At 61.8% G+C, this 43293-nt stretch carries 35 protein-coding genes (1 of these 35 running past the window's edge); 6 read left to right on the forward strand and 29 right to left on the reverse strand.

Annotated features, from left to right (window positions below; genetic code table 11):
* The 3 genes from H7995_RS03135 to H7995_RS03145 form a co-directional block, all read right to left on the reverse strand.
* Positions 1 to 606, reverse strand: the start of a protein-coding gene (locus tag H7995_RS03135) for a site-specific recombinase (protein ID WP_185817970.1). The gene continues 915 nt to the left of window position 1, outside the view; 606 of the gene's 1521 nt are visible here — the first part of the coding sequence; its start codon is at positions 604 to 606; its stop codon lies off the left edge, out of view.
* An 11-nt stretch (positions 607 to 617) separates the two neighbouring features.
* Positions 618 to 1871, reverse strand: a complete 1254-nt coding sequence (locus H7995_RS03140) for a tyrosine-type recombinase/integrase (protein ID WP_185817971.1) — start codon at positions 1869 to 1871, stop codon at positions 618 to 620.
* Positions 1872 to 2442: 571 nt separating this feature from the next.
* A complete protein-coding gene (locus H7995_RS03145) occupies positions 2443 to 2622 on the reverse strand; it encodes a hypothetical protein (RefSeq protein ID WP_166590982.1) in 180 nt (59 codons plus the stop codon).
* Between the two features lie 347 nt (positions 2623 to 2969).
* Here H7995_RS03145 and ppk2 point away from each other — a divergent pair, with 347 nt between their 5' ends.
* The gene (gene ppk2, locus H7995_RS03150; RefSeq protein ID WP_166590981.1) at positions 2970 to 3782 is read left to right on the forward strand and encodes a polyphosphate kinase 2; all 813 of its coding nucleotides are present in this window, start codon (positions 2970 to 2972) and stop codon (positions 3780 to 3782) included.
* A gap of 40 nt (positions 3783 to 3822) precedes the next feature.
* Entirely contained in the window at positions 3823 to 6207 is a 2385-nt protein-coding gene (locus tag H7995_RS03155) for a DUF3772 domain-containing protein (protein WP_185817972.1), read from the forward strand.
* 9 nt (positions 6208 to 6216) lie between these two features.
* Here the strand turns inward: H7995_RS03155 and H7995_RS03160 are convergent, their stop codons facing one another.
* The 7 genes from H7995_RS03160 to H7995_RS03190 form a co-directional block, all read right to left on the reverse strand.
* Complete coding sequence (locus H7995_RS03160) at positions 6217 to 7860, reverse strand: fatty acid--CoA ligase (RefSeq protein WP_185817973.1); 1644 nt, start codon at positions 7858 to 7860, stop codon at positions 6217 to 6219.
* A 23-nt stretch (positions 7861 to 7883) separates the two neighbouring features.
* Positions 7884 to 9662: an acyl-CoA dehydrogenase C-terminal domain-containing protein gene (locus H7995_RS03165; RefSeq protein WP_166590978.1), complete on the reverse strand. Its 1779-nt coding sequence runs from the start codon at positions 9660 to 9662 to the stop codon at positions 7884 to 7886.
* Entirely contained in the window at positions 9655 to 12204 is a 2550-nt protein-coding gene (locus H7995_RS03170; RefSeq protein WP_166590977.1) for an efflux RND transporter permease subunit, read from the reverse strand. Before H7995_RS03170 ends, H7995_RS03165 begins: the two co-directional genes overlap by 8 nt.
* A gap of 31 nt (positions 12205 to 12235) precedes the next feature.
* Positions 12236 to 13309, reverse strand: coding sequence for a WD40/YVTN/BNR-like repeat-containing protein (locus H7995_RS03175; protein WP_185817974.1), 1074 nt, complete (start codon positions 13307 to 13309; stop codon positions 12236 to 12238).
* Positions 13310 to 13385: 76 nt separating this feature from the next.
* Positions 13386 to 14744, reverse strand: a complete 1359-nt coding sequence (locus tag H7995_RS03180) for a DUF1329 domain-containing protein (protein ID WP_166590975.1) — start codon at positions 14742 to 14744, stop codon at positions 13386 to 13388.
* Positions 14745 to 14784: 40 nt separating this feature from the next.
* On the reverse strand, positions 14785 to 16797 hold the full coding sequence (locus H7995_RS03185; protein ID WP_182340337.1) for a DUF1302 domain-containing protein: 2013 nt from the start codon (positions 16795 to 16797) through the stop codon (positions 14785 to 14787).
* A gap of 129 nt (positions 16798 to 16926) precedes the next feature.
* A complete protein-coding gene (locus tag H7995_RS03190; protein ID WP_166590973.1) occupies positions 16927 to 17493 on the reverse strand; it encodes an RBBP9/YdeN family alpha/beta hydrolase in 567 nt (188 codons plus the stop codon).
* Between the two features lie 354 nt (positions 17494 to 17847).
* On the opposite strand from H7995_RS03190, the gene H7995_RS03195 reads away from it, so the two are divergent.
* Positions 17848 to 18885 carry an AraC family transcriptional regulator gene (locus H7995_RS03195; RefSeq protein ID WP_166590972.1) on the forward strand — a complete coding sequence of 346 codons (1038 nt, stop codon included), beginning with the start codon at positions 17848 to 17850 and terminating at the stop codon, positions 18883 to 18885.
* 211 nt (positions 18886 to 19096) lie between these two features.
* Here H7995_RS03195 and H7995_RS03200 read toward each other — a convergent pair whose 3' ends face one another.
* The 7 genes from H7995_RS03200 to H7995_RS03230 form a co-directional block, all read right to left on the reverse strand.
* Positions 19097 to 20107, reverse strand: a complete 1011-nt coding sequence (locus tag H7995_RS03200) for a YeiH family protein (RefSeq protein ID WP_166590971.1) — start codon at positions 20105 to 20107, stop codon at positions 19097 to 19099.
* The gene (locus H7995_RS03205) at positions 20104 to 20430 is read right to left on the reverse strand and encodes a Rieske (2Fe-2S) protein (RefSeq protein WP_166590970.1); all 327 of its coding nucleotides are present in this window, start codon (positions 20428 to 20430) and stop codon (positions 20104 to 20106) included. Before H7995_RS03205 ends, H7995_RS03200 begins: the two co-directional genes overlap by 4 nt.
* Complete coding sequence (locus tag H7995_RS03210; RefSeq protein WP_185817975.1) at positions 20427 to 21092, reverse strand: DsbA family oxidoreductase; 666 nt, start codon at positions 21090 to 21092, stop codon at positions 20427 to 20429. The genes H7995_RS03205 and H7995_RS03210 overlap by 4 nt, the downstream gene beginning before the upstream one ends.
* The gene (locus tag H7995_RS03215; protein WP_166590968.1) at positions 21089 to 22420 is read right to left on the reverse strand and encodes an MFS transporter; all 1332 of its coding nucleotides are present in this window, start codon (positions 22418 to 22420) and stop codon (positions 21089 to 21091) included. Before H7995_RS03215 ends, H7995_RS03210 begins: the two co-directional genes overlap by 4 nt.
* 91 nt (positions 22421 to 22511) lie before the next feature.
* On the reverse strand, positions 22512 to 23564 hold the full coding sequence (locus H7995_RS03220; RefSeq protein WP_166590967.1) for a beta-keto acid cleavage family enzyme: 1053 nt from the start codon (positions 23562 to 23564) through the stop codon (positions 22512 to 22514).
* 85 nt (positions 23565 to 23649) lie between these two features.
* On the reverse strand, positions 23650 to 24498 hold the full coding sequence (locus H7995_RS03225; RefSeq protein WP_166590966.1) for a TauD/TfdA dioxygenase family protein: 849 nt from the start codon (positions 24496 to 24498) through the stop codon (positions 23650 to 23652).
* Between the two features lie 14 nt (positions 24499 to 24512).
* Positions 24513 to 25493 carry a quinone oxidoreductase family protein gene (locus H7995_RS03230; RefSeq protein ID WP_166590965.1) on the reverse strand — a complete coding sequence of 327 codons (981 nt, stop codon included), beginning with the start codon at positions 25491 to 25493 and terminating at the stop codon, positions 24513 to 24515.
* A gap of 225 nt (positions 25494 to 25718) precedes the next feature.
* Here H7995_RS03230 and pdxR point away from each other — a divergent pair, with 225 nt between their 5' ends.
* The 3 genes from pdxR (at position 25719) to H7995_RS03245 (ending at position 29714) form a co-directional block, all read left to right on the forward strand.
* Complete coding sequence (gene pdxR, locus H7995_RS03235; protein WP_185817976.1) at positions 25719 to 27227, forward strand: MocR-like pyridoxine biosynthesis transcription factor PdxR; 1509 nt, start codon at positions 25719 to 25721, stop codon at positions 27225 to 27227.
* A 112-nt stretch (positions 27228 to 27339) separates the two neighbouring features.
* Complete coding sequence (locus H7995_RS03240) at positions 27340 to 28410, forward strand: sugar phosphate isomerase/epimerase family protein (RefSeq protein ID WP_185817977.1); 1071 nt, start codon at positions 27340 to 27342, stop codon at positions 28408 to 28410.
* A gap of 38 nt (positions 28411 to 28448) precedes the next feature.
* Complete coding sequence (locus tag H7995_RS03245) at positions 28449 to 29714, forward strand: MFS transporter (RefSeq protein WP_185817978.1); 1266 nt, start codon at positions 28449 to 28451, stop codon at positions 29712 to 29714.
* Positions 29715 to 29726: 12 nt separating this feature from the next.
* Here H7995_RS03245 and H7995_RS03250 read toward each other — a convergent pair whose 3' ends face one another.
* The 12 genes from H7995_RS03250 to H7995_RS03305 form a co-directional block, all read right to left on the reverse strand.
* The gene (locus H7995_RS03250) at positions 29727 to 29906 is read right to left on the reverse strand and encodes a hypothetical protein (RefSeq protein ID WP_185817979.1); all 180 of its coding nucleotides are present in this window, start codon (positions 29904 to 29906) and stop codon (positions 29727 to 29729) included.
* 303 nt (positions 29907 to 30209) lie between these two features.
* Positions 30210 to 31385, reverse strand: a complete 1176-nt coding sequence (locus tag H7995_RS03255; RefSeq protein WP_185817980.1) for an OmpA family protein — start codon at positions 31383 to 31385, stop codon at positions 30210 to 30212.
* A 24-nt stretch (positions 31386 to 31409) separates the two neighbouring features.
* Positions 31410 to 31841 carry a type VI secretion system baseplate subunit TssE gene (tssE, locus tag H7995_RS03260; RefSeq protein ID WP_166590963.1) on the reverse strand — a complete coding sequence of 144 codons (432 nt, stop codon included), beginning with the start codon at positions 31839 to 31841 and terminating at the stop codon, positions 31410 to 31412.
* Positions 31842 to 31844: 3 nt separating this feature from the next.
* Positions 31845 to 32381, reverse strand: a complete 537-nt coding sequence (tssJ, locus tag H7995_RS03265) for a type VI secretion system lipoprotein TssJ (protein WP_166590962.1) — start codon at positions 32379 to 32381, stop codon at positions 31845 to 31847.
* Positions 32362 to 33459, reverse strand: a complete 1098-nt coding sequence (gene tssG / locus H7995_RS03270) for a type VI secretion system baseplate subunit TssG (protein WP_166590961.1) — start codon at positions 33457 to 33459, stop codon at positions 32362 to 32364. The genes tssJ and tssG overlap by 20 nt, the downstream gene beginning before the upstream one ends.
* Positions 33423 to 35183 (reverse strand): type VI secretion system baseplate subunit TssF, encoded by a 1761-nt coding sequence (gene tssF / locus H7995_RS03275; protein ID WP_166590960.1) that lies wholly within the window; start codon positions 35181 to 35183, stop codon positions 33423 to 33425. The genes tssG and tssF overlap by 37 nt, the downstream gene beginning before the upstream one ends.
* A 30-nt stretch (positions 35184 to 35213) precedes the next feature.
* Positions 35214 to 36800, reverse strand: a complete 1587-nt coding sequence (gene tssA, locus H7995_RS03280; protein ID WP_166590959.1) for a type VI secretion system protein TssA — start codon at positions 36798 to 36800, stop codon at positions 35214 to 35216.
* Positions 36797 to 40111: an ImcF-related family protein gene (locus H7995_RS03285; RefSeq protein WP_185817981.1), complete on the reverse strand. Its 3315-nt coding sequence runs from the start codon at positions 40109 to 40111 to the stop codon at positions 36797 to 36799. Before H7995_RS03285 ends, tssA begins: the two co-directional genes overlap by 4 nt.
* A complete protein-coding gene (locus tag H7995_RS03290; RefSeq protein ID WP_302098139.1) occupies positions 40112 to 41281 on the reverse strand; it encodes a hypothetical protein in 1170 nt (389 codons plus the stop codon).
* 74 nt (positions 41282 to 41355) lie between these two features.
* On the reverse strand, positions 41356 to 41619 hold the full coding sequence (locus H7995_RS03295; RefSeq protein ID WP_166590956.1) for a PAAR domain-containing protein: 264 nt from the start codon (positions 41617 to 41619) through the stop codon (positions 41356 to 41358).
* A gap of 28 nt (positions 41620 to 41647) precedes the next feature.
* Positions 41648 to 42196: a hypothetical protein gene (locus H7995_RS03300; protein ID WP_185817982.1), complete on the reverse strand. Its 549-nt coding sequence runs from the start codon at positions 42194 to 42196 to the stop codon at positions 41648 to 41650.
* A gap of 19 nt (positions 42197 to 42215) precedes the next feature.
* Positions 42216 to 43193, reverse strand: coding sequence for a hypothetical protein (locus tag H7995_RS03305; protein WP_185817983.1), 978 nt, complete (start codon positions 43191 to 43193; stop codon positions 42216 to 42218).
* Between the last annotated feature and the right edge of the window lie 100 nt (positions 43194 to 43293).

A 43293-nucleotide genomic window follows, 5' to 3' on the forward strand; every position in this document is an offset into this window, starting at 1 on the left:
AAACTGAACATCCACCCAAGAGTCATATTTAAGTTCTCGCTCAATGCGTTTGAGCAATCGAATTTCTTCATCAAGTTCTAAGCCAGACTGCGAGAGAAAAATTCGAGCATACGGGTCAACCCGATCTGACTTTACCTCCTTGATTTTTAAATATGTGGCTGGATCGAAGCCATTGATTCCTCTATCCATTGCCCAACGATAAAACCTTCGAAATCCTACAAGTACGGCCCTCGTTTTTTTTATCTCTTCGAGAGCAGTGATTAGTTGATGTGTGGCCCAAGGAAGTCCGGCCGCGAGATTTGTACCAGGTAAAAAACGAAGGGTATCCGCGAACATTACCGCAGTTCGAGGTGCATATTTCTCAAGCGCATAAGCCATAAAGCCTTTGCCTATTTCGATTAGCTCTGAATTCAACTGGATCGCACTCCAATCAATTTTCAGTGCAATTCCACCGTCGTACCAGGTCCACACCTTCAGTTGAGTATCCACATACTTTGGCTGGTCATTAGTGCGAGTCCGAATCGCAACGTGAGCGGGCCCCCTGAACACGTAAGCTGGCAAAGAGGAGGGCGGTGACGCGTGTTCTTGATCGGTTGATTTGGTCACGGCGAACCTCCTTAACTGTCAAGTCGGCTCCAGGCTGCCGAGGTGCGCTGGGCATTGTGGAGGTTGGCCGACTCGGCTAGATAACGACCTGCGTAACGGCGTGGCATAGTCGAGGTCTCAGACCAACCGCAGACTCGCCGTAGTTCGTCCGTGGCCCGCTCGAGGTCATGCCCACGCTTTTCGACCAGGTAAGCCAAAAAGTGGTCTGCAAAGGTGTGGCGAAAGTCATGCGCAGAAAGTGTAGGCAACAATCCTGGATGAGCCAGCTCAATGGTCAGAAACAGCCGATCAAGAACGTTAGACAACGCGCGGATCGACAGCGGGCGGCCACGATCCGAGATGAACAAATAGCGATACAGCAATTTCATCGGTTTACCGTCACGCAGAGGGCGCCGGTCGCGCTGGATATAGCGCTCGTAGACCTCATACAACTGTGCGGAGATGCCTACGGTCCGCCCATGTGTTTTGAGCGCAGGCTCTTCAACGCGCGGGTCGCGGGGATCATGTTCGCGATCATTGATGCTGACATAGGCGTGCTGAGAACCTTTATTGATATCCGTGGTGTAGAGCTTCAGAAGTTCTCCGCGACGGATGCCGGTCTCCAAGAGCAATTCAATCATTAGCCAGTTACGCAGTTGCAAACGCTCCGGGAACGGATTCTCCGCGGCGCCAGGGCGAATCAGTGTGCGAACGATCTGTAGTTGCGTATCTGTCAGGCTGCGGTAACGAGTGCGATCGGGACGAGCATTGATGATATGGCTCTCAAAGCGCCGCTCAATGACGTCGGCAACATCGGCAAATACCACGTTGATGTCAGCCTGTGTGGCTGAATTCTGACGGGCGCGCGGGATATAACGGGTGACGCACCAAGACAGGTATTTCTTCAGCAGGCGCAGGTACTGGTCACGTGTTCGTGAACTGATCTGCTGAAAAAGTACAGTGCCAGCTTTGCCGATTCGGGCGATCAGATTATCGGCATGACGGCCACTTTGGAGCCAAATAGCGTAACCGTCCAGCAAAGCCAGAATCGCCTCAAAGTGGCAGGCCAAGATGGCCTCATCGATATCCAGATCTCGGCTTTTGGCATAGGCGTAGAAAGCCTGGATCGCGCGCAGGTGCGCCGCAGCCGTGTTGTAAGCCCGGTGCCTGAGTTTGAGTTGGACGTAGATGAACGGAATGAGTATGGGCAACGGCGTCGCATCACCAGCTTGTACAAGCAGCGGTAGTCGTTGACCTGAAGAGAACCGGCACTGAATCAGTTTCATCGACAGCTACCTCATTCAAGGACTCGCTATGAACACGAAACACATGGCCCGTTGAGAGAGTAGACATCAAATACGAATTGGTCGAATCAGTGACTTACGTGGCTTATGAACATTTCTAACATAGCCTGCCGTTTAACATAATATACATTATGCGAACCGACAGATATGAACCTATGGGGCTCTGGTAGTCAGATTTTAAGGCAGACCCAGCCTCCCACATGCCACCTCTGGCTCAGCTTGCTGCCTGGCGATGCCAACGGCAACCCATGCCTCTGGTGATGCACGTTCGTTGTAATGACCCATTACGTTGGCAAACGCCCACCCCTGTATTCTCATCACCACCGACTGGACACATGTCGCGCAACAGGACGCTCATTATTCCCAGCGACCGCCGCACAACCAACCAACTAGCTTGCGAATCAACCATCAACCCAGGTGTTCCGTATGCAAAGAAACCCTGCGCGAATCTTTCAGATCACCGGAGGTTTCCTTTGCGTACGCAATATTGGTCAAGTTGCCGGGTATTGGCGTGAATGCTTTGTGTGGCTCGAGGCCGGATGGCGGCGCCATGTCACTCGGTGGGTTTAACGGGAGTCGTTGAAGAGCCGATCACGCTTGCGATATTGCCCATATCGGGACGCAGTTCAGTCTTGCCATTCAAAAAGTCCAACGCGCGTTGCCGATCAGCAGCCGTCATGGCAGCGAGCCTGGTCGAGATAGCCTTCAGTTCATCGTCGTGAATCTTATCCATGTTCGTTCTCCTGATAGGCACCACACGGTGTTGGAAGCCCCATATTCCGGACATTCCAGGGTTGTGGCTACTGTAGGAAGTACCCGTTTTTTAGTGTTTTTGACGATAGTGGCTATTTCCATATTCAACAACGGTAGAGCTCGGAATGTCGGTGTGTGCCCTACTCTTCATATTCCAATAACTTATAACTCAACTAAAGCTCTATTTAGTTGAGTTATATATTGGTGAGTCTTGGACCGTGACTGATCAGCCCCCTGCTCCTCAGCTTTTGATCTGTACTCGGCCAGTTCGCGTAGTGTCGTGATCCTGACTACGCTTGTGTTCGGATCCCTATCGGAGTTTGGTTAATGAGCAAGAAAAAACAGGCGCTTGCGAAAGCGCAGCCGCCCGCGCCGCTCAATCGCAAGGACTACGAGAAGCAACTTGCCGCCCTGCACGTCGAGCTGGTGAAGTTGCAGCAATGGGTGGTTGCCACGGGGGCCAAGGTGGTCATTGTGTTTGAGGGCCGTGACGGTGCGGGCAAAGGCGGCACGATCAAGGCCCTGACCGAGCGCGTGAGCCCGAGGATCTTTCGGGTGGTTGCCTTGCCTGCCCCGTCGGAGCGGGAAAAATCCCAGATGTACCTGCAGCGCTATATGCCGCACATGCCGGCCGCTGGCGAAGTGGTGATTTTCGACCGCAGTTGGTACAACCGCGCTGGCGTGGAACGAGTCATGGGGTTTTGCAGCGAGGATCAGGCGCGCACGTTCCTTGATCTGGCGCCGAGTTTCGAGCGTTTGATGGTCAACTCCGGGATCCTGCTGTTCAAGTACTGGCTGGAGGTCAGTCCTGAGGAACAAAGCCGTCGCCTCAAGGAGCGCATCACCGACGGGCGCAAGACCTGGAAACTCTCGCCCATGGATATCAAGTCCTACAACCGTTGGGATGATTACACCCGTGCGCGCGACGAGATGTTCCAGGCTACGGATTCGCAGTGGGCGCCCTGGCATGCGGCCCGCTCGGAAAACAAGAAGTCGGTGCGGCTCAATGTGATCACTCACCTGCTGGAAAACATTCCCTACGAAACCATCAAGCAACCGCGAGTCAGGCTGCCCAAGCGCAAGGTGGGCGACTACAAGGCCATCAACTATCCGTTCAAATACATCGCCGAACGGTTCTGAGCACCAGGGCAAGTGATTCACCACAGGGCCGGGCGCATCTATGGGCAGTGCATGGAAAACGATGTGGTTGCTGGCGCTCGTCCTGTTCGGGTCATGGTCCGTTGTCATGGCGGCGGACGCCAGCCCGGTCGGCCTGGTAGCCAAGACTGAGCAGGCGACGTTTGTCATTGCGCAGAATGACTTGCCGGGCTTGCAGGCCCGTCTCGACGGCCTCAAGCAGCAGGTGTCGCTGGCCGACAGCCTGACCCAACTGGTCAGTCTGCAGGACTTGATTCAGACCTACCTCAACGACGTCGAACGGCAACTCTCGGCGTTGCGGCCGTTGCAGGCCCAGCTCCAGGCCCAGCTGGGGGTGCTGGGCCCCGCCTCCGCTGACGAACAGGCGCCGGAAAACACCGACATTGCGATCCAGCGCATCCATCTCATCGAGCAGAAAGACAAGCTCGACAGCAGTTTGAAAACCCTGGCCGGCCTCAAGGCCAGTGCCACGGAGCTGACCACCCAGATTGCCGCCCTGCGCCGCAGCCTGCTGGAAAGCGAAGTGACGCAGCGCAGTAACAGCATCCTCAGCCCGAATTTCTGGCGGCCGTTGATTGCCCCGCAACCGCAAGACCGGCAACGGCTCAGTGCGGTGCTGCAGGAGATCGGCGCCACCCTGGCGTCGGTCTGGCAGCCGGGCCAACGCCTGGCGAGCAGTATGTTGCTGTTGCTGGCACTGGCGGTGTGGACCCAGGGACGTAGGCTCGCTGAGCGGGGGCTGTTCTGGGTGTGCATTCATCGCATGCCCGAAGGTCGGCTGCGCCGCAGTTCATTGGCGCTGGCATCGATCCTCGCCACCTTGCTGACCGCTACCTGCGCCTTGGAGTTGCTGTTTTATGCGGTGACACGGCAACTGCCGTTGACTCCCATGCTGCAGAACCTGGCCGAAGAAATCGAAAAACTGGTGTACACCTGCGTGCTGATTACCGGCCTGAGCCGGGCCTTGCTCTCGAACCGCCATCCCTCCTGGCGACTGCCGGCGATTGCCGACCCCGTGGCCATGGCAATGGAGCCCTTTCCGCGGATCCTGGCGGGCGTGCTGCTGGTCCTGGTGACGCTGTCGCAGATCACCAACGTCAGCGGCATGAGCTCCCAGGCGGTGATTGTTGGCCGGGGCGTGATCGCCCTGATCGTGACCGTGATCCTTGCCATCTTGCTGTTGCACATCAGCAAGGTACGCAAGGCCGTGGCCGACAGCGGTGAGGCTCCGGAAGCCGGCACCACCCTGGCTGGGCTGATGTACGCGTTCACCAGCCTGGCGGTCGTGGCCTCCATGTTGGCGCTGCTGACGGGCTACATCTCGCTGGCCCGGTTCATCACCTATGAACTCGTGTGGCTGTTCATTGTGTTCTCCGGTTTCTACCTGCTGATGCAGTTGTTCAAGGACCTGTGCGAGTACCTGTTTTCCCCCAGGCAAGCCAGCGGCAAGGCACTCAAGCAGTTGCTGGGGATCGGCGATGCGCGCCTGGAGCAGGTTTCGACGGTGCTGTCGGGGGCCGGTCGCGCGAGCATGCTGTTGTTCGCCTTGATTGCGCTGCTGGTGGGCGGCGTCGGCACCACCTTCGGTCAACTGTTTGCCCAGGCCCTGGAGATTCTCGGCGGCGCGGGCTTGCGCAAACTGAACATCATCCCTGGGCATTTGCTCAACGCGGTGTTGGCGTTGTTGATTGGCGTCTACCTGATCCGCTCACTGCGCCGCTGGCTGGACAACGAGTTCCTGCCCAAGACCGCGATGGACCCTGGCATGTGCGCGTCCCTGAGCACGCTGTTCGCCAACATCGGGTACGCCCTGGTGATTTTGCTCGCCCTGTCTTCGCTGGGCGTGCAATGGACGAACCTGGCCTGGATCGTCAGTGCGTTGTCGGTGGGCATTGGGTTTGGTTTGCAGGAAATCGTCAAGAATTTCGTCTCCGGCCTGATTCTGCTGACCGAGCGCCCGGTCAAGGTCGGCGACCTGATCAGTATCAGTGGGGTCGAAGGCGACATTCGGCGGATCAATGTCAGGGCCACGGAAATCCAGCTCAGTGACCGCTCCATTGTGATCGTCCCCAACTCCCAGCTGATTTCCCAGAACCTGCGCAACGTGACCCTGGGCGGGAGTGCCCAGGGGGTGGCGACGCTGGAACTGACCTTCGCGCTGGATATCGATCCCGAGCAAGTCAACGACCTGCTGTACAACACCTACTGCGAGCACGAGAACATCCTCGACCACCCTGCCCCCTTCGTGCGCTTCAGCAAGTTGACGCCCGACGGCATCACCCTGACCGTCACCGGCTACGTCAGCAGCCCCAGAGTGGTCGGCAAGATCAAGAGCGACCTGCTGTTCGAGATCCTCAAGCGCCTGGGGGCCGCCGGCATCTCCCTGGCCAAACCGGCGGCGGAGTGACCGCCGGCCTCAGCTCATTTCTTCCTCGCGGATCAGCTTTTTGTTGATCTTGCCGACGCTGGTCTTGGGGATCTCGGTGACGAACTTGAACTGCTTGGGGATCGCCCACTTGTTGATCCGCCCACGCTCGACAAACGTCTGCAGGTGCGCTTCGAGGAGCTTGCGGTCCAGGTAGTGCCCGGGCTCGCACACCACCAGGGCCATGGGCCGTTCCCCCCACTGCTCGTCAACAATCCCGACCACCGCCACCGACATCACCGCCGGGTGTTCGCTGATCAGGCTTTCCAGTTCCAGGGAGCTGATCCACTCCCCGCCCGTCTTGATCACATCCTTGATCCGGTCTTTGATTTCCACGCCGCCGCGGGCATCGATCGACGCCATGTCGCCGGTGTGCAGCCAACCGCCCTGCCACAACTCGGCGCCCTTTTGCGGCTCCTTCAGATACCCCTGGGTCAACCAGGGCGCGCGCACCACGATCTCACCCAGGGCTTCACCGTCGTGGGGCACGTCATTGCCTTCGGCATCGATGATTTTCAGGTCGACCATCGGCACCGGCACCCCAGTCTTGATACGCGTGGCCAGTTGGTCCTGCATGGGTTGCTGCAGATCGTCGGCCCGCAGATAGGTGGTGCACAGCACCGGGCAGGTTTCCGACATGCCGTAGCCACTGTGTACCTGGATCCCCCTGGCGCTGGCTTCGCTGGCAATGCCCAGGGTCAGCGCGCTGCCGCCCAGGAGCATTTTCCAGCCATCAAAACGGCTGTGCTTGCCCGCCTCGCAGTTGAGGATCATCTGCAAAATGGTCGGCACACAGTGGGAAAACGTGACCTTCTCCTCACGGTACAACTGCACCAGCCGATTGGGCTCGTAACGCCCCGGGTACACCTGCTTGAGGCCCATGAGCGTCGCAACATAGGGCACGCCCCAGGCATGCACATGGAACATCGGGGTGATGGGCATGTACACATCGTCGGAGCGCAACAGTGGCAAGCCTTGATAGGCGCCGAGGGTGCCCACCGCATTGAGGGTGTGCAGCACCAGTTGGCGGTGGGTGAAATACACGCCTTTCGGGTCGCCGGTGGTGCCGGTGGTGTAGAACAGCGTCGCCACCGAGTTCTCATCGAAGTCGGGGAAGGCGTACTGGTCTGCGGCCTCGGCCAACAGGTGCTCGTACTCCCCCACCACTGGCAGGCAGGTCTCGGCCGCCGTCTCATCCGTCAGCTGCAGGTAACCCTTGACCGTCGTCAGTTGCCCTTGCAGTTGTTCGACCAGGGGCAGGAAGTCGTCATGCACCAGCACCAGGTCATCCTCGGCGTGGTTCATGGTGAACAGCACCTGCTCCGCCGACAGGCGAATGTTCACGGTGTGCAGCACCGCGCCGATCATCGGCACGGCAAAGAAGCATTCCAGGTAGCGGTGGCTGTCCCAATCGAGCAAGGCCACGGTGTCCCCGGCCTTGACGCCGGCGGCGGTCAAGGCGTTGGCCAGGCGGCGAATCCGCTGGTTGAGGGTCTGGTAGCTGTAGCGCAGTTTGTCGGCGTAGACGATTTCCCGCCCTGGCTCGTAGCGCACCCCGGACAGCAGCAATTGCTTGATCAGCAAGGGATAGGCATAGGCGCCGGCGGCCGGAGGAATGATTTTTGTCTCGATCATGCTGGGGTTCCTTGTCCGTTCAATCAGAACTGCGCGGCTGGAAGTTCATAAAGGCAGGCGCTACCGGCCCTGACCGATTCGCTCAGTGAATGGATGCGCGGCAACAGGCGGGCGAAGTAGAAACGCGCGGTGCACAGCTTGCCGGCATAGAACTCATCCTCATGGGCCTTGCCCATGGCCGCCTGGGCCATCAACGCCCACATATAGGCATAGGCGGTGTAGCCAAAGACCTGCAGGTACTCCACCGAGGCCGCGCCGATTTCATTCGGGTTGTCCTGCGCCCGATCCAGCAGCCAGGCGGTCAGTTCGTCGAGGTTGTCGACGGCGGCGCTCAGTGGCTTGCAGAACTTGCCCATGTCCGCCCCGGCATTGGCGATGAAATGGCGGATTTCTTCGGCGAACACGCGATACAGCGCCCCGCCGCTGCCGACAATCTTGCGCCCGGCCAGGTCCAGGGACTGAATGCCGTTGGTGCCTTCATAGATCTGGGTGATCCGCACATCACGCACCAGTTGCTCTTGCCCCCACTCACGGATGTAGCCGTGGCCGCCAAACACCTGCTGGCCGTGCACCGTGGTCTCCAGCCCCATGTCGGTGAGGAACGCCTTGGCCACCGGCGTCAGCAAAGCCACCAGTTCCTGGGCGCGGGTCCGGGTTGCCGGGTCTTGGCTGTACTTGGCCGTGTCCAGTTGCAGCGCCACGTAGCTGGAAAACGCCCGGCCGCCCTCGTTCAAGGCTTTCATGGTCAGCAACATGCGTCGCACGTCCGGGTGCACGATGATCGGGTCGGCGGCCTTTTCGGTGGCCTGCGGGCCCGTGGGTGCGCGGCTCTGCAGGCGATCGCGGGCGTACTCCACCGCGTTCTGGTAGGAACGCTCACCCAACGCCAGGCCCTGGATACCTACGCCCAGGCGCTCGTAGTTCATCATGGTGAACATCGCGGCCAGGCCCTTGTTCGGCGCATCGACGATCCAGCCGGTGGCACCGTCGAAGTTCATCACGCAGGTGGGGGACGCCTTGATGCCCATCTTGTGTTCGATGGAACCGCACGACAGCGCGTTGGTGGCGCCCAGGGAGCCATCGTCGTTGACCAGCACCTTGGGCACCAGGAACAGCGAAATGCCCTTGGGCCCGGCCGGCGCATCCGGCAGTCGCGCCAGCACCAGGTGAATGATGTTCTCGGTCAGGTCGTGCTCACCGCCGGTGATGAAGATCTTGCTGCCGCTGATCCGGTAGCTGCCATCGGCTGCCGGCTCGGCCCGGGTGCGAATCAGCCCCAGGTCGGTACCCGCATGGGCTTCGGTCAGGCACATCGAGCCGGTCCAGGTGCCGGCGTACATGTTCGGCAGGTAGCGTTGCTTGAGCGCCTGGCTGGCGTGGGCGTTGATCGACAGGCAGGCGCCGGCCGTCAGCATCGGGTACAGGCCAAACGACAGGCTGGCGGAGTTGACCATCTCCTCGACCTGGGCCGAAATCGCCTTGGGCATGCCCATGCCACCAAACTGCGGGTCGCCGCCAACGCCCACCCAACCGCCTTCGGCAAACGCCTGGTACGCCTCGGCGAAACCCTGTGGCGCAGTCACCTGGCCGTTGTCCCACCCACAGCCTTGCTCATCACCGCTGCGGTTCAGCGGCGCGATCACGTGCGCGCTGATCTTGCCGGCTTCCTCGAGGATCGCCGCGGCTGTCTCTGGATCGATGACCTCGGCCAGGCCCGGCAATTGCGCCCATAACCTGGAAACCTGGAACACCTCATTGAGGACAAACTGCATGTCACGCAAAGGGGCTTTGTAATCAGACATAGTTGGCTTTCTCACAAGTTGTCAGTGCATCAGGCATACCCTGACGTTGGGATGTGTCGGTTGTACCGGCGGGGGCCACGGAGTTTTCGGCTGCCACCCGACGCTCCAGCGCCGGATCTCGCAGCAGGAAGTACGACAGGGCCGGAATCAGGATCAGCGCGCCCAGCATGTTCCACAGGAACATGAAGGTCAGCAGGATGCCCATGTCCGCCTGGAACTTGATGGGCGACCAGACCCAGCACACCACGCCGGCGGCCAGGGTGATGCCCACCAGGCCCACGACCCGACCGGTGAACGACACGGCATTGCGGTAGGCCTGGGCCAGTGGCAGGCCCTGGCGCTGGTAATGCAGTTGCACGCTGAGCAGGTACAGGGCGTAGTCCACGCCGATTCCCACCCCCAAGGCGATCACCGGCAGGGTCGCGACCTTGACCCCGATCCCCATGACCACCATCAGCGCTTCGCAGAGGATCGAGGTCAGTACCAAAGGCAGCAGCGCCACCAGGGTTGCGCGCCAACTGCGGAAGGTAATCAGGCAGAACAGCGTGACCGCCGCATAGACATACAGCAGCATGCTGCGATTGGCTTCGCGCACCACAATGTTGGTGGCCGCCTCGATCCCGGCGCTGCCGGCGGCCAGCAGGAACTGGCGATCTTCGCTGCTGTTGTCGCGGGCGAATTTATCGGCGATGGCCACCACCTCATCCAGGGTCTGGGCCTTGTGGTCCTTGAGGTAGGCAATCACCGGCATCAGCGAGCAATCGGTGTTGAACAGTTCCGGGGAATTGACCGAGGCCTGCTGGGCCGCATAGTTCAACACGTCCTGGTTGCGCTGGATGCTGTTGAGCTTGGGGTTGCCCTCATAAGTGCCCGCAGTGATCTGGCGCACGGCATTGACCAGCGAGGTGGTCGCCTGCACGCCCGGTGACTGCTGCAGTTCCCAGGCCAGGCGGTCGGCGAGCACCAGGGTCTTGTAGTTCAGGCAGCCTTCGGGAGCGGTCTTGATCATCACCGCGAACAGATCGCTGGACAGCGCGTAGTGCTGGGTGATGTAGGCGTTGTCGCGGTTGTAGCGCGAGTCGGCACGCAGCTCCGGCGCCCCGCTTTCCAGGTCGCCGATCTGCAGGTGCAAGCTGATCATGAAGCCGCCGATGCCCATCACCAGGGCCACCAGCACCGCCCCCGTGGCCCACTTGGCGCTGGTGAAACGGTCGAGCCAGTCCCACAGCTTGCCAAAGCCCTTGTGGCCGTCGGCCCGGGTGTCGATCTTCAGGGCACGCTCGGCCGCCTTGCGGCCGACACCGACATAGGACAGCGCCACCGGCATCAGCAACAAGGAGGTAAAGATCAGTACGGCGACGCCGATGCTGGCGCTGATGGCCAGGTCCTTGATCACCGGAATGTCGATCAGCATCAGCACCGCAAACCCCACGGCGTCAGCCAGCAGTGCAGTGACCCCGGCAATGAACAGGCGGCGAAAGGTGTAGCGCGCGGCGATCAGCTTGTGGGTGCCACGGGCGATGTCTTGCATGATCCCGTTCATCTTCTGCGCGGCATGGGACACGCCGATGGCGAAGATCAGGAACGGCACCAGCACCGAGTACGGATCGATGGCATAACCCAGCCAGGCGACGATGCCCAGTTGCCAGACCACCGCGATCAGCGAGCAGCCGACCACCAGCAAGGTGCTGCGCACGCATCGGGTATAGAGGTAGATGATCAGCAGCGAGGTCACCACCGCCAGGCCGAAGAACATCATCACCTGGATCAGGCCGTCGATCAGGTCGCCCATCAGCTTGGCGAAACCGATCACCCGCACCTTGTACGGGCCCTTGCCCTCCTCCCCGGACGCGCGTGCCGCCTTGTCGCCGGCAAATTCGATCTTGTCGCGCAGTTGCTCTTCGAGCATCTGCGAGAACGCGTGGTAGTTGATCGGCTGGCCACCGGCGGCGGCCTTGTCCAGCAGCGGGATGATCAACATGCTCGACTTGTAGTCACTGGCCACCAGGCTGCCGACGATGCCGGCCCGGGCGATGTTCTGCCGCAACTGTTCGATCTGCTCGGGCTTGCCCTCATAGGTGTCGGGCATCACCGGGCCACCCTGGAAGCCTTCCTCAGTGACCTCGGTCCAGCGCACGGCCGGGCTCCACAACGATTTCATCCAGGCACGATCGACGCCTTCGGTGAGGAACAACTGATCGTTGACCTGCTTGAGCACGTCCAGGTAGGCAGGGTCGAAGATGTCGCCCTGGGTGTTCTCCACCACCACCCGCACCGAGTTGCCCAGGCCGCGCAGGGACTGGCGGTTCTCCAGGAAGTTCTGGATGTAGGGCTGGCTCTGGGGAATCATTTTTTCAAAGCTGGGGCGCAGTTCCAGGCGCGTGGCGGCCATATAGCCCAGCACCACCGTCGCCAGCGCCATCAGCAGCATGAACAGCGGCCGGTAGTTGAACACCAGGCGCTCCAGGCGGTTGCCGGAGCGTTGGTCGAAGTCACGCACGTCGCGGATGACCGGCATGGTGTCTTGCTTGATATTGCCCATGTCTGGGTTCTCGCTCTAAGGATTCGAGGTCTTAATCGCCGGACAGCGCCCGTGCACCACGGCTACCCACCACCACCAGCGCACCATTGGCGGCTTGGGTGATACCGGCCACCGGGGCGGGTTCGGCTTGCGGCACCAGGTGCAACGGCGCACCGGCACCCTGGCTCTGCAGCATCTGCCCACCCTGGGTGAACAAGCGGTACTGACCCTTGGCGTCGAGCAGGCCAGCGGTGATGCTGACGTGCAGGCCGGTGTCCAGCGGCGTCCAGTTCAGGCCGCCATCGACGCTGCGCAGCACGTTGCCGCGCAAGCCGTAGGCAAGCACCTCGCCGGGTTTGCCGAGCACCCCGAAAAAGCTGCCCTGATAAGGCGTGGCCAAGGCGACGAAGCGTTGCCCGGCCTCATCCCAGCGCAACATCAAGCCTTGCTCGCCGGCGATGTACAGCGCGTCGCCGGTGGAGGCGATGGCGTTCAGGTGAAAGCCCTGGGGGTTGTCGGTGCGGTCCTGAAACGGTGTCCAGGTCAACCCACCGTCCTCGGTGCGCAGGATCAGGTTGAACACACCGACCACATAACCGAGTTGATCGTTGGCGAACCAGACGTCGAGCAATGGCTTGTCGGCGCCCTGCTCCACCATGCGCTGGCCTTCGTCTGCCAGTTGCGCCCAGCGCTCGTTAGCCGGTTCGGCCCTGGCCAGGTCGCCGTAGTGCTTGACCAGCAAGGCGCCGATCTGGCGCCCGTCCAGTTGTTTGCTCCAGCTCGCCCCGGCATCACTGCTGTGCAACACCACGCCGTCGTTCCCCACCGCCCAGCCTTGCGAGGGCGATGGAAAACTCACCGCGTTGAGATCGGCGCTCACCGGCACCACGGCTTGTTGCCAGTGGGTGCCGCTGTCATCGGAATACAGAACATGGCCACGCTGGCCGACCGCGATCAGCCGCTCGCCAGCCCGCGCCATGCCTGACAACGGGCTGCGCACCGCCAGCGGGCTGGCCTTGGCTGGCAAGTCCAGGACATCGACGTAGCCAGCGGCCCATGTCAGGCCCTGGCTGACGGCAAGCACGGCGCCCAGCGCCACTTGCAGGTACTTTTTGTACGAACCCATACCGCGTCCTCTTCGGAAAACTGCGCCAGGCCACACAACCGTGTGGCCTGGCGTTGACACCTGGCGTCCTTGCCGATCAGCGAATGCCCGAACCTGCCAGGGACTCCGGCGACCACTGCGCCTTGGAGAGCGGCTCGATGTACTTGATGCCGCCGTAAGGGCCGACCACACCGTTGATGTTGTAGGAGCCACCGACCAGGTCGTAGATCATGAAAGGCGTGGAGTCCGGGATCTGCTTGTCATAGCTCTGGCTGAGGAACGCGAAGGAGCCGCGATACAGTTGGCCACGGGCGTCGTACTGGTCTGAGGCCAGAGCGGTCCAGCTGTCTTCATCGAGGTAGAAGCGGCGTTTCTGGTAGATGTGCCGGGCGCCGGCCTTGAGGTTGCCCTCGACGACCCACACCCGGTGTTTTTCCCAGCGCACATAATCCGGTGCCAGGTGATTGGGGGTGGTCAGCGACTTCGGATCCTGGGCGTAGGTCAGTTTGTAGGTGTTGTAGGGCACGATCATTTCCTGCTTGCCCACCAGCTTCCAGTCGTAGCGGTCCAGGGCCCCGTTGAACACGAACACATCGTCGTAGGTGCCCGCGCCGGCCGTGCCCGGGTTCGGTGTGTCATAGGCCAGGTTCGGGGCCAGCTTGACCCGACGCTGGCCAGGCAGGTACTGCCAGGCGCGACGGGGTTGCTGCAGCGGGTTGGCGGCGTCCTTGAGCATCACCGCTTCGCCGGCCCGGCGCGCAGGACCGGTGTACGACAGCTTCATCTGGTAGTACACGTCGGCACTGCTGATCGGTTGCGCGAGATTTTCGTAGATCGGGTAGGAAATCATTGCCTGGCCGGTGGTCGCCAGGCTCGCCACGCCAGCGGAATCGACGTTCCAGGAGTCGTACTTGGAGTTGATGTTGACCCCCTGGTAGCGCAGCAGGAAGTTCCACATCGCCTCATTGCCCGACTGCGGGATCGGGAACGGCACGCCAGGCAGCACGTTGTCGATGGCCAGGCCGCCTTCCAGGGACTTGGCACCGGTGGCGTTCTTCACGCCGTTGTCCAGCACGGCCTTGGGCAAGGTGACGGTGCGGTGGGTCGGGTAGACGTTGACGTGAAAGCTGGGGAAACGCTTGGCCAGCTCCAGGGTGGTTGCCGTCAGCGCGCCCTTGTACTGCTCGGCATTCTTGCCGTCGATCACCAGCACCGGCTTTTCATCGGCAAAAGGGTCCGGACGCATGCTGTCGCCGGCCTTGAAGCTGGCCGGTGGCGTGGTCAGGCCGCCGCTGTAGGCGGGAATCGAGCCATCGGCATTGCCGGCCTTTTCCGCCCCGATCAGGGTCAGGCTGCTGCCCAGCTTGGCGGCTTCCTGGGCGGAGACGGCGGCTTGGGCCTGGCCGGCGATGACCAGGGCCAGTGAGGCAGCCAACACGGTGTGCACGAATTTCATCTTGTTATTCTCCTGCTGACTCGAGTCAGCGATTCGTGAGTTAAAACGTGGTTTTCATCGTCAGGTACAGAGCGCCACGGTCTTCGGTAGTGGCTCCGCCACCGGAAAAGGCTGAGTAGCCCCCGCCATAACAGGCGTAGTTTTCGTTACCGCTGAAGGCATTCGGAGTCGAGCCGTCGCCGCTGCCGGCATTGGCTGCGCCGGTGCTCGAACCGCTGTTGTCACACTTGTCGGACTTGCCGAAGGAATCGACGTACTTGAGGTCGACAAAGTATTTGTTGTACGCCACGGCGCCGACGCCCACGGCGTAGTTGCCGGTGTCCTTGGCGCCGCCGCCGGAGACAGGCGATACACCGTCCAGCCCGACGTTGACCGACAGCGGCATGTTGAGGTCGACCCCCGGGAACACCTGGTACCAGGTGGGCGTGAAGTTGACGGCAAGACCCCAGTTGTCGCGGGTCGGCGCATCAATTCCGCGATAGCTGCCGTTGCCCTTGTACAGCGCTTCGTTTTTGTCATCGAGCTTGAGCAGGTTGCTGTAGTACAGCTCGGCGAGCAGGTTGGCCGAGTCGAACAGCGGGGTTTTCGGCAGGCTCATCAGACCGTTGAGGGTCCAGTGCAAGGTGTCACCGGTGGCGCTCATGCTGTCGCCCCGGCTCGGGGTGTCATAGACCACACCGGTGGCCGCAGTACGGGCCGGCAACAGGCCAAGGCCGGCGCCCAGGCCCAGCGGCCCCGAAGAACTGACAATCGCCGGAATACTCGCCAGCGGCATGTTGTGGCGGATGTTCAGGTCCGAACCCACGCTCACCCCGCCCACATCCTTGGACAGACTCAGGCCGAACACCTGGATGTTGTCGGCATAGGCCATTTGGTAGGTACTGGTGCTCAACGAGTTGAGGGTGTTGACCACGGCCGGCACTTGCCCGGCTGGACGGGTGCCGTTGGGGTTGGCCGAGGTCAACCCGGTGGCGTTCAACCAAGCTTGCGGCAGGATGTCCGAGGTGTTGCGGTAGTAGGCGCCGAGGGTCCCGTCCAGCCAGGCCGGAGACCATTTGGCCATCACCCCCCAGTCACCGCTGCTGCCCGGCGTCAGGTCATGCCCGCGACGCACGTTGGTCAACCCGTTGCACGGTGCCAGGCCACAGCCCAGCGGGCTGCCCGGGACCACGGAGTTGGTGTTGCCGAGCAGGAACGATTGCGCGCCGAAACCCACCAGGTCGGAACCGCCATAGTAGGTGCCGGCTTCCGGCAAGCGGGCGGCGTCCCAATCGAGGAAGTACTGCGCGCCGACGGTCAGTTCCGGGTTCACGGTGAACGACATCGACAGCTGGTTACGCGGAACGAACAGCTCCTTGGCCTCAGTGCCCGGCGACGCCGACAGTTTGGCCAGGTCCAGGCCCGACTGGCCGTAGCTGACCGAGTGCACCGGGTTGAGCAGGGTTTCGCCCCAGAATACGTTGTGTTGGCCGGCCTTGACGCTGAGCAACGACTCTTCGCCCACCTCGGTGCTGTAGAACACGAAGGCGTCGAGGATTTCCCCGGACGGTCCGGTGTAGTAACGCTGGGCGTAGTTGCTCAGGTGCGGGCTGCCGTTGCCGACATTGTCGCCGGTGACGCCCGCCAGGCGCGGGTCATTGGCCACCAGGCCGGAGCGTGCATCGTTGCCGTTGACGAACGGATTGGAGTTCGAGCCAACGTTTTCATAGGCCTTGTCGTACCAGCTGGCGGCGCTGACCCGAAAGCCCATGCTGTTCTTGTAGACCACGTCCATCTCGGTCAACAGGTCGATCCGGTTGCTGATGTTGGTACCGGCCTTGCGAAAGTTGTAGTCGCCATCGTTGTTGTTGGGCGTCGCCAACATGCGTTTGTCGGCACTTTCAGTGCGCACCCCGTAGTTGTACTTGACGGTGTTGTCCAGACGCGCGGTCCAGTCCGGGTTCCCCGTATCGAGCTCGAAACCGTGGGCGACCGGCATGCTGGCGGCGAGGATGGCTGAGGCCAGCAAGGTGTAACGCGATGGGGTGAAGCCGTGACTCTTATTGTTGTGCATTAACGTGTCTCCGCCTTTTTGTAGTTGTTTTAAGCGCAGCCGCCCTCTCGTCACCCCTTGTTCCAGGGGTTGACGCTGATCAGCAATGAGGGCCTTGGCCGGTTGACTCGGGGTCTTGCGGTGCCTGAACTAACGATCCAGTTCCTGGATCAGGGTGTAGGCCTGTGGCCAGGGGCCGAAGCCCGCAGCCGGGTTGAGATGCCCGACGGCGCCGACGTTGCGCAGTTCGGCGCCCCAGCCCTGGGCCATGCGTTGCACGGCCTGGAGGCTGGCCAGGTGATCATTGGTGCTGGCGGCTACCAGGCTGCGAAACGGCAGCGGGCCATTGGGTAGCGGGTCCCAGCCTTGGGTGCGCAAGGTTTCGGGGGACGGATAGCCTTGCGGCCAGGCGGCATCGAGGTCCGGTGGTGCGACCAACAGGGCGCCCTTGATCGCGCGGGTGTGGCGGGCGGCCCAGTGCGCAACCATCAGCACACCGGCACTGTGGGCCACCAGGATCACCGGCCCGTCGATCTGCTCCAGCGCGTGCTGGATCGCCTCGACGCGCTTGGCGCAGTCCAGTTTGTCGGTGGTCAGTGGGGGAACGCTGCGCACCTTGCAAAGTTGCTCGGCAAGCAACGTTTGCCAATGCTCGGCAACGTGGTCGCGCAAGCCCGGTACGATCAAAACGGTTGCGGCAGTCTGCAGTTTATCCACTTCAACACCTACGCTTTCTCGATGACTCGACTGGCTCTATCGCCAGAAGCTTTTTGTAGTGCTGACATTAAAGAGCGCCTACCCCCGACGCTTTTCATTGGACGTCAGTGACTTTTCTTTTGATGACAAATTTGCCGCCAGGGCGACGGCACGACCGTTGGTCACAAAACTCGACAGATGCGCGCCAGGCCACTGTAATCAAGGGGTGGACGCCGATGGCGGGTGTCAGCGTACCTGCCCCGGGGCACAATCGGCGGCAGACTATTGCTGACTTCAAAACTGTTCAATTGATCAGGTGCTGGATATAGTCGCCCCGCTCGCTTCCATCGCAATCGGCTCAGGAAAGACTTCCGCATGACCAAGCTTGTTCGCGCCGCCGTCTTGACCAACTACCTGGAAGTCACCCAGTACCTAGGGTTCAACCCACGCGATGTGATGGCCGGGGTCGGCCTCAGCCGCGCCCAGTTGCTCGCCCCGGAACAGCGCATCCCGATCGATGCCGCCGTGCGCCTGCTGGAAGACTCGGCTGCGGCCAGTGGCTGCCAGAGCTTCGGCCTGAGCATGGCCGAGTCGCGCCAGCTTTCGGACTTCGGCGTGGTCAGCCTGCTGCTCAGCCACCAGCGGACCTTGCGCGATGCCCTGCAAGTGGTGGTGCACTATCGCCACCTGATGAACGATTCGCTGGCGATTTTCATCGAAGAAGCCGGCAAGATGGTGCTCATTCGCGAAGAAGTGGTCACCGAGACACCCATGCCTTCGCGCCAGGCCACCGAGCTGGCGATCGGGGTGATGTTCCGCCTGTGCGCCGCCCTGCTGGGCAGCCATTGGCACCCCTACAGCGTCAACTTCACCCACCAGCCTCCCGACAACCTGCAACTGCATCGGCGGCTGTTCGGCTGCACCCTGGAGTTCGGCAGCGAGTTCAACGGAATTGTGTGTTCCGACGCCAGCCTCGACATGACCAACCCCCATGCCGACCCGGCCATGGCCCGCTACGCCCAGAGCTACCTCGATTCGTTGCTGAGCCACGAGGGCGCCTCGATGTTGTTCGAGGTGCGCAAGGCGATCTATCTGTTGCTACCCATGGGCCGCGCGACCATCGAGCAGATCGCCCAGACCCAGGGCATGAACGTACGCACCCTGCAGCGCCGGCTCAAGGAAGATGGCTGCGCCTTCAACGACCTGATCAACGAGGTCCGGCGCGACCTGGTGCTGCGTTACCTGGACAACCCGAACTACTCCCTGGGACGCATCGCCGACATGCTCGGCTACTCCATGGCCAGTTCCTTCACCCGCTGGTTCATCACCCAATTCGGCATGCCCCCGGCGGCATGGCGCAGCGCGCAAAAGCAGGGCAACAAACTGCCGACCGACCTCCCCGGAGAACTGTAGGCGCCGGCACGGGCTGAGTACGCTCTGGACCGTCATCGCGGGCAAGCCCACTCCCACAGGTATGAGCCGCCGTGGGAGCGGGCTTGCCCGCGATGGGGCCAGCACAGCCAACATAGTTGGATATCTGGGCAAAAAAAAGCGGCAACCGCTGGCACAGTCACCGCCGAAACAACCGACGCTTGTGGCACCGGTCGAGAGCTTTGCGCAGGCGTTACAACCCCCAGTGCAGCAACAACAGCACCAACACCACCAGGAACACCGTCTCCCCCACCATCAGCAGGATCGGCTTGATCCCCACCGCAGCCAGCTCCTTGAGCTGGGTCTTCATCCCCAGGGCACTGATAGACACCACCAGGCACCAGCGTGACAGCTCGTTGACCGTGCCCTGCACCACCGGGGCGACCCAGCCGGTGCTGTTGATACAGGCCAGCAACAGGAAGCCCACGGCAAACCAGGGCAACAACGGCGGGCGCTTGCCCGTGGGGTCGGCGCCTTGCATGCGGGTGACCATGGCCGCACAGACGATCACCGGCAGGAGCATGGCCACGCGCATCAACTTGATCACCGTGGCGGTATCCCCCGTCTCGGTCGACATGCTGTAGCCGGCCCCTACCACCTGGGCGACATCGTGGATGGTTGCCCCCAGGAACACCCCGGCCACTTGCGGCGACAACTCCAGCCAATTGGCGATCATCGGGTACAGGATCATCGCCAGGGTCGACAACGCCGAGACGCCGATCACCGTGAACAGCGTGGCCCGTTCTTTCTGCGGGTGGTTAGGCAAGGCCGCCGCCAGCGCCAGGGCCGCCGAGGCGCCGCAGATTGCGGTGGCGCCGCCGGTGAGCATGCCGAACAGGCGCTGGAACCCCAGGGCCTTGGCGGCGATTACCGAGACACCGATGGTCACCACCACCAGAATCACCACCAGGGCCACCGGTTTCCAGCCCAGCGCGGCAATCTGTTCCAGGGTGATGCGCATGCCCAGCAAGGCCACGCCAATGCGCAACACGGTACGGGCGGTGAACTCGATGCCGGCCTTGCAGGTTCCTTCACCCGCAAGAAAGTTCAGGGCCATGCCCAGCAGCAAGGCAAACAGCATGACCGGCGCACCGTAGTGCTCGGACAGGAACGACGCCGCCGCGGCGACGATCAGGCTGACCACAAACCCCGGCGCCAGCTCGCGGGTGCGGCTATGAATTCGGGTAAGGGCGATGGCGCTCATGGCGCGGACTCCTCGCAAGGGAAAACGATGAATGCCCGGCCGTCGATGACCTCGACCGGATACTGGGCCACCTTGAGTGCGGTGGAATTGAGCAGGTAGCCCGTGCGCAGATCGAAGCGCAGGCCGTGGGCGCAGCATTGAATCACCCGCCCCTCAAGGCGCCCGCCACACAACGACGCGCCCTGATGGGGACAGCTGTCGTCAATCACCAGCAGCTCGCCGTCGACGTTGAACAGCGCCAGGCTTTTACCCTCCAGTTCCAGCAGTGCGCGAGCGCCTGCCTGCGGGAATTTTCCGGCAGGCACAGGGACCCGCCGGCTCATGCCGGCTGCCGCTCACGCGCGCTTTCCAGCAGGGCTTCGTGCATCGCGCCCAGCAGGGCTTCGGCCGGCTGCGCGCCGACCACCGTCAGTCGGCCATCGAACTGAAAACACGGCACACCGCTGGCGGCGCCGGCGCCATTGCCGACAAACGCCTGGCCATCGCCACGCAGACAGTCCTCGACCGCCGCGGCCTCGAATCCGCAGTCCTGGGCGATGGCCAGCAGGGTCTGCCGGCATCCCAGGTCTTTACCCTGCTGGAAGTAGGCGCCATAAAAGCGCTCCAGCAAGGCATCACGCTGCGCTGGCGAGCCCAGTTGACTGGCCCGTTCCAGCAAACGGTGGGCATCGGCGGTATTGGGCATGGTCGCGATGCGGCTGAAATCGATGTCCACCCCCACCGCCTCCGCCGCCTGCTTGACCTGGGCCTGGCGTTGGCTGACGGCTTCGGCACTGCCCAGGCGGTGGCTGTAGAACTCGGCGAAGGGCTGCCCGCCGACCGGCATGTGGGGCAACAGTTGCACGCCGTGCCACTGAACAATGACTTGCACCTCGGGTTGCTGGCTGAGCAGCAGCGCCCGGGCCCGCTCCAGCTGGCGCTTGCCGATCAGGCACCAGGGGCAGATGAAATCGAAAAACACATCAATCTGTAAACGAGCACTCACACTTTCACCTCTACAACCGCATGGCCAACCGAATCGTCGACCTGTTCGCCCTGAAGCCGGGCAATATCCTTGTGGTAGTGACACTTGGCGTAAAAGAACACCGCCGCCGCCGCGATGCTCACCAGTGGCACCAGTTGAAACGCCGCCTGCAGGCCGATCACATCCGACACCTTGCCGGTGATGAATGGCCCCGGGGCCAGGCCGAGCAAGTTGTTGGCCAGGGTCAATGTGGCAAAGGCCGTACCGTGCACCGAGTAATGGGTCAGGTTGGCAACCATGGCCCCGGCAGGACCGGTCGTCCCGGCCGCAATCAACATCCCCAGGCAGATCAGCAGCAACTGGGCAGGACCCGGCGGCAAGGCGAACGCCGCCGACAGCAGCAGGCAACTGCCCAGGCAATAGGCGATGGCCAGGGACACCTTGCGTTGCGCCGATTGCCGGCACAGGCGATCGCTGAGCATGCCGCACAGGATCATCCCGGCGCCGCTGCACAACACGATGATCGCCGCGACGCCACCGGCCTTGTCGGTGGCCATGTCGTAGTAACGGTTGAGGTAGCTGGGCATCCACACAATCACCGTGCCGCCGACGAACAATTGCAAGCCACTGCCGATATAGGCAGCAATCACCGACGGGCTGGAGCACAGGGTGCGCAGCGGCCGCTTGACCGCCGCGGCGACCTTGTTCGCTGCCTGGTTAGCCCGTTGCGGCGCAATGCGTGCCTCCTTGACGATGATCGGGTACAGCACCGCCAGCACCAGGCCAAACAACGCCATGCCGGCAAACGACCAGCGCCAGCCCAGCTTGGCCGCAATGGCACCGCCCAGGGCCATGCCCAGCACCGAACCAAACATGCCGCCGGCCATGAACGCACTGGCCAGGGTGGCACGCAGGTGCTTGGGAAACACCGAGATCACCACGGCGATCCCCACGCTGCCGTAGGCCGCCTCGCCCACGCCCACCATGAAGCGGGCAATGAACATCTGCTGGTAGTCCTGGGCCAACGCGCAACCCAGGGTTGCCAGGCTCCACAACAGCGCCATCAACGCCAGGCTCTTGACCCGACCGAAGCGGTCCGCCATCAGCGACAATGGGAATGTCAGCAAGCCGACCATCAGCGCCACAATACCGCTGAGCAGACCCAACTGGCCGTCACTCAGGGCCCACTCGCCCTTGAGCATCGGGAAGACCGCGTTAAGCACCTGGCGCGACATGTAATCGGAAATCAACAGGCCGAACGTCAGGGCAAAGACGATCCAGGCATATTTGCGCGCAACACCGACACCACTGGCGTCGTCATCGTCTGCGGCAATGGGATGAAAGGCCATTCAGCCTCCTCGAAACATTGTTGTAATTGTTGTTATCGAGCTTGTAGCAACGCAGCGCGGGGGAAGCCTTGGACTTCCCCCGCGTCAACGATCAGCCGCGTTGCGGCACACCTTTCTCGCCCACCTTGCGGTTGGGGGCCATGCCATTGGCCAACAGGGTTTCTTCAATACTCTGGTACTGCACACCGATGCGGTAGATCTCGCGGGCCTCTTTGCCGCTGGCGATCTCGCGCCCCAGCTCATGAGCGATGCGCACGGTCTGCTGAATCTGCGCAACCGAGCTGAAACGATCACCCTTGTGATCAATGATAGTGTCTTCATTGCCCACGCGCGGGTGCAGCCCCATCGCCATCGACATGGTGTTGAACGGCATGACGTTCTTGAGCAGCGATTCGGAAGTCAGGGTGCAACCGTCCGGCGCGCGGTGGATGAAGTTGAAGAAGTTGAATGGATTCGGGCCGTCAAAGCCGCCGCCGATGCCGATCCAGGTCAGGTTCAACGGCCCCATGTAGATACCCCTGCGCACCAGGCGCTCCAGGGATTCCAGGGCGTGCATGCCGGTCAGCTGGAAGTGCGGCTGCACACCGGCGGCGGTCAGGCGGCGCAAGTGTTCGGCAACCCAGGCCGGGCCGGCCGGTACGGTCATTTCGCTGTACGCGGCCTGGATGCCCGGGTTGGCCAGGGAAGTGCCCTCCAGGTACTCCGGATACAGCAGTTCCATAATGTTCATCTGGGTGGTGTTGATCGCCACCGTGACCTGGTCGGGCTTGGGCGTCAGTTCAGCCAGCATGTGCCGGGTGTCGTCCGACAGCCACTTGGCCGCCTCGCCATCGCTTTCCGGGGCGAAGGAAATCGAGCCGCCGACCTGGATGATCATGTCCGGCACGGCTTCCCGTACGCCGGCAATCAGTTCGTTGAACTTGGACAGGCGCTTGGAACCCTTGCCGTCCAGTTCACGCACATGCATGTGCAGGACCGTGGCACCTGCCTCATAGCAATCGACCGCTTTCTGCACCTGTTCATCCATGGTCAGGGGGATGTCTTCCGGGAAGTCTTCGGGCATCCACTCCGGGCCGTAAGGGGCCACGGTGATGACCACCTTCTCCATGGTTTCCGGGTGCAGGGAATCGTCAAAAAATTGCATGAGTTACTCCTTTTATTATGGTTGTTCGCGCACCCGGGATCGTGCCGGGCAGCGCTTGTACGAGTGCGAATGCCGTTGCGGTGTTTCAGTAAGTCTTGTCGCCGATGATCCCGGCCCGCTCCATCTTGCGATGGCACGGCGGGTAGTCCATGACGGCGTAATGCTGGGTGCTGCGGTTGTCCCAGATCGCGATGCTGTTGGGCTGCCAGCGCCAGCGCACCTGGAACTCGGGGATATGGGCCTGGCTGATCAGGTAACGCAGCAGTTCGCTGGCCCCCGGGTTGGCGTCCTGGCCGAAACGCACCCGATCCGGGGTGTGGTAGTTGCTGAAGTGGGTGGTAAAGGCGTTGACGAACAGCACCTTTTCCAAGGTTTCCGGATGGGTCCGTACGACCGGGTGCTCGGCATCGGGGTACATGGCCTTGAGCGCCAGGCGTTTTTCGATGGGCATGGCGGCACCGAAACTCGCTTCGATACTGTGGCGTGCACGCAGCCCGGCAATCTTCAGCTTCACGTCTTCCGGCAGCCGCGCGTAGGCCTCCACCATGTTCGCCCACATGGTGTCGCCCCCCACCGGCGGGCACTCCACGCAGCGCAACACGCACCCCATGGGAGGGGCTTCACGCCAGGTGGCGTCGGTGTGCCAGGCGTTTTCGTAACGGTCCATCGGCTGGTCGGGATTCTTGTAGATGCGCACCAGGCCCGGGTGGTCCGGGTCGCTGCCGGCCACCGGGTGGTCCTCCAGCTCGCCGAAACGGCGGGCGAAGGCCACGTGCTCGGCGCGGCTGATGTCCTGATTGCGCAGAAACACCACCCGATGCTTGAGCAACTGGGCACGAATCTCCGCAAAAAGACCGTCGTCGTGGACCGCATCGGCGAGGTTCACGCCGATCAGTTCCGCGCCGATGTTGCAGGTCAATTGTTCGACTCTCATGGCAGGCGGCCCCCTTAGATGACGAAAATCGACGAGCCCGTGGTCTTGCGTGACTCCAGGTCCCGATGGGCCTGGACGGCGTCCTGCAAGGCGTAGTGCTGGTTGATCTCGATCTTGATCTTGCCGCTGCCGACCAGGTCGAACAGCTCACCGGCCAGGGCGGCCTTCTCTGCCGGGTCCGAGATGTAGTCCGCCAGCGCCGGGCGGGTCATGAACAACGAGCCCTTGATCGCCAGCAGCACTGGGTCGAATGGCGGGATCGGCCCCGAAGCGGTACCGACGCACACCAGCAGGCCACGGCGCTTGAGGGAATCGAGGGAGCCCATGAATGTGTTTTTGCCAACGCTGTCGAACACCACGTTGACCCCTACCCCATCGGTCAATTCACGCACCCGCAGGGCAACGTCTTCGTGGCTGTAGTTGATCACGTGGTCGCAACCGTGAGCGCGGGCGACTTCGGCCTTGGCCTCGGTCGACACCGTACCGATCACGGTCAGGCCCAGCAGCTTGGCCCATTGCGAAACGATCAGGCCCACGCCACCGGCGGCGGCGTGCAGCAGAATGCTGTCACCGGGTTTGAAGTCGTAGATGCGGCGCATCAGGTACGACGCCGTCAGGCCACGCATGGTCATCGCGGCGGCGGTTTCGAAGCTGATGGTTTCCGGCAGCTTGATCAGCGGCGCGGCCGGGATCAGGCGCTCGGTGCTGTAGGCCCCCAGGGTGTTGAGAAAGCCGGTGTAGGTGACACGATCGCCAACCTGGACGTTTGTGACGCCTTCACCAATAGCCTGGACCACCCCGGAAGCTTCCACGCCCATGCCATTGGGCATCGGGATCGGGTAGGTGCCGTTGCGAAAGTAGGTGTCGGCATAGTTCAGGCCGACCGCCACATGACGAAGACGAACCTGGCCGGGACCGGGTTCGCCGACTTCGACCTCTTCATAGCGAAGGACTTCGGGACCACCGGTTTCGTAAAAGCGGACGGCTCTGGCCATGTTTTCTTATTCTCCATTGCAAGATTGGCGTGCGGCATCGAATTGTGCTGATTGGACTGTAGGACTCAGCCTGCGGCACCGCTTCTCATCAGACGACAATGGCTTTTCATTTCGTGACAACCGAGCGCGCCTGATCAACGGCTCCAAGGTGCCGTGGATGACTTATCCCTGGGCTCTGGGTACCCTCTTTCAGCCAAATCCCAACCTCCTCTAGACGAGCGTGCGATGAAATCCCCTTCGGGCCTGCTGCTGTCAGGCATCGTGCTGGACCGAGCCAGCTCTATCGCGCTGTACCGCCAGCTGTATTTACAGATCCGCAAGCAAATCCTCAGCGGCCGGATCCAGGGCGGCGTGCGGTTGCCGTCGACCCGTACCCTGAGCAAGGAGCTGGGGGTGTCACGCATTACCCTGCTCAACGCCTTCGACCAATTGATCGCCGAGGGTTTCCTCGCCTCGCGCACCGGGGCGGGCACCTATGTCGGCACCGAGTGGGAGAGCCGCGGCAGCAGCGACCCCGACGCCCTGCCCCAGCCGCCGCGCCTGTCCGACCTCAGCCACTCGGTATTGTCCTTGCGCAGCAGCCATTTCCAGGGCATCAGCTATGCCGATTGGGCACCTGGCAGCCCCACCTCGTTCCTGCCCAGTCACAGCGCCTACGACGCATTTCCCCAGGCGGTGTGGAAGCGCCTGATGAACCGGCACCTGCACAAACCGAGCAAGGCCATGCTCGGCTATGGCGAACTGCAAGGTGTGCAGGCCCTGCGTACGGCGATCGCGCAGTACGTGTTCGATGCCCGGGGGATTGACTGCAGTACCGAGCAGGTGGTGATCGTTTCTGGCGCCCAGCAAGCCTTCAACCTGCTGGGCATGCTCCTGCTCAACCCCCAGGACCGGGTGTGGATGGAGGATCCGGGGCATATCGCCGCGCGCATCGCCCTGCAGGCCCAGGGTGGCCACGTGGTGCCCTTGCCCATCGACGATCAGGGCATCGACGTCCAGCACGGCCTGGCCTGCTGCCCTGACGCCCGCCTGGTGTTTACCACCCCCTCGCGCCAGCACCCCCTGGGGGTGACCATGAGCTACGCCCGCCGCCAGGAACTCATCGACTGGGCCGAGCACCAGCAGAGCTGGATCATCGAGGACGACTGCGACAGCGAGTTCCGCTACCACGGTCGTCCCCTGCCGGCCCTCTATGCCATGGACCAGGGGGCACGGGTGATCTATGTCGGCACGTTCAGCAAGGTGTTGTTTCCCTCCCTGCGGCTGGGCTACGTGATTCTGCCCCAGGCCCTGATCGCGCCGTTTTGCACCCTGCGCGCGGTCATGGATCGCAGCCCTCCGACGTTGCTGCAGGCCGTGACGGCCGACTTCATGGTCGAGGGCCACTTTCTCGGCCATATCCGCCGCATGCGCGCGCTGTACCAGGCTCGTCAGCAGGCGCTGGTCGAGCAATTGCAACAACAGCTGGGGGGCTTTTTCCAGGTCACGCCCGTGGACGCCGGCATGCACCTGATCGCCTGGTTGCCAGCGCAGCTGGATGACCAGTTCATCGCCCGGGAGCTGACGCTGCGTCATATCTACACCTATGCCCTGAGCGACTACTGCATCGAACATCGCCGGCCACCGGCCCTGCTGATCGGTTTTGCCAGCACTCCCGAGGACCAGGCACCGCAGCGCGTCGCGGCGCTCGCCCTGGCCTTGCGCGACATGGGGTGCCTGCCAGCAGCGGGCTGAGGCCTGGCAAGTGGTCTTATGATTTAACCGATAATGGATCTATCGAGAGTTCCTGACTGGCGCGATAAAGGTTGCGCCGGTAGACCCGGTGTCTGAACCAGGAACCACTCGAATGAACAATAAGATCCAACAACGCTTCAACACCTTGCTCAGCCACAAGGGCGGCGCTGCCCAAGCGCCCGCGACGCTGACTGCAGCACTGGCGCAACGGTTGCTCGAACGCCTGGACCAACTGCGCCTGTTTGCCCATGCCTATCCCCTACTGACCAACCTGACTCACGGCCGTGTCACCCCCGCCGACCTGCTGGACTTCGCCTATCGTCACGAACTGCAGGGCCTGAGCCTGCACCTGCTGGACGGTGAGGCCAATAGCCTGAGCCAGATGAGCGCCCCACAGTTGCAAGCCTTTGCGGACAAGTCCAGGGCCCTGGGCCTGGACGTGCACCTGGAGATCAGCAGCACCCGCAAACCGGATGTCGATCAGGTGGTCGCCATTGCCCGCGCCCTGGGGGTACGCAACATCCGCGTGTACTCACGCTACGAAGGCGCACTGTCGCAAGTCATGGACCTGATCGAGTCCGACCTGCACTACCTCGCGCAACAGGCCGAGACCCATGACCTGTACTTCGATTTCGAGCAACACGAAGAACTCAAGAGCGCCGAGATCGCCCAACTGCTCAGCCGCCTCAACCACCCTCGGCTGCATGCCCTGTTCGACTTCGGCAACATGATCAATGCCTGTGAACAGCCCCTGCAGGCCCTGCAAAACCTCGCACCGCACATCCGTCAGGTCCATCTCAAGGGCGTGCGCATCGTCCCCGAGCACAGCGGTTTTGGTCATTACGGCGTGCTGCAAGGCAGCGCCGAAGACGACTTGCCCAGTGCCCGCATGCTGTTCGAGCTGCTGATGCTGGGCGAATCCAGTCCCCAGGTGATCGCCTTCATCCTCGAACAGGAAAACCACTACGTAGCCCCGGCGTTCCGCCAGTCCAACGAAACCGCCGACCCGTTCATTGCCTACCGGGAAATGAGTGATACGCCGTTACCCGCCGGCTACTCCCTGGAGCGGATGCTGGCCGATGAACACCGCTGGGCCAACAACCAGGTCGCTTATGTGCGTGGCCTGCTGGCCGAGTTGCGCACCCTGGCCGAATTGACCCTGGCTCCCTGCACAGCCGCCTGAACCTGACGCGACACCCTGAAGACGCTTGGAGAATAACAATGACAACTCGTGACAAGGCCAAATGGCTCAGATTCCTGATCCTGATCCTCGGTGGCGGCACCATCTACAAACTGGCGAACCTCAAGGACGCCTTCTACATCCCCATGCAAGAGTTCATGGGCTTGACCCACACTGAAATCGGCTTGCTGCTCAGCGCCAACGCGATCATCGCGACCGCGCTGTTTGTGGTCGGCGGAATGCTGGCCGACCGTTATGACACACGCAAGCTGATTCCCCTGGGCTTGCTGGGGACCGGTGGCCTGGGCCTGTACCTGGCGACCTTCCCGCCCTTCAGCAACCTGCTGATTGTCTTCAGCCTGCTGGCGGTGTGCGCCGACTGCCTGTTCTGGCCGTCACTGCTCAAGGCCATACGCAACCTGGGGGACGACCAGGAACAAGGACGCCTGTTCGGGCTGCTGGAGGGCGGCCGGGGCGTGGTCGATACCCTGGTGGCTTTTTCTGCCCTGGGGGTCTTCGTCGCCATGGGTTCGGGTGAAACCGGGTTGAAATCGGCGATCCTGTTCTACTCGGTGATCGACATCCTGGCCGGGACACTGACCTGGTTCCTGCTCAAGGGCGGCACCACGTCGACCACCGTGCAGGCGAAAAACGGCCTGTCGAACCTGATGCAAGCGATTAAGGTCCCGGGGATCTGGCTGGTCAGCCTCAACGTGTTCATGGTCTACATCGTGTACTGCGGCCTGACCTACTTCATTCCCTACCTCAAGGACATGTACCAGTTGCCAGTGGCGCTGGTGGGCGCCTACGGCATCATTAACCAGTACTGCCTGAAGATCCTCGGCGGGCCAGCCGGTGGTTTTATTGCCGACAAGCAGTTCAAGAGCACCAGTCGCTACCTGAAATGGGCTTTCCTGGCGCTGCTGCCGTTGATGGGCGTGATCATGCTGATACCCAAAAGCCCGAGCTACATCTACGCCGGCATGGCCGCCACCCTATCCTTCGCGCTGATCGTATTTTCCATGCGCGGGGTGTTCTGGGCCCCCATGGGCGAAGTCGGCATTCCCCAGCACATCACCGGTTCAGCCTTTGGCATCGGCTGCCTGATCGGTTACGCGCCGGGTATGTTCGCCTACGTCATCTACGGCGCGATTCTCGACCATTTCCCGGGCGAGCAAGGCTACAACTATGTGTTCAGCCTGATGAGCCTGCTGGCCGTTGTGGGCTTCCTGGTCTCCAGCCTGCTGTACCAGGCCGTGCGCAAGAACGCCCGGGACACCGCTGGGGCTGACGTCGCACACGCCTGATCCGGCGAGTCTCTAGGCTCCGATAAACAACGGCACTCGTCGCTCCAGCATGGCGCGGGTGCCTTCGGCAAAGTCGGCACTGACGATCTGCCATTCGTGCTTCCCTCCTTCGCGGCCCAAGGCCTGGTCGAATTGTTCGGCCAGGCCTTGGCGTACCGCTTCGGCACCAGCTGTGGTCCTGCCGCGCGACAAACCAAAGTCGTAATGAATCCCTGGCCGAGTGAAGTGGACCGAGAGCCGCGCCGAGTGACGGGGTCCCCGCGAATCCCCAATCAACTTCGGATGGCGCTCACCCTGTCACTCCTGCGAGGCCAGCGCATTTGTAGCGGGCTTTTATGAGTGTGGTACGTACTATGTATTTACATACCAATTAAGCAAAACTGCACGCCGCTTAAATCGCTGTTTGTAAGATGGAATAATTGAGCGTTATCGCATCTTAAATCTATTTTCGCCGGTAAAACCCGGCAGCCTCGCTGTACTGCGCCGTAGACAACGTCAGGAGGTGTGAGAATCGCCGGTCTCGACAGAGGCTGCTGCGCAGGCTCCCGACGCAGGTAGCAGGCGAATCTCCACACGGCGGTTGGCGGCCCGTCCAGCCTCGGTCCGGTCACTGGCAAGTGGATGGTTCGCCCCATACCCCTGAACCGCCAGGCAACTGTCCGGGATGTCGCCCAAACGTTGCATCCAGCTACGCACGGCCGATGCCCGGGCTTGTGACAATTGCAGGTTGTGCTCGGCACTGCCCGTGGCGTCACTGTGCCCGATGATCACGATCAGCCAGTCAGGCCGAGGTTTGAACACCTCCAGGGCCTTTAGCAGTGAGTTGCTCGCTTCAGGCTTGAGCTCAGCGCTACCGGCATCGAACAAGCCTTGCAGACGCAATGGTTCTAGCCTGGGTTGTGCCTGATGGCTGTTGTTGACCCAGTAATATCGGCCTTCACTGTCAGCCGCCAGGCGCCAGCCACTGTTCCAGGCCAACCCGCACGCCAGGAGGAGCGTGGCGACCAGTGCCAGTAGCCAAGGCGTGCGTCGAGTACGGCGGGGTTCCCGGCTCGGTAGTGCCGGTGGCTGGCTCAGGATCACCACTGGCAAGCGTCGCTCCGGTTCCGCCTGGGGCATCCAGATCCCGTACGGCGTCGGGTCGGGCAATACGTTGCGTTGCAGGCGCTGCATCAGGTTATGCACCTGCTGACGCAGTGTCTGCAAGGTCACCAGAGGCGCCGACACCTGGTGTTCCAGGCGTTGCACGAGGCGCGCCAGTTGCCCATCCAAATCAACCAGTGCAGGCAAGTCTCGGGTATCGAGTACCAGACTGCGCAGCAATGGCGGCAACTGACTGAACAGCCAGGCGAGAATATCCAGGCGGGCCGCCGCCATTGGCGGCCACAGGTTCAGCCACTGCTCTGACAGCGTCGCTACCAGTTCAAGGCCTTGTCCCATGCCTTCCAGGCCATGGCGATGGCTTCGGGCCAAGGCAAAGGCGGCGACGGTTTGCAGTTCCGCGCCGTTCTTTTGAAATAGCGTCAGGCACAACTGCTCGACCAGCGCCCAGTCCACATCGGGGCGCGCCGGATGGCTGAGCTTGGCCAGTTCATCGCGCAGCACCAGGAACTCGGCAAAACCGCGCGGATCGTTGCCCACGCGCACATGCATTTCAAACAACCCGGTCATCGGAGGTCCTTATGGTTGGAGGTATCACACCAGTGACTGCTGGCGCTTCAAGTGGCGCACCAGCACCTTGCCTTCGGGGGCCAGGGTGGTGCCGAAGGCGACCCGCGCGCCGCCCTTGAGTTGCAGGTCAAGGGCATAGTCCAGATGGCCGGGTAACACCTGCGGCAACAGTTCAATGTTCAACGCGGCCAGGCGAGGTTCGTACTTGAGCAGCGTAGCGGCCATGGTCCGTATCAGTTCCTGCGCGGTGGCCGGCAGCCCCTGCAGGATCAGCCCCATGTCCGGCAGACCGTAGTCCGGCAGATGGTCCAGAGTGCCGGCGCGGCTGTTGAGGATGCGTTGCAGGTTGTCGAGTACCGACAGGATCGCTTGGTCCTCTTCGTTGACGCGCTGCAGATCCAGCTCGCCATCGAAGTTCTGCAGGAGTATTTCGTAGAGCGAAGGTGGGTTAGCCATGCCTCAGTCCTTCGCCAGCGGACGCAGGCTCAGCCGGTTGTCCGCCAGTTCGATGACCCGGGCTCGGTCCGGATCCAGATCGTCACGCCTCAGGACCAGGCGCCAGGTCGCGGCCTGTGTATCCGGCTCGCGAAATAGCGCGGCCACTGCGATAAATTGCGCGTCTTTATCCAGCGCCACGCTCAATTGCGCGCCCTCCCCGGGCTTTACCACCAGAGCCTGTTCATGCAGCAGGTCGGCCTGCAGCGCGCGGGTCCCCTCGTCAACCAGCGCGGCGTAGGTCGTGCGGTCCAGCGCATCACGGCTGCGCAATTGGTAGACGCGCACCAGGGTTGATGTTGCCAGCGCATTCATTTCATCCGCTGCGGTGTTGATCGACGCGCGAGCAGTGAAGTCCAGGTGCAGGGTTTTCACTTGCTTGTAGAAAATTGCCCGCGCGGTGGCGCTGCTAGTATCCGATATCGCCTGGGTCATTGCGCAACCGCTCAGCGACGCACCCAGCGCCGCCAGCATCAATGCATTAAACAGGGTACGCGACATGCTGTGCCTCTCTGAGTTGGGGGTTGATGTGCAGGCCTTGATATCGACCCAAGTTGATCGTGATGCTCGCGTGCTGCGCAGCGGCCTTGGCCGAACTGCCCAGCCCCAGCATGGCGGTCTTGCCCAGCAGCACTTCGGCGCTGCCAAGCAGTGGCGGTGGCAGGCTGCGCACCGGTAACGACAACTGCAGGCGTGCGGTGCACCGCCAACCCAGGTAGACCCGCAGCAACACCAACAGGTCGCTGTGCAAGCGGCCGCCCGGCAACCAGCCCCGGGCCTGGACTGCATCGTCGGTAAACAGCGCCAGGTGCATCTGGCTATTGACGTCTTGCCCGGCACGCCCCAGTGGCGTGCCCTGGGACAGACACACCGGACGGCCTGCACATAGACTGGCCGGCTGGACCAACGGCACTTTCTGCGGCCAATGCGGCGTCACGCGGGCCTGGGTATCGGGTGCCAGCAGTTTGACCAGGGCGACTACGCCTTCAGCGTTGCGGGTTGGCAGCCGCATGACACTGAGCAGCGCCAGGAAGCGTGAAATGGGGGTGGCGATCTGTTGCGCGGTACCGGGAATCCCTAACCCGATCAGGCCCAGCAGGCATTGCGAAGTGGCATCGCTGCCGCCGCTTTCGAACGTCGCTGGGTAGGAGTACTTGCGCCAGATGCGGTAGAACTGGGTAAAGATCCGGTGGTTGAAGATGTCGAGGAAGGCTTCCAGCGCCTCATGCCCCTCCCGTCGCTGGGCAATGTCGTCGAGAAAACTCGTCGGCATTGGCGAGTCGACACCGTACAGGCCCAGTAGGCGGGTGCGGACCGTCGCCGGGCCATTAGGATCGGTCGCGCAAGGTTCGATGGCCTTGAGCTCACTGGCGGGGAATCCCATGCCAGGGTCCGGGCGAAAGCGCACCGGGTCATCCGCCGGCCGTGTGGTGCTGCCCAGCGGCGGGTGATTGGGCAGTGCTTGCTCCAGCAACTGACAGAAGCGGTACAAATTGGCCTCGGCTACCTGCCCCTGCAATGCTTCCAGCAGACCGGAGGCTTTCAGCCGGGAATACGCTGACTGTGGTTCTCGTTCCATCGCAGGCACTTTCCAGTAGGTTGCAGGATCAGCGTGAGCTGGTTGAACAAATGAATATCGGCATACACGGCAAAAAATCGGTGCAGCATTTCGCCGAACAGGCTGATGTCGCCCTCACCGCAAAAACCATTGGCATCCAGGGTGACTTCGATATCCACCCCACGCAGCAGGAAGCCTTTTTCGAAACGCTGGATCAGGTGGTGGCGGACTTCGATGATGGCCGCCAGACGCCGTCGATTCAGCTCACTTCCCGTCCAGTCGTACAGCGCCAGAGTGCCGCGCAGCACTTCGGCGCTGTCGAGCATGGGTAGGAAATTGGAGCCCAGGTGACTGAGCACGCGCCAATGAAAACGATCACGGTTCGGCGGGTAGCACGGCATGGTCGGCGCACACAGATTGCGCACCCGCAGACCGACTTGGGTCGATTGCACCAGGGTATCGAGGGAGGTACTTTGCAAGGCCTTGCGCGGCAACTGCCCGTGGGTGCCGGTCAGGCGCAATGACAAGCTCTCGCGATTTTCCAGTTGATCGGCGTCGAAACCTTCGCCGCCAAGAATCAGCCAGGTGTCATGCCGGCCGTTGGCGCCGCGTTTCAAGCGCGTATGGAAATAGCGCTCCGGGGCTTCGTCACGCAGCATGCCACCCTTGTGCCGAAAGCTGCTGAAAGGTACGTAGTCGTGGCGGGCACCCTGCCGGGTGGACGAGACCCGATCCACTGAGTAAATCTCGGTGTGACCGTCCTGCAATCGCATTGGCCGCAGCAGGTAATCGGTTTGCAAGGGCGCCAGATTCAGCGGATCGGCTTCCAGCGCAAACAGGTTGATCACCGGCACCGCATGCAAGCGCAGGTGTTCGGCGCTCAGGGCAAACGCCTGCGGCCAGGCTTCACGCAGTACCACCTCGAGTTCGAAGCCACTGGTACCGGGAGGAACGTGCACGTGCTCGAGACCACAGAGCGTGACGAACATGAACTTCTCGCGAAAGGTGAAATATTCCAGCAGCAACTGATAACCGCTGAAGGCGCTGTCGCCCTTGGGCCACAAGCGATCCTCGTCGGCGAAGCCCTTGGCCGCGAAGTGCCCGTCCAATGCCTCGCGTTCTGCGCCGGGCCAACGCACATACAGCGCCTGAGCGTTCAGGGTCAGTGCCTGGTGCAGCGCGCTGGCCAGCGGCGCGTCGGCATTGAGGTACAGCGGCAAGCGACTGAGGTCGACCTGGCTCCAGTCCGCCAAGGCACCACAGGCAAAACCCAGGCGCAGCACCGAACGTCCGTCCGGTTCGTACGCCAGACGCAGGGATTGCAGGGCCAATGGCTGCAGCGTCAGGTCTTCGGTGGTGGTGTAGCTGCAGCGGGTACGCTGTGGCCCGATGGGTTGCGACAGCACGCCAAACCCCTTGGCGAGCACTTCGCTGCCCTTCATCTGTGCATACTCCGGGAGCAGCTCGACGACCGACAACGAGGGAATCGTGCGCAGGTAATGCGGCCACAGCAGGCTGACCAGTCCCTCCGTCAATTCCGGCAGGTCATCGTCGAGCTTTTCCCTGAGCCGCCCCATAAGGAAAGCAAAACCCTCGAACAGTCGTTCCACGTAAGGGTCTTGTGCCCCTGGTTTGTCGAGGTTAAGTTGGGCCGCCCGGTCCGGGAAGGCCTGCGCGAACTCCTTGCCCGCTTCGCGCAAGTAGCGCATCTCGGCGTCGAAGTAACGCAATGTCAGATTTTCCATGTGTTGAGCAAACATCCTGGTCAATGAGGGTTAAGTGCAGAGCACGGCGGCACGCACCGGGTCAATGCTCACCAGCGCTGCCAGCAGGGCCTCCATGCGCTGGGCCAGTGCCGGTTTGTCTGAGTCCTGGCGCTGGGCTTTGAGACGCAAGAGTTTGAGCAGGCGGGCCTTGACCTCGAACTCCAACTCCGGTTCCCACTGCGCCAGGACCTGGCGTTGCGCGCAGGCATCCAGCTCACTCAGCAGGTGCAGGGCCAGATCGTTCTTGCCGTATTGCTCGGCGACCCGCGCCATCAATAACCGCAACTGCCAGCGCTGGCGCCCGCTATGCACCCCTGGGCGCGCCGCCAGCCAGGCCAGCGCCGATTCCACGCCATCGCTGTCGGCCTGGGCCAGCGCTTCGGCTTCCAGGGACAGGACCTCGGCATCGACGGTGGTCGTCGCGACCAGCGGTGCCGGCAGCCATTGCTGCGGCTGATTACCACTGACGTCCCGGGTGATCCACTCGCGGGTGGTCTCGTCGGCCAAGGGGCTGCCGTCACTCCAGCACAACAGCTCCAGTCCGGGCAGGCGTTCGAGAAACATGCCCAGGTCACGCCGGGCAATCGCGGCCCAGCTGTCCTGAGGTGGCGGCAGTTTGCTCAGGGCCTGGTACAGGTACCACTGCAGGTCCAGCCAGAAGTGGTTGACGCCCTCGGCAAAAATGCGCTCGGTCTGCTCCAGCAACTCACTCCAGTTCTGTTGCACATACAGGCGTTTGAGTTGCGCCCGACAGTCGCTACGCGGTGGTGCCAGGCGCGTAAAGCCGTTGGCGCCCTGCGGCGGGACCTGATGCACGGTGTCCCAACGCAGGCTCTTCATCAGGTGATGGGCCGCCAACCAACCCAGGGGCTGTTCGCGCAGATAAGCGGCCAAGGCGCGGCCAGCGTCGAGCAAATCGCGTCCAGACTTGATTGGTGCAATCGGCGGCGCCGCTCTGTGTCCACCCGCCTCGTGACCGGCGCTATGCTGCGGAACCAATGCGTCGACACCACCAGACTGCGCTAGCCGCACGGACAACGCGCGGTGCAGTGGCCCCAGCTCCGGACGCTGGTTTTCTGGCCAGTTCGCCAGGCCCTGCTCCAGCCACACCAGCGCCGCCACCGTACGCTCGGCTTCACTTTTGACCACCTCCGGGTGCAGCGAGAGACTGTCCAGCACCTTGCTGGCGGCCAGCCATTCCAAGGCAGCCTTGCGACTGTTGGGCCGGGCGGGCAGCACCTGGTCGGCGTATCGATCGACCAGCGCAGCCAGCAGATTGAGGCCATCGGCCAGCCCTGCCTCGCCGTCTTTGTGCAAGCGGGCCCACAGGTAGTAGGTGGCCACGCGCAGGTCTTTGCAATTGTGTTTGAGAAGCTTCTGCGCCCATTGCACGACTCGCTCGAGGTCCGCACCGGACAACTTGTTGACCTCTTCGCGCATGTGCTGAAAGTCATCGTCATAGCCCGGGTCCTGGCCTACGGGCGACTCGCCGCTGATGGGAAGCAACCAGGTTGCCCAGCGCTCGGCCTGGGAACGGGCCAGGGCCGTGGCATCGCGCTGCCCCAGGCAGCGGGCGATCAATGTCTGCAGGCTCATTCATTACTTCCGTTCAGTGCATAAGGTTCGGGCTCTACGCCCTCCTCAAGAAATATCCGCGACGGCAACCTGAAGTCGCGTAACTGCAGCAACGCCATCGGCCCAGCACCCAGTTCGGTGCGCAGGTGCCAGGTCAGGCCCAGGCCATCTGCGGCCTTGAGCACCACGCGATAGCGGCTGTCGCCGTCATCCAGGGGCGTGACCTGGGCCTGCTCCAGCAGTCGGATCAGGCCCCAGGTGCCCGGGTAGTCACCGAACAGCCGTTCGCCGCTACTGATGCTGGTCCAGCTCAGGCTCGCCCCCGGGTGATCGCTGCGCCCAGGCCAGTTGAACCGCTGCCAGTTCTCCCGCTGATTAAAGTACTGATGACGCTCGCCATTGAGGATGAAGGTGGTCTGCACCACGTCGCGTACCGCTTTGCCCTGCAGCTCGAACCCCAGGCCCATGCCACCGTCGGTATAGAGCACATCAGCCAGGTGACTGAGCTGGTTGATCGCCGCGAGAAACTTCGGGTTGAAGCGCAAGCCCTGGCTGTGCCGCGAATCGGCCACCCAGCGATTGCCTTCCTTGCGCAGCACGCCACCCAACTGATGCTGCAGAAACTGTTCGATGCGTCCAGAATCGGCGCGAATCATCTGTCCCAACATCGGCAGCGAAGCATCGCTACGCGTGGCGGCAAACGGGTAGCGGCCGGCGAACGCGCTGTGCCAATGACTGCCGATCGAGCGCTGCCACTGACGATTGAGACTCGCGGCCGAGGGTTGCAAGACCCGCTGCCAGGCCTGCTCCAGCGGCTGCACGAAGAGCGTCTGACCGATGCCCGCCCATTCCGCTCCGAGGCTGGCGGCCAACAGGCTGCCGTAGGACTGGGTATCCGTGAGGTCGACGCTCTTGCCCTGGAACACGCTCTGCGCCAGGGCCTGGGTCATCTCCTGCGGATCCGGCGCATGGCTCACTTGCTGCAGTTTCAGGCGCACCCGCGTCACGCGGGAGAGAAAAGCTTGCAGGCTGAGGCTGTCATTCCTGCTTTGCGGGTCCTTGCCGAGCAGCGCCAGCAACGGGCCAAACGTGGCATCCAGCGGGCTCTGCGGTTCCTGCAACTGCTGGTCGATCAGCTCCACCTTGTCCTGGCCCACCAGCTTTTGCGCCGACTGCAGCAAGGAGTCGCCGAGGGCCTGGTGACGAGTGCCTGCCTGGCCCTGGTAAGCCAGGGTGTTCATGAGGGCAATCAGCGGCGACTGGCGCGTATCGCTCATCAGGCTCAATTGGTCGATGACATCCGCCAGGCTATTGGCTGGCTGCCAGCGCAGGCGATTGAGAAAGTCCAGCCAGGCGCTGCCATAGTCCTCGAAGTAACGTGCGGTGAGACGCTCGCGCAGCAACTGCGGGCTCAAGTGCGTGGCGAGTGCAGCCGGTTGGTCGCTGAGTACCCAGTCGATCTCCTCGCGGCGCGCCTCGGCGATGGTATCGATCGCTTGCCGCACCTGGCCCTCCCAGGCCTGCCGGGTAAAGACCCCAGGCACCTCGGCCGGATTACTGAACAACGCGCTGGCATCGGTGACACCCACCATCTGCCCCAGGCTCAGTGCCGGGTAGTGGTTGGCGGCCGCGTCGAGCACCTGCTGGTACAGACTGGCTTCGGCGTTGCGCTGCCCTAGCTGGCCGAGCAGCACCTGGCGGACCTGGGCCACCAGCGTTGGGTCGGCCTCGCTGCGCCACTGCGGGTACGCTGCCAGGTGCTTGCCGTAGAACTGCCACCAACCGGGGGCCAGTCCCTCCTCGGCGCCACCCAGGGTATTGACGAGAAACCTCGCGTCAGCCTTGTCGGGACGCGCCAGCATCAGGTAGGCCTTGAGCTGCATGTAGGCCCCCGGAGCACGCCGCGCGCGTTCAGGGCTGTCCGCCGGCAGTTTGACCAGCGCGCTGAGCTCGCGCTCTAAAGAGGCAAGCGCGGGGTCAAGCAACAGTCGCTTATTGACCTGGACATAACGTGGCCACAACAGCGCGAGCAATGCAGGGTTCTGGTTCAGACCAAAACGCTGATACCAGGGGGCGCCTTGCGCGGCGCGGTAATCCAGGCGGTCCAGTTCAGTCACCAGCGCGTTGAACGCCAGCCGTTGTCCATCACCGGCCGGCGCCTGTTCGAGGGCCAACAGCACGCCTTGCACCTGGGCGATATGGGCACGGTTAGTGGCAAACGACAGCAGCATCCCCGCCCCCCACAACAGCGCCAGGACAAGGGCCAGGGCGTAACCGACTCGCGGGACACTCCAGCCCAGGCGGCGTTTGACCGACGGCGCCGCCAGTACGCCCTGCCAGGCCGGGTCTGCCAGCCAAACGTGCGGGTGAGAGGTGTCCGTACGCGGTGCCAGTGCCAGGCTGAACCACACGCCGCGTAACGGCACCCCCTGCGCCAACCGCCCCAGCAAGGGGGCCGCCACCTGGGACCAGCGGCGGATGCCCTCGTCCTGCAGATCCCGGGACAGGCGGTACAAAAAGTCATGACCCATCACCTGGTTCATCTGCGCAATGCCTTGTCGGCGCAATGGCTCCAGCCACTGCTGCAGACGCTTTTCCAGCACCTGCACGGTGCAACCCGCGGGCAGTTCACAGCCCACCGCTTGAACGTTGCGACCTTGCTGTGACCAGGCGCTGTGACACACCTGCCACATCGCCAGCGGCAGATGCCAGCCCAATTCCCGAGCGAGCCGGCGCAAGCCCAGTGCGCCCTGCTCCATCGCCACCGCATCGGCGCTTTGCTCGGCAGTCAGCGCCCAGACCACCCCGTCCAGCCCACGCCAGCGGCTACTCAAGTCGCGCCAAAAAAAGTCCTCGGATGCATCCAGCACACTGCCACCCAGCAGCAACACCAGATCCTGCCCGTGCTGCCAGCGGTCGGTGCTCAGGCCCGAAGCGATAGCGTCAATCTGCGCCGGCTCACCGACCACCAGCAGCAGGCGGACGTTGTGACGCCAGAAGGGGCCGTAGTGGGTGCGCAGGTATTGCTTCAGGGTCGCGACACTTTGCATCTCCTGAGTGGGCGATGCATCAGGTTGCGCCGGGGCGGGCAGATCATCGGCGTCTTGCCGGTGGTAGGCAGCGCGCCCCAGTGAACGCCCGAGCAGAGGGTAAGCCACCAACAGCATTACGCTGACAAACGCAACGATCGATACCACCCACAACCCAATGCCTTGACCGTCGCTGCCAGGAGTAATTGCTAGCCACTCAGGGAAACGCCAGGTGATGAGCCCACCCGCCACCAGCACTAAGCCAACAAGCACCCCAATCCCTACGGTGTGTGGAGACAGCATTCAAGATTCCTTTGTCAGAAGCGGTGACACGGGCGCCAAGACCATGCCCCACGGCCCCGTTTGACCGCAGTTGTCAGCGCTGAAAATGAATTGAGGCCCGGCGCCGAATTCTAGGTTTTGCGTAGCGGCAGCGATTGCTAGCCAAGGTGACGCTACGCCCGGATGCCCCAGCAATGTATCGAGGTTACAAAGCCCTTGAGGGGCGTTTGCGGGCATGGACACTTGTGCCAGTACCGTGTTAATTGCCGCATCCAGTGCGCTGGCAATCCCCGCCCGCCAGACGTATTGGATTGCCTTGGCGTCCAGCGAAACCCAATTCAGAGCCTGCTTTACTGCAGGCAGCAATGCCTCGGCGGTAGGCTCGCGTGCGAGTTCCGGTCGATGAAGGTAGGCAAGTGCAGGCAAGGTGTTTTGCGTCAGTCGGTTGCCCAGTAACACCCCAACGGCGGCGTCCGCCGTACCTTCAAGCGGTTGCGGCGAAAACTGTACCGCCACCACCATCAACAACCCCCGATCCGCAATGCGCTGATCAAGCCAATGGTCCAGCGCTGCCAGGCCGCTACTGTCGAGCGGCGACGCTGACTGACGGATACCGGATTCACTCCACGCGTGGCGCCATACCCGTCGCAGCACAGACTCCGGCAAACCACTATCGATCTCCAGTAACAATGCCACCGGCGTATCGTCAGCCAGATGGACCAACGCTTGCGCCAGATCGGCGAGTACCTGGTTGAGCACCTGCAACAGCACCTGCTCAGGGGGTTCATGGGGATCGTATGGCAGGTAGCTATGGCGTACAGGGTCACCACCTTGGCGCGGAGCTTGACTCTGTAACGCCTGGGCCCCACTCAGGAACGCGTGCAGTTGCGCTGCCGGTGATTGCCCTGCTTCGCGCAGGCCGGTGTGCACACTCACCCCCAGGACTTGCTGAGACCGTCGACCACGTCGTGTCTTGCGCAGTGAATCTTCCTCTCGGGCTTGATCCCATCCGTCCGCAGCCCGTTGCTGCCCCAAATGCACCAAGCCTCGGACGAAGCTCAGCAGACTCCAGAGCAAAAGCGCCAAGCCCGACGCTTGCGCCCAGTAGTTCAAGGGCCTCTCGCGCCATGCCGCAATGTCCCACGCCCACGCCACGCCGATAGCGGCCACCAGCAGCAGAGGCAGCAGCACCAGCCACAACCACACCCGAGGGGGGGCTGGTCGTGGCGCCCTGCCTGGGATTTGATCCAGTCGCACCGGCATGACTAATTTGCACTCGCGGCGGGCAACGAGGTGATCAACACGCACCCACACGCACAGCGGTGCCCATCAAACGCTAACGGCACTCCATTCTCGCGAAACGTCCCATGTCCTTCGGCAATGATCGTCCGACCATGACCTGGCACGGGGCACTCCACGGGATCACCCTGGCGAGCGACAGCAAGACCTGCAAATTGCATGGCGCTAGAGCCCGACAGGACTCTGCCCCCTCCCGTGGTTTTATCACCTGTGCGAATGATGCCTTTCATTACTTATTCCTTATAAAGTCCGCGTCGATCAATCCGCCGGATGTTCAATAGCCAATACGTCCTGCGCCGAGAACACACCGTCGTGCACTACATAGTTTGTTGAGCTCAATAACTTTCCCGCCGTATCGATCCTGGCAAACCATTGAATGGAAAAGCCTGTTTCATGCCATTGCACTGAAGAAAAATCCAAGTCTTGCGCCTGTTCGCCGGTGTTCTGACTGGTCAATGAGATCGAGCGCAAGCAACTGCTTACAAGGACCCGCGTTATCGGGCTCAGGGTGCCCCCTTGAACCTTATAGACATACAACCAAACTTCACGACCGACGCCGCAATAAGCCGTAGGCTTGCCGGGGTTAGAGTCCGAGACTTGAAACAGAGGCAAATAAACATCGCCATTGATCTTGTGTTTTTTCTTGTCATACACAATGCCCGACACGTCGGAGTAGAGCCTCAGGCGATACACGTCGCCATCCGCGGCATCGATGTAGACAGTTCTGTCGGTGTTGCCTGAAAACGATAACGACGAAATATCCAGCGCGTTAGCTGTACTCCCCCAGCCGAATATCAACATCAACATCAACAAAAAGCACCTGAAACTACTCTGCAAGTACATGATCCGCATAACACACCCCCTTATATTCCCACGGGTGGTCGGCAGACTGGCCCTTTGTGCCTTTCTTGTACGTATCCTTATCTCGCTCCCGCAGTTCGCTTTCGGTTTTGCCTTTGTTTTTTTCTTTATCCATTGACCAGCCAATATTTCCGGTATTGCTGTCGCAGAGGGTATTTTTCTTCCTGACCCAGGAGCTGGCAGCAGCGTCCCACTCATGGTAGGAACCGCCATTCCAGCGGCTGAACACCTCATGCCTGAGCTGCTCATCGGTGTACGTCCGGCTTGCCTGTCCAAGGTATTGTTTAGCGGCGCGCACTTTATCCTTGTATATGGAGGAGCCTGCCAGAATATTGGCCTTCCAACTCCAAACCTGTTCAAAGGACGGGGCTGGATTGGTCATTTGGGTGATGCCATAACCTTTATCAAAGGCAACAATGGGTTCGCTATCCAACTCGATGAAGTGTTTGCTGCCCGTCTCCTGCTCCAGCAACTTCTCAAACCCACTCATATCCTCGAGATCTGCTATGTAATTCGCAACGCTGTCTTTACTCGGGTTTGCGCCTTTTATAACCACCGACCGACTGAGTGTCCTTTGGCCAAGCGCCACAGTCACCGTTAACGTTCCACCTAGAACGCTTCCGGATAAATCGGCGACCCACACATTATTGCGGTTATTAAATGAGCCTGATGCCTTGAATGTCTGTAGGGCATTCCCTTGGCGCGCCCGCTCCCTCAAGCCACTGACTTTTGCATCCCACTCTATAACCCAGGACCACGTACAGTCGGCAACTGCCTGCGCGTGAAACTCGAAGACTATTTCCGGAAACTCACCATCCTCAGTTATTTTGAACTCGGCATTTTCAACCGGTGAAACCCACCTCAAGGCATTGTCCGCAGAAACCACCTTGGTCACCGCATCCCCTGCGCTACTGGTACTTCCCGCATGCCTGACCGTTTGCATGGCGTTACTCCTCTATTCGCACATATAACGACTGATTTAAAGGAAAGTGCACTGAAATAATCGAACCCGATGTTCACCAAGTGCCATAGGGGATACCGTA

The sequence above is a fragment of the Pseudomonas kielensis genome, assembly GCF_014236655.1.
GTDB classification, from domain to species: domain Bacteria; phylum Pseudomonadota; class Gammaproteobacteria; order Pseudomonadales; family Pseudomonadaceae; genus Aquipseudomonas; species Aquipseudomonas kielensis.

What these genes read in the sequence shown, in the direction of transcription:
- H7995_RS03140 (WP_185817971.1), bottom strand. Translation starts at nt 1,871, where the DNA reads ATGAAACTGATTCAGTGCCGGTTCTCTTCAGGTCAACGACTACCGCTG.
- H7995_RS03145 (WP_166590982.1), bottom strand. Translation starts at nt 2,622, where the DNA reads ATGGATAAGATTCACGACGATGAACTGAAGGCTATCTCGACCAGGCTC.
- ppk2 (WP_166590981.1), top strand. Translation starts at nt 2,970, where the DNA reads ATGAGCAAGAAAAAACAGGCGCTTGCGAAAGCGCAGCCGCCCGCGCCG.
- H7995_RS03155 (WP_185817972.1), top strand. Translation starts at nt 3,823, where the DNA reads ATGGGCAGTGCATGGAAAACGATGTGGTTGCTGGCGCTCGTCCTGTTC.
- H7995_RS03160 (WP_185817973.1), bottom strand. Translation starts at nt 7,860, where the DNA reads ATGATCGAGACAAAAATCATTCCTCCGGCCGCCGGCGCCTATGCCTAT.
- H7995_RS03165 (WP_166590978.1), bottom strand. Translation starts at nt 9,662, where the DNA reads ATGTCTGATTACAAAGCCCCTTTGCGTGACATGCAGTTTGTCCTCAAT.
- H7995_RS03170 (WP_166590977.1), bottom strand. Translation starts at nt 12,204, where the DNA reads ATGGGCAATATCAAGCAAGACACCATGCCGGTCATCCGCGACGTGCGT.
- H7995_RS03175 (WP_185817974.1), bottom strand. Translation starts at nt 13,309, where the DNA reads ATGGGTTCGTACAAAAAGTACCTGCAAGTGGCGCTGGGCGCCGTGCTT.
- H7995_RS03180 (WP_166590975.1), bottom strand. Translation starts at nt 14,744, where the DNA reads ATGAAATTCGTGCACACCGTGTTGGCTGCCTCACTGGCCCTGGTCATC.
- H7995_RS03185 (WP_182340337.1), bottom strand. Translation starts at nt 16,797, where the DNA reads ATGCACAACAATAAGAGTCACGGCTTCACCCCATCGCGTTACACCTTG.
- H7995_RS03195 (WP_166590972.1), top strand. Translation starts at nt 17,848, where the DNA reads ATGACCAAGCTTGTTCGCGCCGCCGTCTTGACCAACTACCTGGAAGTC.
- H7995_RS03200 (WP_166590971.1), bottom strand. Translation starts at nt 20,107, where the DNA reads ATGAGCGCCATCGCCCTTACCCGAATTCATAGCCGCACCCGCGAGCTG.
- H7995_RS03205 (WP_166590970.1), bottom strand. Translation starts at nt 20,430, where the DNA reads ATGAGCCGGCGGGTCCCTGTGCCTGCCGGAAAATTCCCGCAGGCAGGC.
- H7995_RS03215 (WP_166590968.1), bottom strand. Translation starts at nt 22,420, where the DNA reads ATGGCCTTTCATCCCATTGCCGCAGACGATGACGACGCCAGTGGTGTC.
- H7995_RS03220 (WP_166590967.1), bottom strand. Translation starts at nt 23,564, where the DNA reads ATGCAATTTTTTGACGATTCCCTGCACCCGGAAACCATGGAGAAGGTG.
- H7995_RS03225 (WP_166590966.1), bottom strand. Translation starts at nt 24,498, where the DNA reads ATGAGAGTCGAACAATTGACCTGCAACATCGGCGCGGAACTGATCGGC.
- H7995_RS03230 (WP_166590965.1), bottom strand. Translation starts at nt 25,493, where the DNA reads ATGGCCAGAGCCGTCCGCTTTTACGAAACCGGTGGTCCCGAAGTCCTT.
- pdxR (WP_185817976.1), top strand. Translation starts at nt 25,719, where the DNA reads ATGAAATCCCCTTCGGGCCTGCTGCTGTCAGGCATCGTGCTGGACCGA.
- H7995_RS03240 (WP_185817977.1), top strand. Translation starts at nt 27,340, where the DNA reads ATGAACAATAAGATCCAACAACGCTTCAACACCTTGCTCAGCCACAAG.
- H7995_RS03245 (WP_185817978.1), top strand. Translation starts at nt 28,449, where the DNA reads ATGACAACTCGTGACAAGGCCAAATGGCTCAGATTCCTGATCCTGATC.
- H7995_RS03255 (WP_185817980.1), bottom strand. Translation starts at nt 31,385, where the DNA reads ATGACCGGGTTGTTTGAAATGCATGTGCGCGTGGGCAACGATCCGCGC.
- tssE (WP_166590963.1), bottom strand. Translation starts at nt 31,841, where the DNA reads ATGGCTAACCCACCTTCGCTCTACGAAATACTCCTGCAGAACTTCGAT.
- tssJ (WP_166590962.1), bottom strand. Translation starts at nt 32,381, where the DNA reads ATGTCGCGTACCCTGTTTAATGCATTGATGCTGGCGGCGCTGGGTGCG.
- tssG (WP_166590961.1), bottom strand. Translation starts at nt 33,459, where the DNA reads ATGGAACGAGAACCACAGTCAGCGTATTCCCGGCTGAAAGCCTCCGGT.
- tssF (WP_166590960.1), bottom strand. Translation starts at nt 35,183, where the DNA reads ATGGAAAATCTGACATTGCGTTACTTCGACGCCGAGATGCGCTACTTG.
- tssA (WP_166590959.1), bottom strand. Translation starts at nt 36,800, where the DNA reads ATGAGCCTGCAGACATTGATCGCCCGCTGCCTGGGGCAGCGCGATGCC.
- H7995_RS03285 (WP_185817981.1), bottom strand. Translation starts at nt 40,111, where the DNA reads ATGCTGTCTCCACACACCGTAGGGATTGGGGTGCTTGTTGGCTTAGTG.
- H7995_RS03295 (WP_166590956.1), bottom strand. Translation starts at nt 41,619, where the DNA reads ATGAAAGGCATCATTCGCACAGGTGATAAAACCACGGGAGGGGGCAGA.
- H7995_RS03300 (WP_185817982.1), bottom strand. Translation starts at nt 42,196, where the DNA reads ATGTTGATGTTGATATTCGGCTGGGGGAGTACAGCTAACGCGCTGGAT.
- H7995_RS03305 (WP_185817983.1), bottom strand. Translation starts at nt 43,193, where the DNA reads ATGCAAACGGTCAGGCATGCGGGAAGTACCAGTAGCGCAGGGGATGCG.